The sequence below is a fragment of the Granulicatella sp. WM01 genome, assembly GCF_004570605.1.
In the GTDB taxonomy this organism is placed as follows: Bacteria; Bacillota; Bacilli; order Lactobacillales; family Aerococcaceae; genus WM01.
On record NZ_SPPB01000006.1, the window covers coordinates 1 to 54953 of the forward strand.

Genomic DNA, 54953 nt, shown 5'->3' on the forward strand with positions numbered 1-54953 from the left:
GGCACGCTCACGCTACAAACCTTGACAACTGCATACCGATTCGAAAAGAAACAATTAGCCCTATTAAGAAAAAACAACTTAATATTTGCTGGAATTTTTACTTACCAACATAATTTGACGAAGAGCCGATTTTTTTCAGCTTTTTTATTATGCTTAGGCGAAAAAATTGTGTATTTAGTTGTTAGTACGTTGATAGGTGGATAATGTCCATTTGCTACTGTTTAATGAGTTAGTTATACGGGGTATATTTTAAGCTAACAAAGAAAAAATAATGATATGTAGAGAACATTTAAATGGATTGATAGACATGATAAAAAATTTAAATGTTTTGAAACAAGATGTTCTTTTTAGTGTTTATGGTATAAATTTTGGAAAATCTGTTTTCTGTGCTGTTTTTTCAATGCGACTGTTACTTACCGATTGATGAATAAACGTGAACATATTAAAGATAGTTAATGTAAGAGGATAGTAATTGGATAAAAATAATCAATTTATATAGTGTAGTAATCAGAGGGAATTATAACACCGTATGACAAAAGTCACATGGTATCATGATTTTGAACACTACACATAATGGCTCATTTAATATAATCTATACGTACCAAGTGATTGAAAAAGGAGAGATACAATGATTAGTGTTCAGCAAGCCAGTAAAAAAATTGGCAATAAAGAAATTTTGAAACCTATGACATTTACCATTCAAGAAGGAGAATGTGTTGCCTTGATTGGACAAAATGGAGCAGGGAAGACAACACTTTTGGAATGTTTAATAGGAGACAGAGCATTAAATTCAGGGTATATCAATATAAAAGGAATAAATGAAAAGACTAATCATCTAAGAAAAGATATAGCGATGCTTTTGCAAGAACAAACAGCTTTGGAATCGATTAAAGTAGGTGAATTTATTCGTTTTTTTCAACAAATTTATCAGGATTGTTTAACAACAGAAGAAATTGATCATTTGCTTAAATTTTCAGTTGAACAAAAAAATCAATACATGACGAAATTATCTGGTGGACAGTTTCGCCTGTTGTCTTTTGTAGTCACATTGATTGGTAAACCTAAAGTGTTATTATTAGATGAACCAACAGCCTTTATGGATACTTCAACGCGTTATCATTTTTGGGAAATAATCAATTTATTAAAGCAGCAAGGTGTCACAATCATTTATTCTTCACATTATATTGAAGAAGTTGAACATACAGCTGATCGTATTTTAGTATTGCATAAAGGGGAATTACTTGAAGATACGACACCTTATGCACTAAGACATCAAAAATGCGAAAAACATTTTACGATTCCTGCAAAGTATAAGTCTAGTCTTGAGCAAATAGAGCAGGTTTCTTCTATAAAAGAAAAGCACGACAATATAGAATTGATGACCAAAAATCCTCAAATTGTTTGGGATAAACTCATGGAGGCAAACTGTCCAATAGAGGATATTGAAATGACGAATAAAACATTATTAAATATTTTATTTGAACAGTCAGGAGGAAAAGAAGAACATGAAGGCACTATTTAAATTGGAATATCTTTTAATTAAACGAGATGTATTAACATTTTTGCTCTCTATCGGAATGCCTGTTCTATTTTTTCTTTTGTTTTCATCTTTTATGGTGTTTCAAGATAAAGAGCTAGAAAGAGTAGTGATTAGAAACTATTTGGTAACGATGACCGGATTTAGTATGAGTGGTTTTGCGGTATTTACGTTACCTAACATGTTGAAATTAGACGAGAAAAACAAGTGGATAATACACATTAAACATTTGCCAATAGCGTTATTTTCTTATTATACGGTTAAAATATGCCGTGTCCTAATTGGATATTTATTATCTATTATTGTTTGCTTTAGTGTCGGTATTTTTATGAAAAATATTGTATTTACACCTTTTGAACTAATATCAACAGTATGTTTATTGTTGATGACAGGTATGGTTTATATTGCTGTAGGAATAGCTTTAAATTGTTTACGTTCATTTCAATTAGTTAGTGTTGTAGGGAATATCGTTTATTTTGTATTGGCTATTTTCGGAGGTTCATGGATTCCGGTAAGCCAATTTCCAGAATGGATGCAGCAAGTTGCAAAGTTTGTCCCTACGTATTATACGAATAATCTTGTAATAGAATTTTTGAATGATAAAGCACTTAATGTGACTGCCTTGGTTGTTACTTTTTTATATACAATAGGATGTTTAAGTTTTGCTTATGTGATTCAAAAAAGGCGTGAAGTAAAATAAATGTTAGATAATGTGTTATAATGGAATATAAAATTATGGAAAGATATTTTAGAGTAGGAAACATTTAACATAGAATATAAATTAGTGTGATATGAATTGAAAATAATACTGGACACAAGTATTTAAAATAAAATAGAGTAAATATTTTAAAGCCTTTTATCTTCGTTTAAATGTTGTTCAATTTCATAGAAAAGAGGATTATATGTTAAAACAAATAAAATTGAATTTACCCTATTATATAGGTTTAATTTATACAATTATCCCTTTTTTGACAAGTTATCACGAAAACTATTTTATTTTGGTTGCAGTGGCAACGATTCTTTTTATTATAGCCTATCTTTGTGTAGTTCATATCCATCACCATGTCTGTGAGTTAATCTGTTGGATATATATACTAGTCTATATTGTCACATACTCCATTTGTTTGGATTTAAGTATGTCAATGTTTCTGTTTTTTCAGACCAATTTGTTGACATTTCGTTTTCCAGACGAGTCTTATACATCTTTGAAGTGGATAAGTATTTATGGTGAGTTATTTTTCATTCATTTATATGCATTTATCCATTCTAGTACATTTGATTGGTTTGTTGTCCTGATTTGTCATATTTTTGCTATAGGGCTGGCTATCGTGTTAAAAATATTTATGGCATCAGAAAAACGTCGAAAAGAAAAAATGGAATCAATTCGTTTACTGTTTCTTGAAAATGAACGTAATCGTATTGGGCGAGATTTACATGATACATTGGGGCATGTTTTTGCTATGTTAAGTGTAAAGAGTGAACTCTCTTTAGTGTTGTTAAGTCAAAAAGATGATGTAAAATTAAAAAAAGAGTTAGAAGATATCATGTATATATCACGTTCTTCAATGAAAAATGTGCGAGATATTATTCAACAGTCATATCAAAGTAATCTATATGATGAATTAAGCATTTTAAAAAATATTTTAGAAGATTCCTCAATAGGTGTAGTCATTGAAGGTGAACATGTCATTGAGCGCATACCAAAAGATTATCGCGATATGTTGAGTATGGTGTTAAGAGAGCTTGGAACCAATGTCTTAAAACATGCTCAAGCAACAAAGTGTTCTATCCGTTTTTTGATTGATCAACAAGATATGATTATTGAAATGGAAGATAATGGAATAGGATTTTCCTCTTTAACAGGAGAGGAGTTACATACCGTTAAAGATAGAATGGTCATTTTAAAAGGGAGTGCAACGATTATATCACTAAAAAATCCTACACTTGTTCAATTACGCTTTCTAATGGAGGAGGATAAAGAATGAATATTTTAGTTGCTGAAGATCAAGGCATGTTGTGTGATGCACTCAAACAATTGCTGTTATTTCAAGATAATGTGGAAGTTGTTTATACAGCTAAAAATGGACAAGAAGCGATTGAAGTTTGTCAGCATCAAGCGATTGTTGTAGCTATTCTCGATGTTGAAATGCCTGAAAAAACAGGATTAGATGTGTTAGAATGGATAAGAAAAAATCAGTTGCCTATAAAAGTTATCATGGTAACAACATTTAAACGTAAAGGCTATTTTGAACGTGCTATTCGTTTTGATGTTGATGCTTACGTGTTAAAAGAACGTAGTATTTCTGATTTAATGAAAACAATTGAGAAAGTATTGGCTAATCAAAAAGAATATTCACCAGAATTAATGGAACGCATGGTTTTAAATTATAATGTATTGACACAACAAGAATGTGCATTACTCATAGAAGTTGCTTTAGGCTTATCCAATCATGAAATTGCTGCCAAAATGCATTTGTCAAATGGAACGATTAGAAATTACATTTCTGCTATTTTATTAAAACTAAATGCTAAAAATAGAACAGAAGCTGTTCGTATTGCTAAAGAAAACGAATGGATTTAACAAATCAAAAAACAGTGTGAACGCTTTTGTTTGTCACGCTGTTTTTATGTTAATCAAATTTTTATTAAAGTCTTTCATTTGTATTTGGAATATTTAGACTTTCTATACATAGAAACTAATATTTAGGAATTGATAAATAAATAAGAAAATAAATCGTTTTTGGTGTGTCATTTATTAAAATTATGTTATAATAAATAAGACTATGATGAGGTGCAAAGAGATGAAACAAGATAAATTAGTATTTGATACAGTAATCGTACCATTTTTGGTCAGTCTAGCTATTTTATCAGTGTTACTCATTATTTCAGTTGTGAGTGAATCTGTAACTATAGTGGATTATTCTAAAGAAAAAGTAGAACAAATGCGTTAATAAAGGAGATATATATGTCGTTTTCAAAAGTAGTTTTTATTAAAGGATTAAATAAATCATTTACAATCAGCCCGAAATGTAAAAAATATACATTACGTGATAATGGATTTGAAGAGACTAAAGCTGGCTCATTTCAATTAGTACGATACTTAGATGCCATAGGAAGTGCTAAAAAAAATTGTCGTCTTAAAGTGAGTGTATCTAAAGATTTAACAGAATTAAAGATATCCACAACCACTGCAAATGGATTAACTGCCATTGATTTATATAAAATGACAAATAATGAATTAATTATTGAAAAATTTGAATTTACTTTAGATGGCTTAGTTGATAGAGATGTGTTAGTAGAAGTAAGTGAATAATTCATAAATAGACGCATATAAAATCAATAATCCATTGGTTTTATATGCGTTTATATTAGTATAAACGCATAACACCACATTAAATTAACTACGATTGATATGACTAAAATTCAGATGAAAGAGGAAGATAAATGCCGACTAAACACGATATGATTATACAATATATAGATAGCTTATCTGTAGGGGAAAAAGTATCCGTTCGCTCAATTGCAAAAAACATGCGAATGAGTGAGGGGACAGCTTACAGAGCAATTAAAGATGCTGAAAGCTTAGGATTAGTGTCGACTATTGATCGAGTGGGAACCATTCGCATTGAAAAAAAACAATCTAAAAGTTTTGAAAGTTTGACTTATGAAGCAGTCGAAAAAATTGTTGAAGGAACTGTGTTAGGTGGAAAAAAAGGCTTGATGAAGCACTTAAATAAATTTGTCATTGGTGCCATGCAAGAAGATGCGATGTTAAGATATATTATGCCTGATTCGTTGATGATTGTTGGCAATCGCATCAGTGTTCAACGTTTAGCATTAGAAAGCGGAGCTGCTGTTCTTATTACAGGAGGATTTGAAACAACCCCAGAGATTATTGACTTAGCAAATGAGGTGGATTTGCCTATTATCACAACATCATACGATACGTTCACCGTAGCCACTTTGATTAACCGAGCTATGTCTGATCATCTTATTAAAAAAGAAATTGTGCTAGTAGAAACCATTTATACACCTTTAGAAAAGACAGCATATTTAACAGTTGAAGATACTGTTGCAAAGTATCGTGAACTAAGCCAAGAAACAGATCATGCGCGTTTTCCAGTTGTAAACATGCAAGGACGTCTAGTTGGAATTGTAACATCAAAGGATATTATTCGTCGAATAGACGATTATGCTATAGAGAAAGTGATGACAAAAACACCTGTTGTGGCTAAGACGCACATGAGTATTGCTAGTGTGTCACACATGATGATCTGGGATGGCTTAGATGTTTTACCAGTTGTTGAAGATAATATGCAGTTAATAGGAATTATCTCAAGACATGATGTGATGAAAGCAATTCAACTATCACAAAGACAGCCGCAAATTGGAAATACGATTGAAGATCAAATTGTTTCCAGTATAAAAAATATAGATACAGGAGATAATACGAATTATAAGAATTATATTTTTCAAGTTGAACCACAAATGTTAAACAGTGTAGGGACACTATCTTATGGAGTATTGGCTGAAGTTATCGCAGAAACTTCCCAACGTATGACGTATGAAATTTACAAGCAAGGTGCTATTTTAGAACACTTGCAGCTGCATTATTTTAAATTAATTCAAAATGATAATAAATTAAATATTATTTGTGAAGATTTAGATGCCAATCGTCGTGCCGTGAAAGTAGATGTATCTGTATACAATGACAATCGTTTAATGGCAAAAGCCTTAGTTTCTTATCAAATTGCATAAACATTTGAGTAAATTGACGTATATTATAAATAGAAGTAGGACATAAAAAGAATGACAGTTTTTAAACACATTATTGAGAAAATTCAACACTATTCAACCATTATTATTCATAGACACGTTAAACCGGATCCTGATGCTTTAGGAACCCAATTAGGATTGGCACAACTCATTAGAGAGAATTTTAAAAAAGATGTGTATTGTGTAGGGAGTCAACTTGATGAATTATCGTTTATTGGGAGAATGGACACAATTTCAGATGATATGTATCAGCAGGCGTTGGTGATTATTGTGGATACTGCTAATGCACCAAGAATAGATGATAGCCGTTATCAATTAGGTCAATTTATTATCAAAATTGATCATCACCCAGAAGTTGATAACTATGCTCAACTTCAGTATGTGGATACGAGTGCTAGTAGTACAAGTGAAATTATTGTGGCATTTGCTAAAGAAATGTCTTTAACCATTTCTGATGATACAGCCCGTTTGTTATATATTGGCATTGTTGGGGATACTGGTCGATTTTTATATGAAAATGCCACTCCTAAAACAATGGCAATCATTGCATTTTTACGCCAGTTTAAATTTTCGGCATCAAAAATCCACTATCAAATGATTACAAAACCACTACATATTGCAAAACTAAATGGATATTTATTACAACATTTAGAAATCACTCCACAAGGTGTCGCATATAGTATTATATCGCAAGACATTTTAAAAAAATTCGCTGCCATAGATGAGCACACTTCCTCATTAGTAGCTCAACCAGGAACAGTTGAAGGTGTTATTTGCTGGGGAATTTTTGTAGAACAACCTAGTGGTATATATCGTTGTCGACTGCGTTCGAAAGGCCCAGCTATTCATCATATTGCCAAACAACATGATGGTGGTGGACATCCAATGGCTAGTGGTGCAAATGCTAAAGATTTGAATGAAGTCCATTGTATTATTAATGAGCTAAATCAAGTGGCTACACAATATATTGCTAAAGGAGTCATACATGAGTGAAACAGTAACCCCAATGATGAAACAGTACTTCTCAATTAAGGAAAACTATAAAGACTGTTTGTTATTTTATAGACTAGGTGATTTTTATGAATTATTTTATGAAGATGCTAAAATCGCTTCAGAAGTTTTGGAAATTACACTAACTAGTCGGAATAAAAATTCAGCACATGCTGTACCAATGTGTGGAGTGCCACATCACTCCAGTTCAGAGTATATTAAGACGTTGGTTGATAAAGGCTACAAAATAGCGATTTGTGAACAATTAGAAGATGCAAAAATGACTAAAGGTATGGTTAAGCGAGATGTTGTGCAAGTAATTACACCTGGGACGGCATTAGAAGGTAAAAATCGTGATGATAGAGAAAATCACTATTTAGCAGTAGTTTACTATGAGAATGATTATATTTTAGCTTATGTAGATGTTATGACTGGTGAGATGAAAGTGACCACTATTTCTGATGAAGACACACTTATTACTGAATTGAGTAGTATAGATGTACATGAACTTGTGTATCATACCCCTTTACCAGATTTGTTAGTAAAACGATTAAATCAGCAATTTTCTTATGTGTTTTCGCAACAGGGAAAATTTGAGGATACATCATCTTTAGCTAATTTGGTGAATAATGTTTGTGATGATTTACAATTAAAAGCTGTTCAACTACTGTTATCTTATATTTTAAGAACGCAAAAACGAGAATTAATTCATCTACAAGCTGTACAAGTCTATGAAGTCAATCATTATTTGAAGCTAGACTATAATGCTAAGTACAATTTAGAATTGACCGAAGCAACACGAACAAAAGCAAAAAAAGGTAGTTTATTGTGGCTATTAGATAAGACAAAGACTGCTATGGGAGGACGCTTATTACGTTCGTGGTTAGAAAAACCGTTGATTTCACCTAAAGCTATTGCCAAGCGACATCAAAAAGTTGAAAATTTTATGCATCATTATTTTGAGCGTTTGGATTTAGTACAAGGATTAAAATCTGTTTATGATTTGGAACGTTTGGTTGCTCGTGTGTCGTTTGGAAGTGCCAATGCACGAGATTTAATTCACTTGAAAGAATCATTGCTTCAAGTGCCATTGCTTAAAAACTTGCTAAGTATGATGAATGTGAATGGTGAATGGGACGATAATTTAGAAAATATGCCTGAATTAAATGAAATTGTTTATTTAATTCATCAATCCATTGATGAAAATGCGCCTATTAACTTGAGCGAAGGGGGCATTATAAAAACTGGATACCACGATACATTAGATAAATATCGTCACGCTATGACGAATGGGAAACAATGGATTGCAGAACTCCAACAAAAAGAGCGTGAAAAAACAGGAATTAAAACCTTGAAAATAGGTTATAATCGAGTATTTGGGTACTATATTGAGATTACTAAAGGACAGCTTCATTTATTGGAAGAGGGGCAGTATGAACGTAAACAAACTTTGACGAATGCAGAACGTTTTATTACGCCAGAATTAAAAGAGCAAGAGCGATTGATTTTAGAAGCCGAAGAAAAATCAACACAACTTGAATACGAATTATTTGTGGCTGTTAGAGAAAATATAAAAACATATAGTCGTGAATTACAAAAATTGGCTAAACAAGTAGCAAGTTTAGATGTTTTACAATCATTTGCACAGGTCAGTGAAGACTATCATTATGTTAAACCTGAATTAAATGAACATAATACAGATATTCAGATTGAATATGGGCGGCATCCAGTTGTAGAACATATTATTGGTAATGATAAGTATGTCGCTAATGATTTGCGTATGTTAGGAAATAATCGCTTAATTTTAATTACTGGACCAAATATGTCTGGAAAAAGCACCTATATGCGTCAAGTTGCTCTTAGTGTTATTATGTGTCAAATGGGATGTTTTGTACCTGCAAATAAAGCGAAATTACCTGTGTTTGATCGTATTTTTACACGAATTGGAGCAGCTGATGATTTGATTTCAGGACAAAGTACATTTATGGTAGAAATGTTGGAAACCAATCAAGCATTAAGACACGCTACAGATAAAAGTTTACTGTTATTTGATGAAATTGGACGTGGAACGGCAACGTATGACGGTATGGCTTTAGCTGAGGCAATTTTAAGATATGTTCATAAACACGTTAAAGCAAAAGCGTTGTTTTCAACACATTATCATGAATTGACACGCTTAGATGAAGAATTAAATGGTATGAAAAACGTGCATGTTGGAGCTGTTGAACAAGAGGGGCAACTAATTTTCTTACATCAAATTCAAGAGGGGCCTGCCGATAAAAGTTATGGTTTGCATGTGGCACAATTAGCTGGATTGCCTAAAAGTTTAATTGATGAAGCCGGATATATTTTGAAAAATCTTGAAAGTGGAAAACATGTGACTAAAGAATTACATGCTAATGCTGAACAACTTAGTTTATTTGATGAAGAGATAGTGCCTACATCAAACCATGTGCCAAATAATCACATGCTAGCTAATCATTCAAAATTATCAGAAACCTTGACACATGAAAGCATGCAATCTTATACAGAGTTGCTTACTCAAATAAAAGAGATTGATATTAATCATTTAACACCTTTTGAGGTAACACAAAAATTATATGCGTTACAACAGCGCTACAAATAGCATAACATTTAGTGTATTAAAATTGATATGAGATAATGTGTTATGTTTAATATAGCATGTTGCTCTTTGGGGAGAAATGCTATTATCATAAAAAATCGTGTTGGTGAATTTTTCATTCACCAACACGACTTTTTTGTATTTGGATAAATAGCTATTCACTAATGTGTTGTTTAGTAGAAAGAGCTAAGGTATGCACTTTTTTCAAAATAATGCTAATGATTAAGAATATTAGTGCCGTAAAACTATACATCCCTGATATTGTGACATCAAATAGTGTAGCAAGCATAACACTTGTTGCACTCGTCAAAATTGACACACCAAAGCCATATAGAATTAATTGTTTATAAGATTTAGACCAAGCAAGTGAGATTAAACTTGGACTAATAAATAAACTAATAACCGTAATAGATCCTACTGTATCAAAAGCAATAACACTTGTTAGGGACACGAGTGTGGTTAAACATAATTGTAAAAATTTGATTGGTATACCAACTAATTTAGCATGGGTAGCATCAAATAAAAAGATGCGTAGACGTTGATACATAAAGTATATAAAACCGACATTAATCAAGCACATAATTACAACTTTGACAAGTGAATATGGAACATCTAATCCTAAAAATTGAACACGATTTAATGTTGCAAAAATAATTTCTCCCATGAGTACCATGTCAATATCCAAATGGACATTTCTAGCAAACATTGAAATTAAAATAACAGCAATAGAAAACAGTAATGGAAAAATCATTCCTGTAGCTGTATCGTGATTGATTTTTGGAGATTTTAGTAATGTATTAATTAATGATACTGTAATGACACCAAAAATAGTGGCTCCTATAATTAACAATGGTGAGTCTAAACTGTTACTAATAAAAAATCCTAAAACAATCCCTAGTAACACCGAATGAGCTAAAGCATCGGCAATCATAGACTGGTTTTTTATGACTAAAATACTCCCAATGCTACTACATGCCATAGCTAGAAAAGATAAAATAAGAATTAATTCAAACATTATGCTTTCCCTCCTTTTCCGCTACTTTGTTTAAGTTTAACAAGAAATGAAGTTATCGCAATTAAACTCATAACAACAATTATTGCTGGACCAGTAGACAAGTCTGATACGATAGAACTTGTATATGTTCCAACAAAAGCAGAGATGACACCGGTACATACTGAAATGATTAATGCTTTATGGTAATGTTTGCTCCATAAAATTCCTGTAATAGCTGGAGCGATTAAGAAACTACTTATCAAAATAGCTCCTACAACTTTCAAACCTATTGCAATTAGAGAAATCATCATAAATGTAGTTAAATGATTTAAAAATTTAATAGGCACTCCATTAATAAAAGCAAATGTACGATCAAATATGAATAGTTTATAGCGTTGATAAAATACTAAAAATAAGATAATACATAAACTAGACACAGTAAGAATAAGTGTCACATCATCTGCTTGAATAAAAGCAGCTTGACCAAATAAGTATTTTTGTAGCCCGGCTTGAGTAGCTTTTGAAAAGGCTTCATGCCCTTGTATAAAGTTCTTAAGCACCATTCCTAACCCAAAGAAAGATGAGGAAACAAGTGCTAGAGCATTCACGTAGGAGTGTTTACTGTGATTTTTTATAAAATGAACAGTGTAATAGGATACATAGCCAGAAAACATGGCACCTAGCATTAATAGCAATGGATTACGACTTTGAAAAATCATAAATGAAAAGATAACACCAGGATAAGAGGCATGTCCTAAAGTATCCCCGATTAAACTTTGCTTAGTCAAGACACTGAGTGTTCCAATCATGCTTGTAGCGATGGCAAGGACCGTTGTTCCAATCACTACTGTTAGAAAGGAATAATCAAATAAAATTGAGACCATCATTAGTTTGCTCCTTTACCTGAAGAAATATCCATAAAAGAAGTGCCTGATTGTTGGTATGCTTGTTGATAAACCTCTTGTGTAAAGGCAACATCTCTTGGTCCTTGTGCAATAGCTGTTTGATTGAGCCAAACAACATAATCGAAATATTTTGTGACAGTATGTAAATCATGATGAATAACAAGAGATGTTTTTCCTTGTTCTTGAAACTCTTTTAATGTATCCATAATAATTTGTTCAGTTCTAATATCCACACTAGCAAGTGGTTCGTCCATAATATATAACTCAGCATTTTGTGCAATAGCTCGTGCAATAAATACACGTTGTTTTTGTCCACCAGACAATTCTGTAATGTGACGATTTTTTAAATCTGCTAGTCCCATTTTTTCTAATGCAGCTAAGGCAAACTGTTTATCTTCTTTACTTGGTCGCCTTAAGAGTCCCTTTGTATATGTAAAACGTCCCATTAAAACAATATCGAAAATAGTGGTTGGAAATTGTGTATTGACTTGTGATGCTTGTGGAACGTATGCAATTTTTTGTTGCACATCAGGGTGATTGGGTGTGTACTCATTAAAGAGTGTGATTTGTCCTTCAGCAATTCTTTCAATACCTAATATTGCTTTAATTAAAGTAGATTTTCCAGCTCCGTTTGGGCCTAAAACAGCAGTTCTACTGCCTAATGGGATACTAACATTAGTATGTTGTAGAGCATGAACAGCTCCATAAGTGACCATAAGGTCTTTAACTTCAATAATATTCATATATTATCTCCCTTTCAAGTAATGATATTTAGTTGGTGCATAGTGTGTCACAAAAATTATCCAAAAATAGTAATGATTGTAGACAATATAATATTGTTTAGTTTTAGAATTAGGATGGAACTTTGAATAATGTGTGACATTTTCAAACAAGTTACACTATCAAAAATTACATTTTTGATAGTGTAACAGTTTGTTGCACATATTTCATCTCATGAACACCGTTGTTCATGACAATAGTATATCCCAAAATACAGTTTATATTATTATTTTAAATACTTAACAATTAATGATACATTATGTTTATACATATCAATGTAAGTATCTCCGTCTTCGCCAGCAGGGGCTAATGAGTCAGAAAATAATTCTTTTCCTTCCCCAGTAACAACCGTTACTTGTCCACCTTTAGCTTCTACGGCCTCTTTTAGTTTTTGCATACGCTCTGGATTAGTTGTTGATTCAGAGAAAATAGCTTTGATTTTTTTATCCACAATTAAGTTAGCTGTTTCAATCATTGCGGCATTTGCAACTTCTGATGCTGTACTAATTCCTTGAGGAGCATGAACTGTTAAATTGTATGATTTAGCAAAATAGTTGAATGCATCGTGAGGTGTGACTAAATACCGACTACCTTCAGGAATTTGAGAAAGTTGTTCTTTATTCCATGCATCTAATTCATCTAGTTGAGCTAAATATTTTTTTGTGTTTTGCTGAATAGTTTCTTTATGTTCAGGTAGCAATTTTTGCAATTCCTCTGACATTGTACTTGTTGCAAGTTTATATAGCTTAATATTGAACCAAAAATGTGGGTCAACAACTTCTTCCTCATCTTGCATAAATGTACCTAAATCATCTTTAGAAAAATCTTTTGTGACAGCAACGCCAGTTTTTTCTAATACTTCAACCATTTTTCCTTCGAAATGTAAGCCATGGTAAAATACAAAGTCTGCTTTTTTCAGTTTATCTAAATCACTTGCTTTAGCTGTATATAAATGCGGATCTTCTCCGGCTGGAATGATTAATTCAGTGTCAATTAAATCTCCTGCTAATTGTTTTGCCATGTCTTTTAAAAATGACGTTGTTACTGTAACAGTTTTTTTGGACGATGTTTGTCCTGTGGGTGTAGCATTGTTTTGGCAACCTGCCAATAGAAAGAATAAAATCGTGAAAAGCGATAAAATCTTCTTCATATAAATCTCCTTTAAACTAAAAATTAATGTAAGTTAACTTACTAGCTAATGATAATTAATTTAATAAAAATAGTCAAGTATAAAACAAAAAAATAGTTTAAAATTTTAATTGACGAAAGACCCGAAGTGAACTAAAATAAAGGTACAATACTATATAATAGGAGGGATAATATGTCTCCGAGTAAAGAGGATTATTTAAAATGCATTTACGAGCTAGGAAAGCAGCAAGCTAAAGTGAGCAATAAGCTGATTGCACATGATATGGATGTATCTGCCCCAGCAACAACTGGAATGATAAAAAAGTTATTGGCAGAACGTTTGATTGAAAAAAATGTGCAAAAAGGATATGTTGTGACTGCATTAGGTTTGCAAAAAGTATCTCAGGTTATTCGAAAGCACCGTTTGATTGAAGTGTTTCTGATTCAACAATTAGGCTACTCATTAACAGAGGTTCATAATGAGGCAGAAATATTAGAGCATAGTGTGTCTAATCATTTCATTAACCAATTAGATAAATTATTAGGGTATCCTAAAACATGTCCTCACGGTGGAAAAATTCCTAGAGAAGATGAAGTACTGAAAGAAGATCATCTTCCACTAAATAAAGTTGAACCAGGTTATTATTATATTAGACGCTTACATTATAGCCAAGAATTAGTAGAATTTTTAGATGCATACAATATTACTACCGGAAGCAAAATTGAAGTGATTGAGCATAATGATTTTGCAAAAATGACAACGCTTATATTTGAAGATAAACGCTACGATTTTAGTGATGTAGTATGTTCAAAAATTTTTGTAGAAACTATATAGACGACAGGAGAGAATATTATGAATTGGGAAAATGTGTATCACGAATGGAAAAACTTTGAGAATTTAGATAAAACTGTTAAAGAAAGTTTAGATAACTATACTCATAAACAAATTGAAGATGCTTTTTATGAACCATTAAGTTTTGGAACTGCTGGAATGAGAGGACAATTAGGGGCAGGCATTAATCGTATGAATATTTATACAGTAAGACAAGCAACTAAAGGATTAGCCTTGTTTATGGAAAGTGTAGGTGAGGAGGCTAAACAAAAAGGTGTGGCAATTGCTTATGATTCAAGACATCAATCTGCTGAATTTGCACTTGAAGCTGCTAAAGTTTTAGGTGTACATGGCATCCCAAGTTACCTATGCCAAGAATTACGTCCAACCCCAGAATTATCGTTTGCTGTTCGTCATTTTCAAACATTTGCGGGTATTATGATTACAGCTAGTCACAATCCTGCTGAGTATAATGGATATAAAGTTTACGGAAGTGATGGTGGGCAGATGCCACCTCAAGATGCGGATGCTTTAACGACATTTATTCGTTCAATAGATAGTCCATTGACAATTGATGTATTAACTCAAACAGAATTAGAGGAGAAAGGTTTACTGCATTTACAAGGTGAGCAGCTAGATAAGGCATATTTGGATCTTGTCAAAACAGTTACTGTAAACCCTGCCTTAGTAAAAGAAATGGCAAAAGAAATGACATTAGTATTCACGCCGTTGCATGGAGCAGGCAAAGAGTTGGGAGAGAAAGCGTTAAAACAAGCTGGATTTGAGTCTGTTTATTTAGTTAAAGAGCAAGCTATACCTGATGGGAACTTCTCAACAGTTGCTCTTCCAAATCCAGAAGATCCAAAGGCGTTTGAATATGCGATTGCTCTTGGTAAAGAAACATCGGCAGATGTGTTGATTGCTACAGACCCAGATGCTGATCGTCTAGGTGCTGCAGTAAAAATGTCAAATGGAGAATATCGAGTGATTACAGGGAATCAAATTGCTTCTTTGATGTTAGATTATTTGCTAAATGCACACATACAAGCAGGAACATTGCCTAAAAATGGTGCCGTTGCTAAATCTATTGTATCTAGTGAGTTGCCAAGTAAAATTGCTGCACATTATCAAGTTGAAATGGTTAATGTGTTGACTGGATTTAAGTTTATTGCGGATAAAATTAAACAATATGAATCAGATTTATCTAAGACATTTTTATTTGGTTTTGAGGAAAGTTATGGTTATTTAGTTAAACCATTTGTTAGAGATAAAGATGCTATTCAAGCCTTAGTATTATTAGCTGAAGTGGCTGCTTATTATAAGAAAAAAGGACAGACTCTTTATGATGGGTTACAAGCAATTTATGAAAAATATGGTTATTTCTTAGAGGAAACAATTTCAGTTACACTATCTGGAATTGAAGGAGTAGCAAAAATTCAGTCTTTAATGGCTAAGTTTAGAAAAGAGCAATTAAAAACATTTGGACAGATTGATGTGTCTATGACACAAGATTTCAAAAACTCTAAATCTATTCATCAAAATGGGCAAGAAACATCCTTAGATATGCCAAGTGCAGATGTATTGAAATACATATTACAAGATGGCAGTTGGGTGGCTATTCGTCCAAGTGGAACAGAGCCAAAAATTAAATTCTATATTGGAGTGTGTGCAACTACTCAAGAAGAAGCACAGGAAAAATTACGTGCAATTCAAGTTAGTATTGATGAATTACTTGAGGCGTAGGTCTTTGACACATTAAGTTGATGAAAAAGATTTGTTTCACTTAGTGATATGAAAATAATCGTGTTGGCGAACTCTTTTTGTTTGCCAACACGATTTTATTGTACGTTTAATATTTTGCCATTATCAAATAGAATGGTATTAACAGTTTGATAGATAATGCTATTCTGTTATAATGAGATAAGGTGTTTTAGTCTTGGTTGCTATTTAGAGATGATGAGCAGTATGCAATCTTTGGAAAAGGTAACGTTTATAATAGCTTTGTTGATGCATAATGATAATCCAATGGCTGAAGGAAAATAAGTGATTTAAAAAGTTGTCAATCTATTAAATTTAAAACCAAGAAAAAGATTAGAATAGTTGACTTTTGATGGAGTGCACTGGAATAAAAAATCAACATTATAAATAGAATGGTGGATATGATGAAGTGTTTTTGAATTGTTCACTCCATAGTGTCAGCATGCCCTTAATGTCAATTGTTTTTGAAAAACAACATGAAAAAATACAAACATTAGAATAGAGTAGTTTGTGTTTATTAAAATAAGAAAATTTACAAAATGAACTTGATAACGCAGACAATCCATTGGTGATTTCCCCCAAATTAATGTTATGTCCATTCAAGAATGTTTTATTTGGGCAGCATTAAATAATGGGAAAATAGGTTTTTATTAGCAAGAATGTATTTTATGGGAAACCAATTTTACGTTGTGCATGTTTTTAAGTAGTGCTATCATATGAATAGAGGTATGTTTGCGTATTTAAGATTAAGATATTTTTATTTTGTAAGAGCTATCTAAAAATAGGCTGGATAAAAAATATGGTTAAAGAATAGTGAAGATTAGGGATATTTTTAGTGTAAATTCATGTAAATTTAATGCTGAGTGAGTTTATGTAAGAAAAAAATAGAAATTATAAAGAATCTGTGGTAATATGAATTGAGTTTAAATTTTGAATGTCAAAACATGAACATGAAATTTAAAGGAGGAATACTAATGTCAGTAAGAATGACAACTCAAGACGGATATATTGATTTAACGAATGATGTTATTGCAACTGTCGTAGGAACAGCTGTTACAGATAATTACGGTGTTGTTGGAATGGCAAGTAAAAATCAAATTAAAGATAATTTGAATGTGATTTTAAAAAAAGAAAATTATTCACGTGGTGTAATTGTGACACAAAAAGGTGATCATATCGTTGTAGATGTGTATATTTTTGTTAATTATGGGACTAAAGTGTCTGAAATTTGTAGAAATGTGCAGTCACGAGTAAGTTATGACTTGAAACATTTCTTAAATATTCAAGTAGACGCTGTAAATGTGTATGTGCAAGGCGTACGTGTGGTAGAAGAGTAGTGGGAGGAATTTAAACCGTGGAAATGAAACAGTTACAAGCACAAGCATTTAAAGAGATGGTTCAAGTAGGTGCAGAGAGATTAGATGAACATGCGGAATTAGTGAACTCTTTAAATGTCTTTCCTGTTCCAGATGGCGATACAGGGACAAATATGAATATGTCTTTTACGTCTGGAGCACAACGTGTGAGTCAATCAGAAGCAACTAAAGTAGGTGAGTTAGCAAATGATTTAGCTAAAGGATTACTTATGGGAGCACGTGGGAATTCTGGTGTTATTTTATCGCAATTATTTAGAGGATTTTCAAAAGCAGTTGAAGCATTTGATGTGTTAGATGCCAAGCAATTTGCACAAGGTTTTACGCATGGTGTAGAAGTAGCATATAAAGCGGTTATGAAGCCAGTAGAAGGTACTATTTTAACTGTGGCACGTGAGGCTGCACAAGCAGGAGAAAAGAAAGCAGTAGAAACAGATAATATTATTGATGTAATGCGTGCAATCGTTAATGGAGCACGTGTAGCATTAGATAAAACACCAGATTTATTGCCTGTATTAAAAGAAGTTGGTGTAGTAGATAGTGGTGGACAAGGGTTGTTATTTGTGTATGAAGGCTTTTTAGAATCATTGACTGGCGAAAAAATGCCAACAAGTTTTGGAAAAGGTGTTAGTGCTGATTTAGCAGCAGTTGCTCATCATGAGAATTTTGCTAATGCAGCACATTCAGTTGAAACAGGAGATATTACATTTGGTTATTGTACAGAAATTATGGTTAAAATAGGAGATGGCCAAACTGTAACAGATGAGTTTGATTACGAAACTTTCCGCCAATACTTAGATGGATTGGGAGATTCATTATTAGTAGTTGCTGATGATGAAATTGTAAAAGTTCACGTGCATACAGAGCGTCCTGGAGAAGTGATGAACTATGGACAAAAATTTGGATCTTTAATGAAAATTAAAGTAGATAATATGCGTTTGCAACATGAAGATGTTTTACAAAACAAAGTAGCAGCTGAAAAAAAAGAGCCTAAAAAAGAATTTGGTATTATTGCTATTGCAGCAGGTGAAGGTGTACAAACACTATTTAAAAATCTAGGTGTTAGTGTGATTATTAACGGTGGACAAACGATGAATCCAAGTACGGAAGATATTTTAAATGCTATAGACGAAGCAAATGCTAAGCAAGTGATTATTTTGCCGAATAATAAAAATATTCAAATGGCTGCTGAACAAGCAGCACAAGTAAGTCCAGTGCCTGCTGTTGTTGTACCAAGTAAAACTATTCCACAAGGTATGGCAAGTTTATTGGCATTTAATGAATTGGCAAGTTTACAAGATAATCATGCTAGTATGACGAGTGCTTTAAATTATGTCACAAGTGGACAAATTACAATAGCCGTTAGAGATACTCAAATTGACGGTATAAACATTAAAAACAATGATTATATGGGCATTGTTGAAGGGAAAATCACATTATCTACCGAAGATAAAATGGATGCATTGGCACAAACTTTAGCATGTATGATTCATGAAGATACTGAAATTGTGACTATTTTAGTTGGTGAAGATGCAAGTGTAGAAGATACAGAAGCACTTGTTGAACGTCTACAAAGTGATTATGCAGATATTGAATTTGATATTCAAAATGGGCAACAACCTGTATACCATTACTTACTTTCTGTTGAATAGACTAATCAATTAAAGTGTGAAAATCAAGCATATAGTGAATTGTCTAAGCAGAAAAAAGAATGTAAAAAGTTGAAAATAGTAAAAACTGTATAATATCTTCACTTAAATATGTTGATATTATGCAGTTTTTCAGCTTGTTATGTAAATCTGTGTCTTGCAATGGTATAATTGAGTGATAAAGGAGTGATATGATGAAGTCATTACAAGATTCTGTCGCCAATTTGAAAATGGTAGGGGCTAAACGTTTGGAGAGTTTACATGAATTAGGAATTGACACTATTTTTGATTTATTCATGCATTTTCCTTTTAGATATGATGATATTCAGATAAGACAAATATCAGAAATTATTGATCAAGATAAAGTAACTATAAAAGGTATTGTTGTCACCGAACCTGTAGTATCGTTTTATGGAGCTAGAAAAAATCGTTTACGTTTTAAATTAGCTATTGAGCATGAGATTATTACGGTAGTCTTTTTCAATCAGCATTATTTAAAGTCCCGTTTGGAACAAGGAATGGACATTGCTGTATATGGAAAATGGGACGAAAAGAAACAGATGCTAATGGGTATGAAGGTGTTAGCAACTAAGCAGGAACAAGAGCAGCAATTTGCTTCGGTGTATCATACCAATAAGAGCATTAAACAAAGTGTATGGGTCAAATTGATTGAACAGGCATTTTGTGAATATTCCGAGTGTATCCAAGAAACTTTGCCTGTACATCTTGTTCAAAAATATCAGTTTTTATCATTTGAACAAGCATTAAGACAAATGCATTTTCCAAGTTCGCAACACCTTTCAAAAGAAGCCTATCGTCGCATGGTTTATCAAGAACTATTTGATTATCAGTATAAATTAGTTGTTTTAAAAAAGAAACGATACCGAAACAGAGTCGAATCTATTCGGTATAATAATACTGTATTGAAAGATTATATTACGACAATTCCTTTTGAGTTAACTCAAGCACAAAAGCGTGTCATGAATGAAATTTGTAGAGATTTACTGGCACCATTTTGCATGAACCGTTTACTCCAAGGAGATGTTGGGAGTGGAAAAACTGTTGTAGCAAGTTTAGCTATTTTAGCTGCTATGAGTGCTAATTATCAAAGTGCTATAATGGTACCTACTGAAATTTTAGCACAACAACATTTGGAAACTTTACAAAAATTATTTGACAAAACATCAATTAAACTTGCATTATTAACAAGTAGTACAACAACTAAGGAGCGAAAATGTATTTTAGAACAGCTTGCTTCTGGAGAGATAGATTGTTTAGTTGGAACACATGCTCTCATTCAAGAAGATGTTCATTTTTTCAATTTAGGATTAGTTATCATTGATGAGCAGCACCGTTTTGGTGTAAAGCAACGACAATTGTTAAAAGATAAGGCGAGTATAGAAAATGTACTTTACATGAGTGCAACACCTATTCCAAGAACTTTAGCAATGAGTGTGTTTGGAGAAATGGACGTGTCGGTCATTAATGAATTGCCTAAGAATCGACAAGTGGTTAAAACATACTGGGTAAAAGAGAATGAAATGGAAAAAGTGTTGGCGTTTATGAAAAAACACATTCATGAGGGAAAACAAGCGTATGTGATTGCACCATTGATTGAAGAAAGTTTAGATAATGATTTAAAAAATGCACAGGAAATGTACGAACAACTCAAAGTGTGGTTTGGTTCTAGTGTGACAGTAGCGTTATTGCATGGACGTATGAAATCACAAGAAAAAGAAGCCATTATGAATGAATTTAGTGCTAATCGTATTCAGGTTTTAGTGTCTACAACAGTTATTGAAGTAGGGGTTAATGTGCCAAATGCAACGATAATGGTCATTCAAGATGCAGAAAGATTTGGTTTAGCTCAGTTGCATCAGTTAAGAGGACGCGTTGGGAGAGGGGAACATCAGTCGTATTGTATTTTAGTTGCCAATCCTAAGACGGAACAAGGGAAATTAAGAATGAAAATTATGAGTGAAAGTCATGACGGATTTTATCTGAGTCAAAAAGATTTGGAGATGCGTGGTTCAGGAGATGCTTTTGGGATTAAACAATCGGGTGTTCCTGACTTTAAATGTGCTGATTTGATACGAGATGGTGACATTGTCATGCAAGCAACTCAAGATGCTATAGAGTATGTGACTATCTTAGAGAAAGAAAACGAAATAGTTGTTTAACAGACTTACTTTTGGTATGATACATAATGAAAAGAAGGTGAATACATGTACAAAATTGCAGTTGATGCAATGGGGGGAGATAATGCACCAAAAGCTATTATTGAGGGTGTTATTCAAGCCTCTGAAACATTTGAAGATATTGAATATGTGTTATATGGTGATGAAAATCAGATTAAGCCGTATTTAACTGGTGATAATAAGCGGATTTCTATTGTACATACAACAGAAAAAATTGCTAGTGATGATGAACCAGTTAAGGCTATTCGCTCTAAAAAACAAGCCTCAATGGTTTTAGCAGCACAAGCTGTTAAAAATAAAGAAGCTGATGCGTTGTTTTCAGCCGGAAACACAGGGGCCTTGTTAGCGGCGGGATTGTTTATTGTTGGACGAATAAAAGGTATTGAAAGACCAGGATTGATGCCTACTTTGCCAGTGATGACAGATACGACAAAATGTTTTGTATTTATGGATGTGGGTGCTAATGCAGATTGTAAAGCAAAACATTTGGTTCAATTTGCTTTATTAGGAAATTATTATGCACAAACTGTACTTGGTATTGATAGTCCAAGAGTAGCGTTATTAAATAATGGGACTGAGGCAAGTAAAGGAAACGAACTAGCCAAACAAAGTCATGAATTGCTAGTACAACAAAAAGAATTAAATTTTATTGGAAATGTGGAAGCTCGTGAGTTAATGAATGGGAAAGCTGATGTCGTTGTAACAGACGGCTTTACTGGAAATGCAGTACTGAAATCAGTTGAAGGGACTGCAATGGCATTAATTCAGTTGATTAAAGCAACTATAAAAACTGGAAATCTTCAAACTAAAATAGGTGGATTATTAGTAAAAGATGCTCTAAGAAATATTAAAGATGTATTAGATTATTCTAAACATGGTGGAGCAGTATTATTTGGATTAAAAGCTCCAGTTGTTAAAACACACGGTTCCGCAGATAAAACAGCGGTATTTTATACAATTAAGCAAATTAGAAAAATATTGGATTCACATGTTATTGACAACGTGAATCACTACTTTGAAACTAAAGAAAGCGAGATAAGCTAATGGAAGATATTTATCAAAAAATTGTTAAAGTAGTTTCTGAACAATTTGAATGTGAGGAAAGTTCTTTAACACCACAAACACGTTTTAAAGAAGATTTGAAAGCTGATTCTATTTCTGTAGTAGAATTATTAATGGCATTTGAAGATGAATTTGGTGAAACAATTTCAGATGAAGATTCAGAAAAAATTGCAACAATTCAAGATGTTGTTGACTATATTGCCAAAAGATAATAGATAAAAGCGACAGTCTATCTTTGAAATCAATATGTAGTGAACTAATTGATTGATTTTAAAATAGAAATGGAGTAACGGGAACGTAGTGTACTCCATTTTTATTTTTTTCGGACTTTATATTGTTATTTTTGACTGTATAGTATACAATAAATGTAACTGTTTATTTATATCTTACTGTATGATATTGTTAGAGGTATTATTTTTATATGATATGATGACAATAGAAAAAATGAGAAAAATATGAAAAATTAGTTGCTTTTAATGAGAGAAAACTTTATAATACTTTTAATGCGATTTGTATTGAGCATTAGTATAGTAACATTAAGGAATAGGAGGAAAATCTTTGACATACAAAAAAACTTTACTAGAAGTGCGTGATTTATGTACAGGTTTTCGTTTTAATGACGAATTTTATAATGCTGTAGATGGTGTGTCGTTTACATTATCAAGCAATGAAGTTTTAGCAATTGTGGGAGAATCTGGTTGTGGAAAAAGCACATTAGCAACAACTATTGTTGGTTTGCACTCACCTTTAAATACGAGTATTAGCGGAGAAGTGATGTACCGTCAGGAAAATTTAATTAATTTTACTGAAAAACAATATGAGAAAATTCGTGGGAATGACATTGGAGTAATTTTCCAAGATCCGTTGTCTGCTTTAAATCCGTTAATGACTGTTTCACAACAAATTGAGGAAACATTGGTGTATCACACGTCAATGACGAAAGCGGAGCGTTCAGAGCGTGCATTAGAATTATTAGCACAGGTAGGTATTCCAAATCCTAAACGTACTGCTAAACAATATCCACATGAATTGTCTGGAGGAATGCGGCAACGTGTCGTGATTGCTATTGCTTTGGCGTGTAAGCCACCAATTATTATTGCCGATGAGCCTACAACAGCATTAGATGTTACTATTCAAGCTCAAATTTTAGATTTATTAAATGACTTACAAGAAGAAACAGAATCAGGTATCATTTTGATTACTCATGATTTGGGTGTTGTGGCTGAAACAGCTGATAAAGTGGCAGTGATGTATGCCGGTCAATTTGTTGAGGTGGCTCCTGTGCAAGAATTATTTGAAAATCCACAACATCCGTATACACGTTCATTGTTAAAATCTATCCCACAAGATGATAGTGAAGATGATTTACACGTTATTCAAGGAAGTGTACCATCTCTAATTAATTTAACGAGAACAGGATGTCGTTTTGCAGAGCGTATCCCTTGGATTCCAGCAGATGCACATGAAGAAAATCCACAAATGCATGAAGTATCACCAGGGCATTTTGTGCGTTGTTCTTGTTATAAACATTTTCATTTTGAAGGGGAGGCTGAACAATAGTGAGCTTTATTGAAGTTAAAGATTTAAAAGTGCATTATCCAATCCGTACAGGATTTTGGAATCGTGTGACAGACCATGTGTTTGCTGTTGATGGTGTCAGTCTTAGCATTGAAGAAGGAAAAACGTATGGTTTAGTTGGAGAGTCTGGTTCTGGGAAATCTACAATTGGAAAGTCTATTATTGGATTAGAAAAAATCACTTCAGGTCAAATTATATATAATGGTCAAGATGTGACAAAATTATTGAATAAACGAACATCTGAATATAGTAGAAATGTTCAAATGATTTTCCAAGATTCGTTATCTAGTTTTAATCCTAGAAAACGTATCTATGATATACTAGCGGAACCATTGCGTAATTTTGAAAAATTAACACCTGATGAAGAAAAACGTCGTATTCATGAGTTAATTGATATTATTGGTTTTTCTGAAGATGCCTTAACAAAATATCCACATCAATTTTCAGGAGGACAAAGACAGCGTATTGGTGTTGCCCGTGCGATTGCTACACGTCCTAAGTTAGTTATTGCTGACGAGCCAGTATCTGCTCTTGATTTATCTGTTCAAGCACAAGTATTAAACTACATGAAACGTATTCAAGAAGAATATGGTGTTGCATATTTATTTATTTCACACGATTTAGGTGTGGTAAAACACATGTGTGATGATTTGATGATTATGTATCGTGGACGCTTTGTTGAATATGGCAATAAACAAGATGTTTATAAAGATCCAAGACATATTTATACGCGCCGTTTATTATCAGCAATTCCTGCCATTGATCCAGCAAATGCTGAAAAAAATAAGTTACAACGTTTGAAAGTAGAGCAAGAATATCAAAAAAATAATTCTGAGTATTTTGATGAAAATGGTAAAGTATATGACTTACAACCTATTAGCTCTACGCATAGTGTTGCTTTATCATCAGTACAGAAAGGAGGAAATGCCTAATGTGGAAAGTTATTCTAAAGCGTGTTTTGGTCATGATTCCTCAAATTATTATTTTGAGTGCAATCGTGTTCTTCTTGGCAAAATTAATGCCTGGAGATGCATTAACTGGTAAGGCGAATTCTTCTTTGACAGTAGCTGATATTGAAGCACTACGTGAGGCAAATGGATGGAATAAACCTTGGCATGAACAATACATTGATTGGGCAGCAAAAGCGTTGCGTGGTGATTTTGGTATAAGTTATGCCAACCAACGTCCAGTAGTAGATGCGATTGGTGAGCGTTTAGAAAAAACAGTTTGGTTATCTATTTTGACAACAATTATTATGTATATTATTGCTGTTCCATTAGGTATGATTGCCGGACGTTATCAAAATTCATGGGCGGATAAAACAATTAATTTCTTGAATTTCTTAAATTATTCTATCCCAACATTTGTTGCTGGTTTACTTGCTATTTGGTTGTTTGGATATACATTAGGTTGGTTCCCAACACGTGGAACTGAAACAGCAGGTGCAGGATTAACAGGGTTGGCTTATGTACTAGATAGATTTAAACATATTTTACTGCCAGCAATTATTCTAGGAACTTTAACAACAGTATCTACTATTCAATATTTGCGTACAGGTATTATTGATTCTAAGGGGCAAGATTATGTTAAAACAGCACGTGCTAAAGGTGTTCCTATGAATAAAGTGTATTCACAACATATTTTTAGAAATTCGATTTTACCTATTGTTACGTTTATTGGATATGATATCACAAGTGTTTTAGGTGGTTCCGTATTTCTTGAAAATATTTTCTCATTCCCTGGAATGGGTAAACTATTTATTGATGCTATTAATGGTCGTGACTACTCATTAATGGTTGCTTTAATTTTAATGTATGGATTAGCTGGATTATTTGGTTCGTTAATTTCAGATATTGCAATTGCGATTGTCGATCCACGTATTCGTATTCAATAGAAAGGAGAAAATATGGCTAAAACTAAAAATAAAGAACAAGATAATAAAAAAGCCGTAATAGGTTTTGGTGTCATTGTTCGAGAGTTTAAACGTGATAAAGTAGCAATGGCGTCATTCATTATTTTTGTATTATTAATTGCTGCGATATTTATAGTATCTCTGTTTTTAGATACAGAGAAAGCTATGCAAGTTTCTATTTTGAATCGTTATGCTAGTCCGGGAACAAAACATTTTATTTTAGGTGCTGATGAGGCAGGACGTGAAATTTTATGGCAATTAATTATTGGGGCTAGAAATTCTATTACGATTGGTTTTTCAGTCACTATTATTTCTAGTATGATTGGTTTAATTGTCGGAACAATTTCAGGTTATTATGGTGGTCGAGTAGATAATGGAATCATGCGTGTTGTAGATTTTGTCAGCATACTTCCTAGACTATTATTCATTATTGCCTTTTTACAAATCGTACCAAAATACTCAATTTTTGCATTTATCTTAATTATGAGTGCATTTTCATGGACATCGTATACACGTTTGTATCGCAGTAAAGCATTGTCTGAATCTGCATTAGAGTATATTAAAGCAGCTAAAACATTAGGGGCAAGCGATTTTAGAATTATGACACGTGAATTAGTTCCAAATATGAGTTCTGTGATTATTGTTAACTTAGTTCTTGCATTTGCAGGGAATATTGGGTTAGAAACAGGACTAAGTTATTTAGGTTTTGGTTTACCAAGTTCAACGCCAAGTTTAGGAACATTAATTAGTTATGCAAGTAACTCTGATGTTATTAAAAATAAAATTTGGGTATGGTTACCAGCTTCTCTATTGATTTTAGTATTAATGTTATGTATTAATTATATCGGTCAAGCATTACAACGTGCTTCCGACTCTAAACAACGTTTAGGATAGTTTTATTTTAAGTACAGATTTTTTAATCTGTGCTTTTTTAGATTGTTTGGAAACATAACTATAAATTAGAGAAATCTATCCTGCATGAAAGGTGAAAATTTATATATGTAGCATAACTATAAAGGCATGTTGGCAGATGAAGATGATATTGTACAATAAATAAAAAGAATTCATGCACCATGTACGAAACCTTATACAAAGAGACTGGGAAAAGTATCTAAATAACAAAAACTGAAAGCAATCAATATTTATAAATGTTGATTGTTTTCAGTTTTAAAAATATTAATTCAGAAAATACTTAGTTTTTTCCCAGTCCGTTCACATGAACTGTTTGTATGTATAAAATATGATATGTATTTTTGTATGATAATTTTGCATGTATTACGTATCAAATGTAATATATGTTTTGCTTGTATTATGGCTAATAACACATATAAACAGAGTATTACTTTACTTTAAATCCAAATGGGACTTTAGATTCCGTTCCATTTTTAATACGGACGATATTTGTGCGATGACGATAAACAATAAATAAGGCAAGCAATATTGCAACAGTTGAAAATATCCAATCTTGAGTAAAACAAGAGGTTATAGCTAAAAGAATTGCCGTTGTCATACTAGATAAACTGACCATGCGTGTGAAATAGAGTAGAATACCAAATAAACAGATGCCTACTAATATAAATAAAGGATAAATAGCCAAGATAACCCCTGCACTCGTTGCAACAGCTTTTCCTCCCTTAAAATGTGCAAACATTGAAAATGTATGCCCTAAAATAGCAAATAAGCCAATTAATATAGGGTGCAAAGAAACGTGACATAAAATAGCTAGTAGAGTAGGAAGTGTTCCTTTAAAAATATCTATTAACAAAACAATTGTGCCTGCTTTTTTTCCTAAAACACGAAAGGTATTGGTAGATCCTGAATTGCCACTTCCGTGTTTTCTGATGTCTGTATGGTAATAATATTTGCCTATCCAAATTCCTGTTGGAATAGATCCGAGCGTGTAACTCAATAGTATAAGAAAAAAAATTGTCATAAGTTCTCCTATCGTTATATGATATGTTAAGTGTAGCATTTTTTTGATAAAATAGAAAGTTCTAAATGATATTCATGTGTTATATTATAAGATAAAGTAATGCAATATCTTATATAGAAAGGAGAGTATAGAAGTTTTTCACGTACAGAAATATTATTGAAACAGATAAATGGTATATTAAAAAATAACTATTTATGCTAGAGTAGAATACAGATATGTAGATCTTATTATACACATTCACAATCAAATACCTATACAAAACAAGTACTTTTAGATAGGTACTATATTTTAGAAAAAGGATTTTGTCATCATTTAACATTTATTTTTGGGGGTTAGAGAGAAGAAATAGCATAATTTATTCTTAAATACAAGTTGTGGTAAAGATTATTATGCTAATTAATTGAGCGTATATTATTATGTCTATGTATGTGATAGTCTATCTGAATGCCCATTAAAGAAGCAAAAAAAGATTTAATGGAGTGGTTTGTAAATTTGTTCTCGAGAGAAGGATCGCTAGATGTAATTTTAGCCATTATACATTGGTCAATTATCATGGATTGAATGTATTTTGAAGTTGGATGGATATATTGTGAAAGTTTTCCATAGTTTTTTAGTTTGTACAAATGAATAGTTAGTTGGATAGTTTAATATATGAAGTGTGTGCCTTCATAACTAGCTTGTAGAGATTACTATTTATTTCACTCAAAACAATAGATAGAGTATTTTAATAGGTAAATAAAAACACGGATGAGGTGTTCAACCGTGTTGTTTCATTAAAAAAAGAAATCCGCAATGCCGTTAATGTACTTTTTAGTCTTGAACCTGTTAGAAAACAGGTGGGTTTCTTAGCCTATGCTATTTAACTACCAAGTGAAAGGGCATGTTAGCACATAGTACAATTAGAATCCCTAATCAAAAAATAAACGTAAGGTCAACACATATAAAGTACCACGAACACCTCAGAAATCTTTACACTAATTATATCAATAAAACAAAAAAAAGTAAATGCTATTGAACAAAGATAAGGAAGTTATAAGATTTTTTTAATAATTTAATTGACATTAGAAAAATTATAGCATAGTATAGAAAAGAATTTGTATGAAGAATGAGAAGTAAGAGGACGTAATATATGGCATATAAAAATTTAGTCATTGTAGAATCCCCAGCTAAAGCGAAAACCATTGAAAAATATTTAGGAAAGAATTTTAAAGTTGTAGCAAGTAAGGGACATTTGAGAGATCTTCCAAAGAGTAAAATGGGAGTAGATATTGAGCAGCAGTATACTCCGCAATACATTTCTATTCGTGGAAAAGGGGATTTAATTAAAGAATTACGAAAATATGCATCTAAAGCTAATCATGTTTATTTAGCAAGTGACCCAGATAGAGAAGGAGAAGCAATTGCTTGGCATTTGGCGTTTCTATTAGGGTTAAATCCAACGGATAATATACGTGTGGTATTTAACGAAATCACTAAAGATGCTGTTAAAGAAGCATTTAAAACGCCACGTCCAATTAATATGGATTTAGTGGATTCACAACAAGCACGCCGTGTTTTAGATAGATTAGTAGGCTATTCAATCTCTCCAATTTTGTGGAAAAAAGTAAAAAAAGGATTGAGTGCTGGACGAGTACAATCTGTGGCATTAAAATTAATTATCGAACGTGAACAAGAAATAAATCAATTTATACCGGTTGAATATTGGCAAATTGCAGGAGAATTTATTAAAGATAAGCACATTTTTTCTGCACAGTTTTATGGTATAAATGGAAAAAAAGTTGAGTTAAAAACGGAAGAAGATGCTAGGGCAATCCAAGAAAAATTAACAGGCAGAGAGTACAAAGTTAGCCAAGTTGTGAAAAAAGAGCGACGTAGACAACCAGCTGCCCCGTTTACAACAAGTAGTCTACAACAAGAGTCTGTTCGTAAGTTGAACTTTAGAACGGGACGTACTATGGCAATTGCACAACAACTTTATGAAGGTGTTGCATTGGGGAAACAAGGAACAGTTGGTTTAATTACATATATGCGTACTGATTCGACACGTATTTCAGAAGTTGCTCGTCTTGAAGTGTCTGACTACATTACACAAAAACATGGCACTCAATTTGTGGGTGTTTTGAAAAAAGGTAAGCAAAGTCAATCTGCTCAAGATGCACATGAAGCCATTCGACCAACGAGTGTCTGGCGTACGCCTGAAGCGGTAGCAGCGTATTTAACAAAAGAACAATTAAAATTGTATACGTTAATTTGGTCGCGTTTTGTTGCTAGTCAAATGGCACCTGCTATTTATGATACAGTACAAGCAACATTAGAACAAAATCAAGTTCAATTCAAAGCAAGTGGATCTACTGTTACGTTTCCTGGTTTTTTAACCGTCTATGAAGAATCATTGGATGATAAAAAAGCAGAAAAAGCTAATCCACTACCTTATTTAGAAGTAAATGATAACATTTTGAGTAAGCAGGTCAATTCTACTCAGCACTTTACTCAGCCACCTGCACGATATTCTGAAGCAACATTAATTAAAGTCTTAGAGGAAAATGGAGTAGGTAGACCTTCTACGTATGCACCAACATTAGATACATTACAAAAACGTTATTACGTTAAACTAGTGACAAAACGATTTGAACCAACAGAACTAGGTGAAATTGTCAATCATTTAATTACAACATTCTTTCCAAATATTGTTGACGTTACATTTACGGCGAATATGGAAACAGATCTTGATGATATTGAAGAAGGAAAACGAGTGTGGCAAGATGTTATTGATCAATTTTATCGTCCATTCAGTACTTATTTACAAAAAGCTGAAACAAGTATCGAAAAGATTGAAATTAAAGATGAACCAGCAGGATTTGATTGTTCAGAATGTGGAAGTCCTATGGTTATAAAAGTAGGAAAATATGGAAAATTTTATGCATGTAGCCATTTCCCAGAGTGTCATCATACTGAAGCTATTGTGAAAAAAATTGGTGTAGTTTGCCCACAATGTCATCAAGGTGAAATCATTGAACGAAAATCTAAGAAAAATAAAATTTTCTATGGGTGTTCTTTGTATCCAACCTGCGATTTTGTGTCTTGGGATAAACCAATTGGGCGACAATGTCCAAAAGATAATCACTACCTTATCGAGAAGAAAGTTAGAGGTGGGAAACAAGTAGTATGCAGTCAATGTGACTACAAAGAAGATGTACAAAAATGACATAGAAAATCTTCTTAAAATGTATTGATGATACACATGCGATCCACTATTATTGAGAAATAAACTTAAATGGCTTTAAATAAGGTAGTTATAGACCTTAATTTAAAGCCATTTTAATTGTTTTAGGGAGGGATTTGTGTAGAGGAGTGAAATGTTTTTTATTAATATGAGAACTATATAAAATAGTAAAGCTATAAGATTGATCATATCAAAAAGGGAACACTATGTTTATATTATTTGTGATAAATAGAATAGCTATTTTTAGTATCGAGTCTCTCTATAGCAGATATGTGTATGATAAAACTGAAATAAAGCAATGCATTACGAGATATGGTTAGTGGTATTTTAACATGTCATGTTAATTTATGAGTCAATAATATTAGCATGTATATAACGTGAGATAGTTTTCACATTATAATGAGGTTAATCGCGTTTTGCAAACTTGAAATAACAGTCCACTAGAGAGATAAAAATTTTTATTGACAGGGTAATGAATAGCATGATACAATATCTTCAATAATTGAACAATTGTTCAAATGTTAAAAAGAGAGGGAGTTTATATGACACTAATACAGAAACTACGGGAAAAGTGCAATTTACATAGACAACACGTTAAACAAGGAGAGAGCAGTTACCAGGGAAAGCACGGACAATGTGAAGATGGCAATGACTATGAAAAACATGTGCAACGTGTAGAATACAGACACCAAGGAAAGCACGGAGAAAATGAAGAGAGAGAACACTATAAGAAGCATGTGCATCATGGGAAGGGATGCAATCATAATCACCATCATCATAATGCAAAAGTAACCATTTTGCTTTATATGGTATCTGTTTTAAGTTATAGTGTTGCAAAATTTGTGCCATTGCCTGAGATGCTGCAAAACGCTTTGTATTTATTTTCAACAGTATTTGGTGGGTATCATGTTATTCAAGAGGGTATTGGATTAAGCGTATCTCAAAGTATGTTATCCAAAAAATTTACACCAAATACACACTTATTAATGACTTTAGCAGCTATTGGATCTATTGGTATTGGAGAATTTGAAGAAGCAGCACTACTTATTTTGATTTTTGCAGGGGCACATTTTTTAGAAGAGTATGCTGAAAATAAATCTCGTCAGGAAATGAGTGCATTACTTGCAATGAAGCCAACACAAGCACGTCTTATTCTCCAAGACGATAGTGTTGCATTGGTAGATGTTAAGCAAGTTAAAATGGGCGATACATTGCAAGTTTTAAATGGAGATCAAATTGCAATTGATGGAGTTATTATTGAAGGAAATGGATACATTAATGAAGCGTCTATTAATGGTGAGAGTGTACCGAAAGAAAAGAGTATTGGAGATGAGGTATTTGCCTCCACAATTAATGAGCAGGGATCATTTAAAATGAATGTGACAAAAACTGCTGAGGATACTGTGTTTGCTAAAATTATTCAGTTAGTAAAACAAGCACAAAATAATACAACTAAAACAGCAGCTAAAATTAAGCAGTTTGAGCCAATTTATGTGAAGTGGGCATTAATTTTTGTTGTGGTGTTTTTCATTGGAGCCAGTGTGATATTAGGGATTAAAGAAAGTAGTTATAAATCACTCATTATGTTGGTGGCACTTTCCCCGTGTGCTCTGGCAGCTAGTGCAATTCCGGCCACCTTATCTGCTCTGTCTAATTTAGCAAAAAGAGGTGTATTATTAAAAGGTGGGAGTTATTTATCTGATGTTGCTGAATTAAAAGCAATCGCCTTTGATAAGACAGGAACGCTGACTAAAGGAATGCCGGTTGTTACAAATACGTATTTTACTCAAGAGGGGAAACAATTTATTCCACTTATTGTTGGTATGGAAAAACAAGCCAATCATCCGTTAGCTAAAGCTATTTTAAGACATTTTTCTCATGAGCAAGGACAAAGTGTAAGTGTAGATAATCGTATTGGAGAAGGTTTGGTTACAGTAGTTGAACAGCAAGAATACCGTATTGGAAAACGATTGTTACATGATGTTATCTCTGATGAGGTCGAGAAGAAAGCAAAAGAGTGGGAATTAAGTGGACAGACAGTTGTGTATTTTTCTAAAAATAGTCAAATTATTGGTTTAATTGCGATGATGGATCTTCCAAGTAAAGCAAGTAAACGGGTTATTGCATATTTTAATCGAAGAAATATTCAAACAATCATGATTACTGGGGATACGAAAACAACAGGGCAATCAATCGCCAAGCAACTAGGTGTTAAAGAGGTTCTGGCAAATGTAATGCCTGAAGATAAAGCTAAGTTAATAAGTATAAAACAAGCAAAAATTGGGAAAATAGCCATGGTTGGTGACGGAGTGAATGATGCTCCTGCTCTAGTTAGTGCTGATGTAGGTATAGCAATGGGAGATGGAACAGATATTGCTATTGATGTATCTGATGCAGTATTGATGCATAATGATTTGAGCAAATTAGTTTATTTGCATAAAATTGCTAGACGCTTAAATCGTATTGTGTGGCAAAATATTGTCTTTTCTATGTTGGTTGTAGCCAGTCTAGTGATAATGAACGTGTTTAATATATCTAGTATTGCCTTTAGTGTTATTGGCCATGAGGGCAGCACACTATTAGTTATTTTAAATGGATTACGTTTACTTATCCCTATAAAAAATAGCGTATTTTAATGGATGTATTATAAAATAAGGGTAAATGTGAAAAGGAGTAAAGTGATGACATATACAAATGAAGAGTTAACAGTATTATCTGGACTATTTAAAGCACTTGGTGATCAGACACGATTAAATATTTTACTTCAATTATTTGATGGGGAATTAAGTGTGAATGAAATTGCTGAACATATCGGATTAAGCGTGTCGGCAATATCACATCAACTTAAATTATTACGATTACACAAGTTAATCAAATCAAGAAAAGAGGGAAAATACATTTTTTATTCTTTAGACGATTTGCATGTGAAAGACGTCATTGCAATTTCAATGCAACATATTTCTGAATGAAATTAATCGTTATAAATTTTCTTAGTAATTTTGGTTAATTTTAAGTGTTATCTATTAAAATAAAGCACATTATATTTTGAGTCATCAATATAATGTGCTATAATTTTTTTATATGAGAATTGGAGGATGTTTATGACAAAACAATTAAAACGTAGTGACGTACCAGAAGAATTAACTTGGGATTTAACAAAAATTTTTGAAAGTGACGAGCAACATCAAGCCGCTTTAGAGAGTGTTTCTGCAAAAATGTCAGAATTAGTTACTTTAAGAGGAACTTTAGGAGAAAGTGCCGACAAATTATATCAAAGCATTAAACAAATGGAAGAGGTTATGCGTGAGATAGGTACAGCGTATATCTATGCCCATTTGAAATCAGATCAAGATACGGCAAATGGCACGTATCAAACAATGATGGCGAAAACAATAAATCTTTATGTTCAGTTAGAGGCAACTCTTGCATTTGTAACTCCTGAAATTTTAAGTATTCCACAAGATACATTAGATAACTATATTAACTCACATGAACAGTTAAAAGACTACAAACATTATTTTGAGCGTTTAACAAGTAAACGTGCGTATGTATTATCTGACAAAGAGGAAGAATTGCTAGCAGGGGCAGCAGATGTTATGAGCGCTTCAGAAAAAACAGCTAGTCAGTTAATGAATGCGGACTTAAAACATGGTGAAGTGACAAACTTAGACGGAGAAAGACAACGTTTAACGAATGGTTTGTATTCTCAATTAGTAGAAAGCACAAACCGCCAGGCAAGACAAGAGGCTTATGAAGTGATGTATACATCATTTGGAACGGTTAAAAACACATTGGCTTCTACACTAAGTTCAACGATAAAATCTCATAATTATACGGCAAAAGTGCGAGGATATAACTCAGCACGTCATCAAGCCTTATCAGAAAATTTTGTGCCAGAGGAAGTGTATGATACATTAGTGAATGTGGTAAATGAGAAATTGCCTTTATTCCACAGATATTTAGCACTGCGTAAAAAAGTATTGAAATTAGATGAGTTACGCATGTTCGATATGTATACACCAATCGTAGGTGAAGCACCAATTTCATTTACAAAAGAATCTGCTCAAGAGATTACATTAAAAGCATTAGCACCATTAGGGGACGAATATGTCGCTTTATTAAAACGTGCGTTTGATGAAAGATGGATTGACTGGGAAGAAAATGAGGGTAAACGTACAGGTGCTTATTCATCAGGAAATTATGATACAGCACCGTATGTATTAATGAACTGGAGAGATTCAGTTAATCAATTATATACATTAGTGCATGAATTAGGGCATAGTTTACATAGTTACTTCACGCATCAAGCACAACCTTACCAATACGGAAGTTATCCAATTTTCTTGGCTGAAATTGCCTCAACAACAAATGAAAACTTATTGACTGAATATTTGTTGCAAACAGAAAAAGATCCAACTGTTCGTGCCTATATTATTAACCATTACTTAGATGGTGTGAAAGGAACAGTATTCCGTCAAACACAATTTGCTGAATTTGAACATTTTATGTATGAACAAGATGCTAAAGGACAACCGTTGACACAAGATTTCTTATCAGAATCTTATGGAAAATTGAATGAGAAATATTATGGTATTCCAGCAGATGAGTATATTTCTTTAGAATGGGCACGTATTCCGCATTTCTATTATAATTATTATGTGTTCCAATATTCAACAGGATTTTCAGCAGCTTCTGCATTAGCTAAACGTATTTTAACAGAGGGACAAAGTGCAGTTAATCGTTATTTCGGTTTCCTAAAAGCAGGTATTAGCGATTATCCAATCAATGTAATGAAAGAAGCAGGTGTTGATATGACACAAGCAACTTATCTTGAAGAAGCATTGTCTGTTTTTGAAGAACGTTTAAATGAGTTAGAAACATTATTAGCTTAATAAAAAGGTGCTCTTTGGAGTACCTTTTTCACTAGAAAGGATAGTTATGATTACAGTTGTTGGAAGTTTAAATATAGATTTAAATGTCACATTGAGCCATTTCCCAAAGCAAGGAGAAACGCTTTTAAGTCAGCAATTCTTTTATTCGTATGGTGGAAAAGGAGGCAATCAAGCTGTAGCTATATCACGTTTAAATGGAGATGTGCGTTTTATTGGAGCAGTGGGTAATGATGTCTATGGCAAAGATTATATTCATAAGCTAAAACGTGAAGGAATAGATATTGCAGGCATTTGTTGTCTCGAAGATGTTGCAACAGGAACGGCTGTTGTGATGTTAGCACAAAAAGACAATGCCATTATTGTAACTCAAGGGGCCAATGGATTATTATCTGTGGAGCATGTTGAAAAGCATGCACAACATATTATACAAAGTCAATATATTGTGATGCAATTTGAAGTGAGAGATGATGTTATTGAGTATGTTTTGCAACTGGCTAGTCAATATAGTATTCCAGTTATTTTAAATCCAGCACCGTTTAGAGTGTTTCCTGAGTCTTGGGTGGAGCATATTACTTATTTGACACCTAATGAAACGGAATATGAGGCATTATGTAAAAGTGGGATAACTATACCAAAAGAAAAACTAATTTTAACAATGGGAAAACAAGGAGTATCTTATTTTGATGCAGAGGCACAACAAGTATGTCAAATTGAAGCGCCACAAGTACATGTTGTGGATACAACAGGAGCAGGAGATACATTTAACGGTGCTTTAGCACATTATTTAACGCAAGGTTATACTCTTAAACAAGCATGCTCTTATGCTGTAATTGCAGCAAGTTTATCAACAGAACACGCTAATGCCCAAGCTGGTATGCCCACACATCAACACGTTTTGGAAAAATATCAACAAGAGATAGAGTAAAATATGCCAGTATTACAACTAAATGCATTAGTGTATATAGTGACACTATGAAAATTTTTTAAACTACATTTGTACAAAAAATGGTGAAGAGTAAGGGTGTAGTATTATAGGAGTAATCTGAGAGATTTCGTTCTATTATCTTGTAAAAATGGTAGGCTAGTGTGGCAACTATAGTATTGAAAGGGTATAAAGCATTAATCAATATGTTTAGGTAACAAATTTGATAGAATTTATTAAAAAATAGAATGTAAAGGAAAAAGTAAATGATCAAGAAAACAGTAATTATCGACACAGATCCAGGAATTGATGATGCAATGGCGATTGCCTTAGCACTATTTAGTCAAGAGATTGATGTTCCATTGATTACAACCGTAGCAGGTAATGTTGGATTGGAAAATGTAACAACAAATACGTTACGTCTGTTATCTTTTTTCAAAAAACACGTTAAAGTAGCAAAAGGTGCAAGTCAGCCACTATTAAGAGTATCTGAAGATGCCTCGCAATTCCATGGTGAAACTGGGCTAGCAGGATTTTCTTATGATAAACAAGCTACAGAATGTTTAATTGATACTCATGCTGTGAATGCAATGTATCAAGAATTAATGAAAAGACAAAAAACAACGGTTTTAGCTATAGGTCCACTGACAAATATTGCATTATTGTTGCGTATGTATCCGGATAGTGTTCATTACATTGATGAAATTGTCATTATGGGGGGTGCTATTAACAGAGGTAATTACGGTGTTTATACGGAATTTAATAGTGGTTTTGATCCAGAAGCAACTAAAATAGTGTATAGTGCTCCCGTAAAAAAAGTAATGATTGGATTAGAAATTGGCAATCAAGCTATTATGGAAAAAGAGGTTTTAGAACGTCTAGGTAACATAAATGGTGTAGGGAAAATGCTCTCGGCATTATTCAAGCATTATCAAGGAGAATATTTTGATAAAGGGGTTGAAGTATATGACAGTACGGCTATTGGGTATATTTTGCACCCTGAATGGTATACATGCCTTGAGGCTAGTGTAGATGTTGAATTATGTGGAACTTATACATCAGGTGCTACACTGGTGGATTTTACACAAAAGAGCCAGTACATTAAAGTATGTACAACTATTGATGCTCCTAAATTTATTGAGTGGATTATAGATAGTGTGGCATATATGTCACATGTTTGATACTCTACTAGGTATAGATTATGATATATTTTTATTTAGAAAAATAATAGCTAAATAGCGATGTCTAAGATAATGCAGATTTGTTATGGTTATATACATTTAGTTGAAAAAGAGCGTACAATAAATCGTGTGGATGAATCAAAAGATTTCATCCGCACGATTTATTCATATTGTTACAAACAGTATTAAAAATAGGGCGTTATGCAGTTATTTATTTAGAAAAATTTACTATATGCATCACATATTCAAAGTGTTCATGTTTTATTTTTCGTGCATGAATGCGTATGACAAGATGTTAAGGAGTGTATAAATTTAAACCTATTTATGTATTGGACTTAATTTTTCTGACATAGCACAATATAGAAATAGTAAAGTTATAGTGTAAAAAGATTTTTTGATAAGCATTGAAGGATTTATTCAGATTAGAATGTGATATAATAAAACTAATAATTTAGATTAGGAGTTAGGTGTGTGCAAGACGTATTAGAAGCTATTCGTAAAGGAGAAACACAACCCGTATATCTCGTTCAAGGAAATGATGATTATTTAATAAAGATGATAAAACAAACATTTTTATCCTATGTTATTCCGGAAGAAGAACGAGAATTAAACATTTCAGTATACAATTTGCATGAGGAATCTTTAGCTTTTGCTATGGAAGATGCGGAAAGTATATCTTTTTTAGGAGATAAAAAGTTAATTGTATTAGATAATGCTTACTTTTTGACAACGGAAAAGCCAAAGGGAGCTATTGAACAAAATATGAATTTGTTGGAAGAATATATTCAATCCCCTAATCAAGATACTGTCTTAGTTATTATGGCACCTTATGCCAACCTAGACAATCGTAAAAAAATCGTAAAATCGTTAAAAAAATTAGCAGTTGTTGTGGACGCTAATGCATTGAATGAGCAAGAAGTTATTCAATTTGTTCAAAATTACATTCGTAATAGTGAGTTTTCGATAGATAGACAGACAGTTAAATTACTTTTAGAAATGACGCATTATCAACTAGCAATAGTGATGAATGAACTAGAGAAACTATGTATTTTTAAGCAAAAAGAGAAGAAAATTGATAGGCAAGATGTTTTGCAATTTGTTAGTAAAACTTTGGAAACAAATGTGTTCATATTACTTGAAACTGTTCAGCAAAGGCAAGTGGATAAAGCCTTGGCTATTTATAGAGAGCTAGTATTACAAAAAGAGGAACCTATTAAATTATTGGCACTTTTAATAGGGCAGGTACGTTTATTTTTAGACGTGCATATTTTGATACAAAAAGGGTATCAGCAAAGTGATATGGCACAATTGTTGAAGCAGCACCCTTACCGTATAAAACTAGCCATAGAACAATTGAAAAAAGGGAACTATCGCCAAGATACCTTAATACAGATGTATCACATTTTAGCACAAGCAGATTACAGTCTTAAAACCGTGAATTCGGATAAGCATGTTATTGTTGAATTGGCACTATTAAAGATGATGAAAACAGGAGAAAATACATGAAAAATGATATTTTGAAACATAATTTAGAGGCTTTGTTTTTACAAGGTACTATAGGGATTGAACGTGAGGGACAACGTGTATTAAAGCAAGGGCATATTGCTAAAAGTCCTCATCCAAAAGTTTTTGGTGATCGGCAATATCACCCTTATATTCAAACAGACTTTGCAGAAAGCCAACTTGAATTAGTCAGTCCAGCAAAAGAAACAGAAGCACTAACTTACCAATATTTACAAGCAATTCACGAAGTTGCTTTTCAAAAAATACCTGAACAAGAATACATTTGGCCAATGAGTATGCCATGTATTTTTCCAGAGGAAAAGGATATTATAGAAGCACAATTGAATGCTAATGACACATCATATCGGGAATATTTATCTAAAAAGTATGGAAAATTCAAGCAAATGGTTTCTGGCATTCACTATAATTTTGGTTTGTCATCAGAATTTATTCAAACAATAGAACATCTTACACAAGGTAAATTAACACGGAATACTATTTATTTGAAAATGGCACGTCAATTCGTAAGGTATCAATGGTTGTTAGTGTATTTATATGGTGCTTCTCCAGTGGCTGATGCAAAGTATTTCACAGGATATGACGCATTAGATCACCCAGTTCGAAGTATTCGTGCCAGTCGATATGGATATGTGAATAAAGAACATATTCATGTGCCGTTTGATTCTTTGGAGCACTATGCACAAACATTGGAGCATTTGGTAGCTACAAAAGAACTTATTGCTGAAAAAGAATTTTATTCAAGTGTCCGTTTTAGAGGGGCTAAAACAGCTAGAGAACTTATTGATAAAGGTGTGCAATATATGGAATTTCGTGTGTTTGATTTGAATCCATTTGCACCTTATGGTATAAGTGAACAAGATATGCGATTTATTCATCTCTTTTTATTAATGTTAGTGTGGATTGATGAGGAAGATGCTAGTTGTTCTATTGCATTAGGTAAACAAAAAAGCGAGAAAATTGCTTTAGCACATCCACTAGAACGAAGCAACGATAACGAAGGAGAGTGGTTAATTGCTCAAATGTTGGATATGGCAAAACAGTGTCAGCTTCCACAAGAAGATATTGTACTTATTACAGAAAAAGGAGAGCAATTACACCAACCTGAAAAAACTGTGGGTGGTCAATTATGGAGTTTGTATCAAAAAGAGCAGAGCATGACAAAAATTGGGATGGCTCTTGCGAAACGGTATAAAAAAGAACATGTGGAGCATGTTTATGGATTAAGAGCATTCGATAAAATGGAATTATCTACACAAGCCTTTTTATTTGATGCCATTCAATATGGAATTTCTGTTGATGTGTTAGATGAAAGTGATCAATTTGTTAAACTTAGTTATAAAGACCATATTGAATATGTGAAGAATGGAAATATGACAAGTAAAGATAGTTATATTTCGCCTTTAATGATGGCAAATAAAGTGGTCACTAAAAAAGTGCTAAAAGACGCAGGTTTTAGAGTTCCAGAAAGTGTATCGTGTTGGAGTATACAGGACGCTAAACGGGTATATCCACGTATTGTTTGTAAACCTATTGTAGTTAAACCTAAAACAACTAATTTTGGATTAGGCATAACAATTTTTAAACAAGGAGTAGAGCAAGAAGAGGACTTTTTAAAAGCAGTGTCTATTGCCTTAGCAGAAGATAGTGAAGTGATGATAGAAGAGTTTATTGAGGGAACAGAATATCGTTTCTTTGTTTTAGGGAATCGTACAAAAGCTGTTTTGTTACGTGTGCCAGCCAATGTTGTGGGAGATGGAGTGCATACTATCGAGGAATTAGTTGAACAGAAAAATAAACATGCTCTAAGAGGAGATGGTGTGAGAACACCTTTGAAAAAAATACAACTAGGTGATATTGAACTGTTGCAGCTAAAACAGCAAGGCTATACGAAAGATAGTGTGGTTGTTAAGGATGATATTGTATTTTTACGTGAAAATTCCAATATTAGTACAGGTGGAGATTCTATTGATATGACAGATTATGTTCATGAGAGCTATAAGAAAATTGCACGTGATATTGCACAAGCTATGCATGCAAAAATTTGCGGCGTAGATTTGATTATCCCAGATATTCATGTTTCTGCTTATGAAAATAATCAAACGTATGGTGTTATTGAAGCCAACTTTAATCCAATGATGATGATGCATATTTATCCGTCTATGGGAAAATCAAGACGTTTAACAAGAGATGTTCTCCACATGCTATTTCCAGAAATTGATATGCATGAGTAAGTCAGAAAAATTTAGCGTCGTTATCTAGGCAGAATATAAAAAAGTCATAAGTAAATGATGATAGTAAAAGCAGAGTGAAGCCATAAAAATAAGGGTAAGGTTTACCAATTAACAGTATGGAACACACAAAAATGATGAATTAAGTGTTTGCTACAATAGCATGGTTGGAAAATATCATGAACAAAAGTTGGGATTATAGTGCATGCTTAGTTACGAACCTAATTAGATAGAGTACAGAGGAGAACCATGATTTTACCGAAATATACAATATTGACTAAATTATTCAAACGCATAAGACCAAGTAGACAATCTATAACAACTCATCGTGCAACAACTTACGGAGAAGAAAGGTTGTTAGTGTTTGTTCAAAATCTTTTACAAGGTGAGTATGCACATATTGATTATACCCAAGCCGATTATATCAGTAATGCTAACATAAGGTATAGAATGCAATGGATAATTTTAGAAGCTATGATTTATCGTGGCGATTTAGATTTAGCCAGACATATATTCAAAGATCTGGAGCACGTTAAGATGAGTGGGGAATATAGTGTGATTGGAGCATTATATTATATGTATAGTGCATTAGATTTTGATAAAGCTAGGCAAATGCTATATATAGCAGAAAAAACGTTGTCAAATGACACCTTATATCAAGAAGAATATGCGTATAGAGTGCAACAAATTGAGATGATGAAAGAGATTATCACGTTAGGAGAATAGTATGATTTATTTAGATAATGCTGCAACAACTCAGCCATTTCCGGAAGTGATTGCTGAAATGCAAGATGTCTTGATAAATGTTTATGGTAATCCGTCAAGTGTTTATCAATTAGGCAGACAAGCAAAACAAAAATTAAATGAAGCACGGCGAATGATTGCACATTCTATCGGAGCAAAAGATAGTGAAATTATATTTACAAGCTGTGGAACAGAATCAAATAATACCGCTTTATATAGCTTAGCTTATGCACAGGAAAAAAGACATATTATAAGCACGTGTATTGAGCATCCTTCTGTAATGAAGGTGTTGAAAGATTTAGAAACTAAAGGCTTTTCAGTAACTTACTTGCCAGTTGATGAGCATGGTATCATCTCATTAGATGATTTGGAGCATGCTATTACATCTGAAACAAGTTTTGCAACCATTATGGCAGTAAATAATGAAGTGGGGAGTATCCAGCCAATTGAACAAATCGCTGAAATACTACATCGTCATCATGTATTTTATCATACAGATGCTGTTCAAGCATACGGAACACTTCATTTTGATATGACACAATTACCGATTGATATGATGAGCGTATCCGCACATAAAATCCATGGACCAAAAGGGATTGGCTTTTTATATATACGTGATAACACGCCGTTTAAGCCATTTATTTTAGGTGGTGGACAGGAGCAAACCCAACGATCCGGGACTGAAAATTTACATAATATCGTTGGATTTGCTAAAGCAGTCGAGATGATGAATGTAAGCAAAAGAAGAGAGCATTTTAACCATTTACAACATAAATTTTTGAGCCTATTACATGCCTCAAAACTAGATTATGAACTCAATGGATTAGAAGATACGTCCAAAAAATCATCAAAAATTATAAATATTTGGTTTAAGCACATTCCAAGTAGTAAATTGCTTATTCAACTTGATTTAAAGCATGTTATGGTTTCGGCTGGTTCAGCCTGTTCGGCAGGAAGTTTGAAAGCTAGTCCTGTTTTGCAATGCATGTATCCAAGTACGCCAAATAGAGCTATCGAATCTATTAGATTATCTTTTTCTGAATATAATACAGAAAAAGATATCGAAACATTAGTTGAAATATTGAAAGTGATTGCGATATAATAGAGCGAAAATATAATATTAGGTGGTAATATGAGCGATAAAAATAATATAACAAAACAATTCGAGATGAAAAAGCGAAGACAAGAACGTGAGAACGGCATAGCTAAAAGAATTACATGGATTATTGTGACGATTGTATTGTGTATTTTAATGGTTGTTGGTGTTAGTGTTTATCAACATATTCATTATAATTTACAACCGTATAATATAAAAGATAAACAAACTGTAGATGTCCAAGTGGAACAAGGCATGACTCTAAGCGAGTTGGCAGCTAAATTAGAAAATATGAAATTAATTCGTAGTGCAACATTGTTTAATTTATATTTAAAAACGAAAGATGTTGGATTACTTCAAGCAGGCCATTACTCATTTTCTCCTTCAATGACTTTAGATGAAATGATTGGAATAATTAAAGAAGGTGGTGCTAACAAAGCTATTGTGGCAACAATTTTAGTTAGAGAAGGTGAGCAAATTACTGATATTGCTCAAAATGTAGCTGATAAAACACCATTTACAAAAGACGAATTTTTAGATATGGTTAAAAATGAAGCCTTTGTTAAAGAACTTGTTGCAAAATATCCAGATTTATTGACAAGCATGAGCCAGACATCTCAACTAAAATATGCTTTAGAGGGGTATTTATTCCCAGCAACATATAATTATTATGAAGGGGACACATTAAAAGATATTATTCAAAGTATGGTTGAAAAATCGGCAGTTGTCATACAACCGTATATCGCACAAATTAAAGATAAAGGTCTTAGTGTACACCAAGTGTTAACGATTGCCTCTCTAGCAGAAAAAGAAGGCGTAACAATGGAAGATCGTAAAAAAATTGTAGGTGTTTTCAATAACCGTTTATCTAATAATATGCCTTTACAATCAGATATTAGTATTTTGTATGCTTTAGGACAACATAAAGAACTTGTTACATTGTCAGATTTGGAAGTCGATTCACCGTATAACTTGTATAAGCATACAGGATATGGGCCAGGACCTTTTAATTCACCTAGTGAACAAGCTATTATGGCAACTTTAAATCCAGAATCACATGATTATTTATACTTTGTTGCAGATACAAAAACAGGACAGGTGTATTATTCAAAAACGTATGAAGAACATCAAGAGTTAGTGGAAAAATATGTTAACAACAAAGAAAATTAATACTGAGTGAAAACTCAACAGATAAGGAGAATATTGTGGTAAAAAAACCTATTGTTATCGGTGTGACAGGAGGCTCTGGAAGTGGCAAAACGTCTGTTAGTCGCCGCATTGTTGAAGCTTTTCCTGGTTTATCTATTTTATTATTAGAACAAGATGCGTATTATAAAGATCAAAGTCATTTAACATTTGAAGAACGTGTGAAAACGAATTATGATCATCCTTTAGCTTTTGATGGAGATTTACTTGTTAATGATCTGAAAAAACTTATTGCAGGTCAAGAAATTCAAAAACCAGTATATGATTATGTTCAACATACACGTAGTGCAGAAGTGATTAAGCAATTGCCTAAAGATGTAGTCATTTTAGAGGGATTATTTGTATTAGATGATCCAAAGTTAAGAGAACTTATGGATATTAAAATTTATGTAGATACAGATGATGATATTCGCATTATTCGTCGGATTAAACGTGATATGGAAGAAAGAGGACGTAGTTTGGATTCTATTATTACGCAATATTTGACACAAGTAAAACCAATGTATCATCAATTTATTGAACCGACTAAGAGATTGGCAGATATTATTATTCCAGAAGGTGGAAATAATCAAGTCGCCTTAGATTTAATTGTTACCAAAATTGCCAAAATTTTAGATTGTTAAGTGCGTATAATGGAAAGTAGGGATAAGAATGATTGCTTTTGTATGGGCAGAAGATAGCCGCGGTTTGATTGGTAAACAAAATGTATTGCCCTGGCATTTGCCAAATGATTTAAAATTTTTTAAACAAGTGACAACAGGGCATACTATCGTTATGGGAAGAAAAACGTTTGATGGTATGGGGAAACGTCTGTTGCCTAAACGACAAACGATTGTGATGACTCAAGATAAGCATTATGACGGAAATGGTGCAATAATATGCGATAATATTCAAGAAATTGTAACTTTAGCTAAAAACACAGACGTGTATGTGATTGGCGGCTCGCAAATATTTGATTTATTTATGCCATACGTTGACAAATTATATCAAACTAAAATCCATCATACATTTGACGGTGATGCGTATATGGCAAAGATTGATTACACCCGATTTAAAAAAGTGTATGAGGAGCAAGGCGAGTTAGACGATAAAAATAAATATGCACATACGTTTTATATTTTTGAAAGACTTACATAAAAACAAAGAAAAGGACTGTTTTTCAGTCCCTTTCTTTGTTTTTATCGTGAATTTGCAATGTAAATAGGATAGGTAAATATTTTTTCAAAGCAAAGTATAGAATTGGTACAAAAATAGCTGTTACTGCAGAGGTAATAAATGTATTAGTCATTGAGCTAAGTGCTAATCCGAATGCTGTAGAATTTCCAACAATCAAATAATTGGTAATCAGTTTACGGGTAAAAATAACAATGATTTTAACAATTCCAGCAAGCACACCTAAAGTGGCAATGTTTTTTAATGTATCTTTGTGCTGCACATGTGTATAAAATACATGTAATGTCAAGATAACAATAATAGACTCTAATAAAGTAAAATGTACAGAAGTGATGTAATTGTTTAATAAATCAAAGATAAAAAAGCCAACACAAGCTGAAATCATACCATAAGTGGTGCCTAATGCTAAAAAACTAATCACAACTAATGCATTTCCAAGGTGTACTATTGCAGGTGGGACTGGAATTTTAAAAAATGAAGTGCCTAAAAAAATGATGGCAGCAAAAAGTGCAGTATAAATTAATTGTCTAGTTTTATTTGGTGTCATAATAATTCCCCTTTATAAGATGATGTAATTGATGAAGCTGTTTCTCAAAAATAATACCGTGCGTTATCTCACGATTTGACGCGCATGTGTCGTGTAGACAAGCTACAATAAAATCCAGAGCCATTTGGACTCCTTGAGGTAAAGGTATATGATGCAACGTAAAAGCTGCAATGAGCGCACTAAACATATCGCCGCTACCAAAAAAGTGATGTGGAATATATGAGGACGAACAGTAGTGACACTCTCCTTGATGTAAAAACATTGCTCCAATTGATTGCTTGTCAAAAGAAATTCCTGTAATAATAATGGTATCTACGTGTAACTGTGTATGAAGTGTTTCAAGAAGGTGTTGAATGTCTTCGTATGTATAGGTAGATAAGTAATTTCTATTAGCTAATAAACAGGCTTCTGTTAAATTCGGCATGATAATGTCGGCTTTTTGGCATAGACGAGCCATGTGCATAGGATACTCATTTGAAAAACCACGGTATAAATGTCCATTATCAGCCATAACAGGATCAACAATGAGCAACTGATGTTTTGGAAGATGACTTAATAGATAGTCAATTTGTGCATCATCATTAAAATAGCCGGTTAAAATAGCATCAAATGATAAGTTTAATGTTTCCCAATGCTTGAGTATAGCACTCATATCATGTTGCAAAGTGCAACGGTAAGGGTTTGGAAAAGCCGTATGTGTAGATAAAAGAACACTAGGCAATAAACTTGTTTCAATTTGACAGCTAGATAATAATGGTAAACTGGCTGAAATAGCAACTTTGCCAAATCCGGATAAGTCATTAATGAGTAAAAGTGACGGTAGTCTCATAATGTTTTCTCCATATCGTGATGTAAAATATTGGCTTCTTCATATTCTTCTCCAACAATGTGGTACCCCAATTTTTCGTAAAATGGAATGGCATGATTTTGCGCCCCTAAAGTTAAACAAGTTAACTGTAAAGCAGAAGCGTAGCGTTCTATTTCACGTAAAAGCTGATGTCCAATGTTTTTTCCTCGGTGTGATGCTAAAATGGCAACACGTTGTACTTTGCCTATAGTTTCACTTTTAAAGTATAAACGTGCAGTACCAATTGCTTGATGTTGGTCATACACAACAACGTAATGGCATTTATCTTCTAATGCGTCAATTTCTAAATCTGGATGAACGTGTTGCTCCTTAATAAAAACGGCTTCTCTAATGGAAAGAGAGTCATGATAAATAGGCGACTGTAAGTGTGTAGTCCATTTAAAATTCATAAAACACCTCGCTTTTTTTATTGTTTTTATTCCCATTGAAGATAAGTTTGCTTATAAGGTTATGCTTATCTGGTAAATGGTGAAAACATTATCTTATTTAAAGCATTTTTAGTTTGACAATGTGCTTTTCATAATTACATCTATTATAATAAAAATTTACAATAAATGAAACTAGAATATTTTGAAAGTGATGTGCTTTTTTTAATATATAAAATGTGATAGAATAGTTAAGATAAAATATGAAGTATGAGGGATAACTTATGGAAACTAAAATGTTTAAACGGATTAAAGAATTAACGGAGTTACAAAGTACAAGTGGCTTTGAACACAATGTTAGACAATATATGATTGAAAAAATGACACCTTTGGTAGACAGAATTGAGCAAGATGGTTTAGGTGGTGTCTTTGGAATTAGAGAACATCAAGATAAACAGGCACCAAAAGTGATGGTTGCTGCACACATGGATGAAGTAGGCTTTATGGTTTCTCAAATCACTGATAGAGGACTTTTTAAAGTCATTTCGTTAGGGGGATGGAACCCTTATGTTATTTCTGCACAACGCTTTACTTTGCAAACTTCAAAAGGCGATTATCCATGTGTATCCTCATCAATTCCACCACATTTATTACGTGGAACAAATGGACAATCTCAGGTATCTGTGGATAGCATTTTATTTGATGCTGGATTTGAATCAAAAGAGGAAGCAGAAACTTTTGGTGTTAGACCAGGAGATACGATTGTACCATTAGTAGATACTATTTTAACGGCTAATGGAAAACGTATTATATCTAAAGCATGGGATAATAGATATGGTTGTACAGTTGTTTTAGATGCCTTGGAAACGTTACAGAATACGAAATTGCCTAATACGTTGATTGCTGGAGCTAATGTGCAAGAAGAAGTAGGATTGCGTGGTGCAAAAGGATCAACAACAAAATTTAAACCGGACGTATTTTTTGCTGTAGATTGTTCAGCAGCAGATGATACAGTAACGACAAATGGGACTTTTGGGCATTTAGGAAAAGGAACATTATTGCGCTTGCAAGATCCAAGTTTTATTTTATTACGAGGTATGCGTGAATTTTTATTAGATATTGCTCATACACACCATATTCCGTACCAATATTTTGTGTCTAAAGGTGGAACAGATGCAGGTGCTGCACATCAGAGTCATTACGGTGTGCCAAGTGCAGTTATTGGCGTTGTGGCGCGTTATATTCATACACATCAGACTTTGTTTTCTATTGAAGATTATGAAGCTGCTAGAGAGTTACTCATTCAAGTGATAAAAGCCTTGGATAGTAGTACATTGAATACCATTAAATCAATGAATTAGGAGAAAATTATGTTTTTAGCTTTTTACAATAAAGAACATGTTGGCGATACGTTACTATTGTTAGCAAAAGAAACAAATCATAGTGTGGAAACACAAAGCCATGGACAGATTACACGTATTTATGATAAACAAACACAAGAAACATTAGCTTATAATATTTTTCATATTTCTGAGCATCTTCATTTAGATAAAACAGGATTTGTGACATTAAGTTGTGAACAAGTAGATGTAGTTAATCGGTTATTGCAAGAGTCAGGATTCATGCCTATTACAGTAGATAATTCACCAAAATTTGTTATAGGACATGTTGATTCATGCATAGAGCATCCAGATTCTGATCATTTGCATATTACACAAGTGTCAATTGGAGAAGACAAACCTCTCCAAATTGTTTGTGGTGCAGCAAATGTGAATCAAGGTCAGCTAGTTGTTGTTGCTAAGATTGGTGCAGTTATGCCAAGCGGACTTATTATTTGGCCAGGAGAATTGCGTGGAGTAGAAAGTTGTGGAATGTTATGTTCAGCAAAAGAATTGGCTTTAGAAAATTATCCAAGTCAAAAAGGTATTTTAGTGTTGGAACAAGGTCAAGTTGGGCAATCTTTTTTTCAGTAGGAGATAAATGATGAAAGAATTTCCTAACTATTTGATGAGCGAGGCAAATCAACAGTATAAAAGACAAAAACAGGAATCATTACCTAGTGTATCTGTTATTGCCTCATTAAAGACCACAACACATGATTACCATGAACAAAAAAGACGAGTTTATCAAGAAAAAGAGTTGGCATCTTTAGAACAAAACCCTAGAAAACCTTTTATACCCAAAATATTGCCACCTTCATTACAAGTAAATCGTCTTGAACAGGTTGATTATCATACTATAAAAGAAAGATTACGTTGGAGCGACAATGACGTGTTGCTATTTGATGAAAATCAATGTGTTTTACATGAAAATTTAAAAATTATGTCGACCTCAGTTGAAGAAAAGACAACACATGTTAAACCAACTAAGCGAGGATTAAATCAATCTATGAACGGAATTTTAGAAAAAGAAATTTCTCCAAATCGCTATTTTAATAAGTCTAAATAAGAGAGTGAAATTTATATGAATACAAATAAAATATATCATTTTACAGGCATTAAAGGTTCTGGAATGAGTGCCTTGGCACTTATTTTGCACGGAAAGGGAGAACGTGTGCAGGGAAGTGATAAACCTGATTACTTTTTTACACAAAAAGGATTGGAAGATGCACATATTCCGTTGTATGATTTCAATGAAGCAACATTAACTGAAAATCATATTGTTATTGCAGGAAATGCCTATTCTGATGAGCATGTTGAATTAGTTGCAGCTAAAAAAGCAGGAGCTGAAATTATTCGATACCATAATTTTTTAGGAGAACTTATCAAAAATTATACGAGTATTGCTGTAACGGGATCTCATGGAAAAACAACGACTACAGGATTGTTGTCACATGTGTTGAAAAAATTAAAACCGACCAGTTATTTAATTGGAGATGGGACAGGTTTTGGACACGAAAATGCAAATTATTTTGTACTAGAAGCCTGTGAGTATCGTAGACATTTTCATGCTTATAGTCCAGATTATGCCATCATGACTAATGTTGATTTTGATCATCCAGATTATTATCACCATATTGAAGATGTGTATAATGCTTTTGAAACTTTTGCAACACAAGTTCAAAAAACAGTTGTGGCGTGCGGTGAGGATAAGTATTTAAAACGCTTATCGCAGGTTAAAGATGTGTTTTATTATGGGTTTTCAGATGATAATCACATGGTTGCCAAACATATTCAAAGAGATACACAAGGAGCAACTTTTGATGCGTATGTGAATGGAACATTGTACGGAACGTTTTATGTGCCAGTTTATGGGCAGCATAACGTATTGAATACTTTGGCAGTCATTTCGATATGTTATTTAGAAGGATTTAGTGCTGAAGAAGTGGCTGATGCCATTCGTACATTTTCAGGTGTAAAACGTCGTTTTTCTGAAAAAACAGTAGGCGATATTACAGTTATTGATGATTATGCACATCATCCTTCAGAAATTTTTGCAACTTTAGATGCTATTCATCAAAAATATCCTGAAAAAGAGGTTGTTGTTGTTTTTCAACCACACACTTTTACACGTACGGTCGCTTTACTAGAAGAATTTGCAGAAGTCCTATCTGTTGCGGACACAGTCTATTTATGTGAAATTTTTGCATCAGCAAGAGAAAAAGAGGGGAATATTACTATTCAAGATTTAGCTGATAAAATTACAAAAGAAGTGAATATTTTAGATAGCAAAAATCTATCAAAATTATTGAATTATCATGATGCAGTTATTGCTTTTATGGGTGCTGGAGATGATGTTTACACAATTTCTCAACAATATGTCAATTTACTAGGGGAATTGCAGTTAAATAAACAATAAGATGATATGGCGAAAGAGTATTTCTTTCGTCCTTTTATAAATGTATGCTTATTAAAGCATGTATAATCTGAATGATTGTTCTAGTTAACTGTAATAATAAAATGGAGTAAATACTCTCCATTATTTTTTAGGAGATATAAAATGTTCTGTGGGGTGCAGGAAAAAATAATAGCAGATATTTATGATATGCTATAGTTATGAGATAAGATATAAGGAGGATGCCATGCCGAAGTTACTATTAATTGATGGGAGTAGTTTAGCATTTAGAGCATTTTATGGATTAAACCAGTTAGATAAATTTAAAACGAAAAAAGGGTTTCACACGAATGCGCTATATGCTTTTCATACAATGCTTGATGCAATGTTAAAAAGAGAATGTGCGGAATATGTTTTAGTAGCGTTTGATGCTGGGAAAACGACGTTTAGAACGGAACTGTTTGCAGAATATAAAGGTGGACGTGCTAAAATGCCTGAAGAATTAGCGGAACAATGGCCTTATTTTCCAGTTATGCTAGATGCTTTAGGTATTAAACATTATGAATTAGCTAATTATGAGGCAGATGATATTATTGGAACATTAGCTAAGCAGGCGGAAACAGAAGATATAGATGTTGTCATTTTATCTGGAGATAAGGATATGATACAGCTTGTCAGTTCACATGTACGTGTTGACATTACACAAAAAGGGAATGAAGTGAAGTCTTATACGATAGAGAGTATCCAAGAAGATATGCATATTACACCACGTCAAATTATTGATGTAAAAGGATTGATGGGAGATTCATCAGATAATTATCCCGGAGTAACTAAGGTAGGAGAAAAAACAGCCTTAAAATTAATTCAAGAGTTTGGGAGTATTGAGGGTGTATACGAACATATTGACATGCAAAAAGGGAAGTTGAAAGAAAATTTAGTTAATGATAAAGAGATGGCTTTTTTAAGTAAAACGTTGGCAACAATTAATCAAGATGCACCAATTGCTTTAAATGTAAAAGATACCTTATATCAAGGAAAGCAAATGGAGCAGCTAAAAGAATTTTATGTACAGATGGAATTTAATCAATTTTTAAAACAGATTGATGTTTCCCAAGAAAAAGAAATTGTTTTAGAGCAATATCATTATGTAGATACGATTACTTCAGAAATGTTAGGGAAGGAGAGTGTTTTACATGTTGAATTGTTAGAAGAGAATTACCATACTGGAACGCCTTTAGCAATCGCTTGGACTAATCAACAACATATTTACGTTACCAATTGGGAAAGTGCTTATCACTCGTCAGTACTAAAAGAATGGTTAGAAAATGAGCAGGTGGCAAAAATAGTATATGACTCTAAACGCATAAAAGTGATGCTATCTCGCTACGGTATAGATATAAAAGGCATAATGTTTGATGTGCTACTAGCGTCATATATTATTAACGTGAATAATCATTATACAGACTTATCAATGCTTGTTACTGAATATGGTGTGAGCAATGTTCAAAGCGATGAAACTGTTTATGGAAAAGGGGCCAAACTCTCTATTCCAGAGCAGAAAGTCATTGCCCAACATATTGCTCAAAAAGTACGAGCACTTTCTAATATTACACCGATTTTAAAAGAAAAATTAACAAGCCAATGTCTAGATGAATTATATTATGATATGGAGTTACCTTTGGCTGATGTGTTAGGCAATATGGAGATAGTCGGTGTCCACGTTAAAGAAGATACGTTGCAAAATATGGGCGTTGAACTGGCAGAAAGAATACATGTGCTAGAAAAAGAAATTCATCATTTAGCTGGAGAAGCATTTAATATTAGCTCACCAAAACAGTTAGGGTCTATTTTATTTGAAAAGCTAGGATTACCTAAGGGGAAAAAGACAAAAACAGGTTATTCAACAGCTGTAGAAGTTTTAGAAAAGCTAATAGATGTACCAATAGTTGAAAAGATTTTAGACTATAGACAGCTAACAAAATTAAATTCAACGTATGTAGAGGGATTATCTAAATTTATTGCCACAGATCAAAAAATTCATACACGCTATGTTCAAACGTTAACACAAACTGGACGATTAAGCTCAACAGATCCTAATTTACAAAATATTCCTATTCGTATGGAAGAAGGGCGACGCATACGACAAGCGTTTGTGCCAAGTCAAGAGGATTGGCTAATGCTTTCTGCGGATTATTCACAAATTGAATTACGTGTTTTGGCTCATATTTCTCAAGATGAGCACATGAAATTGGCGTTTGTTCAACAAGAAGATATTCATACAAGCACAGCTATGCGTGTGTTTGGCGTGTCAAAACAGGAAGTAAATTCTGATATGCGGCGTCAAGCAAAAGCTGTTAACTTTGGTATTGTTTATGGCATTAGTGACTATGGTTTGTCACAAAATTTGAACATTTCACGTAAAGAAGCGCAACAATTTATAGACACATATTTTGATAAATATCCTAATATTAAACAATATATGGAAAATATTGTTAATCATGCTAAATCACAAGGATATGTTGAAACATTGTTCAATCGTAGACGCTATTTACCTGACTTAACATCAAGTAATTTCAATATTCGTTCTTTTGCAGAGCGTACAGCAATGAATACACCAATTCAGGGGAGTGCTGCAGATATTATAAAAATTGCCATGGTCAAAATGAGCAAATTATTAAAAGAAAAAGGTCTATCTTCACGCATGTTATTACAAGTACATGATGAACTAATTTTTGAGGTTCCACCACACGAAGTAGATATTATGAAAGAGCTTGTGAGTTCTGTTATGGAAAATGCAGTTTCTCTATCTGTACCATTAAAAGTAGATTGTCAAATCGGAAAAACACTCGAATTGTAAAGCCAAGTGCAACAGTACATGAAAAATACTAAAGTCACAGTCTATGTCTGTGTGCGACATAGTTGTTTTGTAATGGAATAGGTGTAACGGTCAAGGTATTAGCGTAGCGAGCCTTTACGGTTACACCTATTCTGTTATAGTTTATGTCGTTGCACACAAACGATTAAACATAGTATGAGGTGTATCATAGTCTAGTATACGTCTAGGTCTATTATTTAACGCATTTTGTATAGTTGTTATCATTTGAATAGGTACTAAATTAAATGATTTTCCCTTTGGTAAAAATTCTCGAATTAAACCATTGTGATTTTCATTAGTCCCTCGT

General features: G+C 33.0%; 47 protein-coding genes, 1 other RNA gene and 1 pseudogene. 39 read left to right on the top strand and 10 right to left on the bottom strand.

Translation table 11 applies throughout. From position 1 onward, the window contains the following. From E4T68_RS09510 to mutS, 10 genes are all read left to right on the top strand, one after another. On the top strand, window positions 1–204 hold a 204-nt coding region (locus tag E4T68_RS09510), incomplete at its 5' end, for a hypothetical protein (protein WP_194185070.1). A 424-nt stretch (window positions 205–628) separates the two neighbouring features. Continuing rightward, window positions 629–1522 (top strand): ABC transporter ATP-binding protein, encoded by an 894-nt coding sequence (locus E4T68_RS01730; RefSeq protein ID WP_135123517.1) that lies wholly within the window; start codon window positions 629–631, stop codon window positions 1520–1522. After that, window positions 1506–2237, top strand: coding sequence for an ABC transporter permease (locus tag E4T68_RS01735; protein WP_167753771.1), 732 nt, complete (start codon window positions 1506–1508; stop codon window positions 2235–2237). The genes E4T68_RS01730 and E4T68_RS01735 overlap by 17 nt, the downstream gene beginning before the upstream one ends. 505 nt (window positions 2238–2742) lie before the next feature. Further along, the gene (locus tag E4T68_RS01740) at window positions 2743–3522 is read left to right on the top strand and encodes a sensor histidine kinase (protein ID WP_167753772.1); all 780 of its coding nucleotides are present in this window, start codon (window positions 2743–2745) and stop codon (window positions 3520–3522) included. Further along, window positions 3519–4118 (top strand): DNA-binding response regulator, encoded by a 600-nt coding sequence (locus E4T68_RS01745; RefSeq protein WP_135123523.1) that lies wholly within the window; start codon window positions 3519–3521, stop codon window positions 4116–4118. The genes E4T68_RS01740 and E4T68_RS01745 overlap by 4 nt, the downstream gene beginning before the upstream one ends. A 220-nt stretch (window positions 4119–4338) precedes the next feature. After that, window positions 4339–4488, top strand: coding sequence for a hypothetical protein (locus E4T68_RS09225; protein ID WP_167753773.1), 150 nt, complete (start codon window positions 4339–4341; stop codon window positions 4486–4488). Between the two features lie 14 nt (window positions 4489–4502). Continuing rightward, a complete protein-coding gene (locus E4T68_RS01750) occupies window positions 4503–4850 on the top strand; it encodes a cysteine desulfurase (RefSeq protein WP_135123525.1) in 348 nt (115 codons plus the stop codon). Window positions 4851–4981: 131 nt separating this feature from the next. Further along, window positions 4982–6295 carry a DRTGG domain-containing protein gene (locus E4T68_RS01755; RefSeq protein WP_135123527.1) on the top strand — a complete coding sequence of 438 codons (1314 nt, stop codon included), beginning with the start codon at window positions 4982–4984 and terminating at the stop codon, window positions 6293–6295. A gap of 51 nt (window positions 6296–6346) precedes the next feature. Next, window positions 6347–7306, top strand: coding sequence for a bifunctional oligoribonuclease/PAP phosphatase NrnA (locus tag E4T68_RS01760; RefSeq protein ID WP_135123529.1), 960 nt, complete (start codon window positions 6347–6349; stop codon window positions 7304–7306). Continuing rightward, window positions 7299–9929: a DNA mismatch repair protein MutS gene (gene mutS, locus E4T68_RS01765; protein WP_135123531.1), complete on the top strand. Its 2631-nt coding sequence runs from the start codon at window positions 7299–7301 to the stop codon at window positions 9927–9929. The genes E4T68_RS01760 and mutS overlap by 8 nt, the downstream gene beginning before the upstream one ends. A 151-nt stretch (window positions 9930–10080) precedes the next feature. Here the strand turns inward: mutS and E4T68_RS01770 are convergent, their stop codons facing one another. From E4T68_RS01770 to E4T68_RS01785, 4 genes are all read right to left on the bottom strand, one after another. After that, window positions 10081–10941: a metal ABC transporter permease gene (locus tag E4T68_RS01770; RefSeq protein WP_135123533.1), complete on the bottom strand. Its 861-nt coding sequence runs from the start codon at window positions 10939–10941 to the stop codon at window positions 10081–10083. Then, entirely contained in the window at window positions 10941–11807 is an 867-nt protein-coding gene (locus E4T68_RS01775; protein WP_228099213.1) for a metal ABC transporter permease, read from the bottom strand. Before E4T68_RS01775 ends, E4T68_RS01770 begins: the two co-directional genes overlap by 1 nt. Next, window positions 11807–12568, bottom strand: coding sequence for a metal ABC transporter ATP-binding protein (locus tag E4T68_RS01780; RefSeq protein WP_135123535.1), 762 nt, complete (start codon window positions 12566–12568; stop codon window positions 11807–11809). The genes E4T68_RS01775 and E4T68_RS01780 overlap by 1 nt, the downstream gene beginning before the upstream one ends. 263 nt (window positions 12569–12831) lie before the next feature. Beyond that, complete coding sequence (locus E4T68_RS01785; protein ID WP_135123537.1) at window positions 12832–13755, bottom strand: metal ABC transporter solute-binding protein, Zn/Mn family; 924 nt, start codon at window positions 13753–13755, stop codon at window positions 12832–12834. A 171-nt stretch (window positions 13756–13926) separates the two neighbouring features. Between E4T68_RS01785 and E4T68_RS01790 the strand changes: the two genes are divergently transcribed. From E4T68_RS01790 to E4T68_RS01840, 11 genes are all read left to right on the top strand, one after another. After that, window positions 13927–14568 (top strand): metal-dependent transcriptional regulator, encoded by a 642-nt coding sequence (locus tag E4T68_RS01790; protein WP_135123539.1) that lies wholly within the window; start codon window positions 13927–13929, stop codon window positions 14566–14568. Between the two features lie 18 nt (window positions 14569–14586). Next, window positions 14587–16308 carry a phospho-sugar mutase gene (locus tag E4T68_RS01795; RefSeq protein ID WP_135123541.1) on the top strand — a complete coding sequence of 574 codons (1722 nt, stop codon included), beginning with the start codon at window positions 14587–14589 and terminating at the stop codon, window positions 16306–16308. A gap of 989 nt (window positions 16309–17297) precedes the next feature. Beyond that, window positions 17298–17660, top strand: a complete 363-nt coding sequence (locus E4T68_RS01800; RefSeq protein ID WP_135123543.1) for an Asp23/Gls24 family envelope stress response protein — start codon at window positions 17298–17300, stop codon at window positions 17658–17660. A gap of 17 nt (window positions 17661–17677) precedes the next feature. Next, window positions 17678–19348 (top strand): DAK2 domain-containing protein, encoded by a 1671-nt coding sequence (locus E4T68_RS01805; RefSeq protein ID WP_135123545.1) that lies wholly within the window; start codon window positions 17678–17680, stop codon window positions 19346–19348. Window positions 19349–19536: 188 nt separating this feature from the next. Beyond that, a complete protein-coding gene (recG, locus tag E4T68_RS01810) occupies window positions 19537–21525 on the top strand; it encodes an ATP-dependent DNA helicase RecG (protein WP_135123547.1) in 1989 nt (662 codons plus the stop codon). Between the two features lie 45 nt (window positions 21526–21570). Next, on the top strand, window positions 21571–22587 hold the full coding sequence (gene plsX / locus E4T68_RS01815) for a phosphate acyltransferase PlsX (protein WP_135123549.1): 1017 nt from the start codon (window positions 21571–21573) through the stop codon (window positions 22585–22587). Beyond that, window positions 22587–22817: an acyl carrier protein gene (gene acpP / locus E4T68_RS01820; protein WP_135123551.1), complete on the top strand. Its 231-nt coding sequence runs from the start codon at window positions 22587–22589 to the stop codon at window positions 22815–22817. Before plsX ends, acpP begins: the two co-directional genes overlap by 1 nt. Window positions 22818–23163: 346 nt before the next feature. Continuing rightward, window positions 23164–24165, top strand: coding sequence for an ABC transporter ATP-binding protein (locus E4T68_RS01825; RefSeq protein WP_135123553.1), 1002 nt, complete (start codon window positions 23164–23166; stop codon window positions 24163–24165). Continuing rightward, window positions 24162–25115 (top strand): ATP-binding cassette domain-containing protein, encoded by a 954-nt coding sequence (locus E4T68_RS01830; RefSeq protein WP_135123555.1) that lies wholly within the window; start codon window positions 24162–24164, stop codon window positions 25113–25115. The genes E4T68_RS01825 and E4T68_RS01830 overlap by 4 nt, the downstream gene beginning before the upstream one ends. Then, window positions 25115–26077: an ABC transporter permease gene (locus E4T68_RS01835; RefSeq protein ID WP_135123557.1), complete on the top strand. Its 963-nt coding sequence runs from the start codon at window positions 25115–25117 to the stop codon at window positions 26075–26077. The genes E4T68_RS01830 and E4T68_RS01835 overlap by 1 nt, the downstream gene beginning before the upstream one ends. Window positions 26078–26089: 12 nt before the next feature. Then, window positions 26090–26989, top strand: coding sequence for an ABC transporter permease (locus E4T68_RS01840; protein ID WP_135123559.1), 900 nt, complete (start codon window positions 26090–26092; stop codon window positions 26987–26989). Window positions 26990–27434: 445 nt separating this feature from the next. On the opposite strand, the gene plsY is transcribed toward E4T68_RS01840, so the two are convergent. Then, a complete protein-coding gene (gene plsY / locus E4T68_RS01845) occupies window positions 27435–28028 on the bottom strand; it encodes a glycerol-3-phosphate 1-O-acyltransferase PlsY (protein WP_135123560.1) in 594 nt (197 codons plus the stop codon). A 780-nt stretch (window positions 28029–28808) separates the two neighbouring features. Further along, window positions 28809–28997, bottom strand: a non-coding RNA gene (gene ssrS, locus E4T68_RS01850) — 6S RNA. A gap of 160 nt (window positions 28998–29157) precedes the next feature. On the opposite strand from ssrS, the gene topA reads away from it, so the two are divergent. From topA to E4T68_RS01915, 13 genes are all read left to right on the top strand, one after another. Continuing rightward, window positions 29158–31233 carry a type I DNA topoisomerase gene (gene topA, locus E4T68_RS01855; RefSeq protein ID WP_135123563.1) on the top strand — a complete coding sequence of 692 codons (2076 nt, stop codon included), beginning with the start codon at window positions 29158–29160 and terminating at the stop codon, window positions 31231–31233. Window positions 31234–31793: 560 nt separating this feature from the next. Further along, the gene (locus tag E4T68_RS01860) at window positions 31794–33887 is read left to right on the top strand and encodes a heavy metal translocating P-type ATPase (RefSeq protein WP_135123564.1); all 2094 of its coding nucleotides are present in this window, start codon (window positions 31794–31796) and stop codon (window positions 33885–33887) included. Window positions 33888–33932: 45 nt separating this feature from the next. After that, the gene (locus E4T68_RS01865; RefSeq protein ID WP_135123566.1) at window positions 33933–34220 is read left to right on the top strand and encodes a metalloregulator ArsR/SmtB family transcription factor; all 288 of its coding nucleotides are present in this window, start codon (window positions 33933–33935) and stop codon (window positions 34218–34220) included. Between the two features lie 126 nt (window positions 34221–34346). Further along, window positions 34347–36143, top strand: coding sequence for an oligoendopeptidase F (gene pepF / locus E4T68_RS01870; protein WP_135123568.1), 1797 nt, complete (start codon window positions 34347–34349; stop codon window positions 36141–36143). Between the two features lie 46 nt (window positions 36144–36189). Continuing rightward, window positions 36190–37068: a ribokinase gene (locus tag E4T68_RS01875; protein WP_135123569.1), complete on the top strand. Its 879-nt coding sequence runs from the start codon at window positions 36190–36192 to the stop codon at window positions 37066–37068. A gap of 263 nt (window positions 37069–37331) precedes the next feature. Next, window positions 37332–38246, top strand: coding sequence for a nucleoside hydrolase (locus tag E4T68_RS01880; RefSeq protein ID WP_135123571.1), 915 nt, complete (start codon window positions 37332–37334; stop codon window positions 38244–38246). A 471-nt stretch (window positions 38247–38717) separates the two neighbouring features. After that, window positions 38718–39752 (top strand): DNA polymerase III subunit delta, encoded by a 1035-nt coding sequence (gene holA, locus E4T68_RS01885; RefSeq protein ID WP_135123573.1) that lies wholly within the window; start codon window positions 38718–38720, stop codon window positions 39750–39752. Then, window positions 39749–42001 (top strand): bifunctional glutamate--cysteine ligase GshA/glutathione synthetase GshB, encoded by a 2253-nt coding sequence (gene gshAB, locus E4T68_RS01890; RefSeq protein ID WP_135123575.1) that lies wholly within the window; start codon window positions 39749–39751, stop codon window positions 41999–42001. Before holA ends, gshAB begins: the two co-directional genes overlap by 4 nt. A gap of 246 nt (window positions 42002–42247) precedes the next feature. Then, window positions 42248–42724, top strand: coding sequence for a hypothetical protein (locus E4T68_RS01895; protein WP_135123577.1), 477 nt, complete (start codon window positions 42248–42250; stop codon window positions 42722–42724). 1 nt (window position 42725) lies between these two features. Continuing rightward, the gene (locus tag E4T68_RS01900; protein ID WP_135123579.1) at window positions 42726–43844 is read left to right on the top strand and encodes a cysteine desulfurase family protein; all 1119 of its coding nucleotides are present in this window, start codon (window positions 42726–42728) and stop codon (window positions 43842–43844) included. A 30-nt stretch (window positions 43845–43874) separates the two neighbouring features. Further along, window positions 43875–45008 (top strand): endolytic transglycosylase MltG, encoded by a 1134-nt coding sequence (mltG, locus tag E4T68_RS01905; RefSeq protein ID WP_135123581.1) that lies wholly within the window; start codon window positions 43875–43877, stop codon window positions 45006–45008. Between the two features lie 32 nt (window positions 45009–45040). Beyond that, window positions 45041–45667 (top strand): uridine kinase, encoded by a 627-nt coding sequence (udk, locus tag E4T68_RS01910; RefSeq protein ID WP_135123583.1) that lies wholly within the window; start codon window positions 45041–45043, stop codon window positions 45665–45667. Window positions 45668–45695: 28 nt separating this feature from the next. Then, window positions 45696–46181 carry a dihydrofolate reductase gene (locus tag E4T68_RS01915; protein ID WP_135123585.1) on the top strand — a complete coding sequence of 162 codons (486 nt, stop codon included), beginning with the start codon at window positions 45696–45698 and terminating at the stop codon, window positions 46179–46181. Between the two features lie 22 nt (window positions 46182–46203). On the opposite strand, the gene E4T68_RS01920 is transcribed toward E4T68_RS01915, so the two are convergent. The 3 genes from E4T68_RS01920 to E4T68_RS01930 are packed head-to-tail and all read right to left on the bottom strand — an operon-like array spanning window position 46204 to window position 48021. Then, window positions 46204–46764, bottom strand: coding sequence for an ECF transporter S component (locus tag E4T68_RS01920; protein ID WP_135123587.1), 561 nt, complete (start codon window positions 46762–46764; stop codon window positions 46204–46206). Beyond that, complete coding sequence (locus E4T68_RS01925; protein WP_135123589.1) at window positions 46751–47593, bottom strand: pyridoxamine kinase; 843 nt, start codon at window positions 47591–47593, stop codon at window positions 46751–46753. The genes E4T68_RS01920 and E4T68_RS01925 overlap by 14 nt, the downstream gene beginning before the upstream one ends. Further along, entirely contained in the window at window positions 47590–48021 is a 432-nt protein-coding gene (locus E4T68_RS01930; RefSeq protein WP_135123591.1) for a GNAT family N-acetyltransferase, read from the bottom strand. The genes E4T68_RS01925 and E4T68_RS01930 overlap by 4 nt, the downstream gene beginning before the upstream one ends. A gap of 260 nt (window positions 48022–48281) precedes the next feature. Here E4T68_RS01930 and pepA point away from each other — a divergent pair, with 260 nt between their 5' ends. The 5 genes from pepA (at window position 48282) to polA (ending at window position 54628) form a co-directional block, all read left to right on the top strand. Continuing rightward, window positions 48282–49358 (top strand): glutamyl aminopeptidase, encoded by a 1077-nt coding sequence (pepA, locus tag E4T68_RS01935; protein ID WP_135123593.1) that lies wholly within the window; start codon window positions 48282–48284, stop codon window positions 49356–49358. 9 nt (window positions 49359–49367) lie between these two features. Continuing rightward, window positions 49368–49970: a YtpR family tRNA-binding protein gene (gene ytpR / locus E4T68_RS01940; protein ID WP_135123595.1), complete on the top strand. Its 603-nt coding sequence runs from the start codon at window positions 49368–49370 to the stop codon at window positions 49968–49970. A 10-nt stretch (window positions 49971–49980) separates the two neighbouring features. Further along, a complete protein-coding gene (locus E4T68_RS01945; protein WP_135123596.1) occupies window positions 49981–50445 on the top strand; it encodes a hypothetical protein in 465 nt (154 codons plus the stop codon). Window positions 50446–50460: 15 nt separating this feature from the next. Next, the gene (gene murC, locus E4T68_RS01950; RefSeq protein ID WP_135123597.1) at window positions 50461–51795 is read left to right on the top strand and encodes a UDP-N-acetylmuramate--L-alanine ligase; all 1335 of its coding nucleotides are present in this window, start codon (window positions 50461–50463) and stop codon (window positions 51793–51795) included. Between the two features lie 223 nt (window positions 51796–52018). Continuing rightward, window positions 52019–54628, top strand: a complete 2610-nt coding sequence (gene polA, locus E4T68_RS01955) for a DNA polymerase I (protein WP_135123598.1) — start codon at window positions 52019–52021, stop codon at window positions 54626–54628. A gap of 141 nt (window positions 54629–54769) precedes the next feature. Here the strand turns inward: polA and E4T68_RS09515 are convergent. After that, window positions 54770–54953: pseudogene (locus E4T68_RS09515) on the bottom strand (IS30 family transposase); the annotation flags it as partial.

Coding starts and splice junctions, on each gene's coding strand:
- E4T68_RS01900 (WP_135123579.1), top strand. CDS start 42,726: ATGATTTATTTAGATAATGCTGCAACAACTCAGCCATTTCCGGAAGTG.
- E4T68_RS01730 (WP_135123517.1), top strand. CDS start 629: ATGATTAGTGTTCAGCAAGCCAGTAAAAAAATTGGCAATAAAGAAATT.
- E4T68_RS01760 (WP_135123529.1), top strand. CDS start 6,347: ATGACAGTTTTTAAACACATTATTGAGAAAATTCAACACTATTCAACC.
- E4T68_RS01915 (WP_135123585.1), top strand. CDS start 45,696: ATGATTGCTTTTGTATGGGCAGAAGATAGCCGCGGTTTGATTGGTAAA.
- plsX (WP_135123549.1), top strand. CDS start 21,571: ATGTACAAAATTGCAGTTGATGCAATGGGGGGAGATAATGCACCAAAA.
- pepA (WP_135123593.1), top strand. CDS start 48,282: ATGGAAACTAAAATGTTTAAACGGATTAAAGAATTAACGGAGTTACAA.
- topA (WP_135123563.1), top strand. CDS start 29,158: ATGGCATATAAAAATTTAGTCATTGTAGAATCCCCAGCTAAAGCGAAA.
- ytpR (WP_135123595.1), top strand. CDS start 49,368: ATGTTTTTAGCTTTTTACAATAAAGAACATGTTGGCGATACGTTACTA.
- E4T68_RS01755 (WP_135123527.1), top strand. CDS start 4,982: ATGCCGACTAAACACGATATGATTATACAATATATAGATAGCTTATCT.
- recG (WP_135123547.1), top strand. CDS start 19,537: ATGATGAAGTCATTACAAGATTCTGTCGCCAATTTGAAAATGGTAGGG.
- gshAB (WP_135123575.1), top strand. CDS start 39,749: ATGAAAAATGATATTTTGAAACATAATTTAGAGGCTTTGTTTTTACAA.
- pepF (WP_135123568.1), top strand. CDS start 34,347: ATGTTTATGACAAAACAATTAAAACGTAGTGACGTACCAGAAGAATTA.
- E4T68_RS01835 (WP_135123557.1), top strand. CDS start 25,115: ATGTGGAAAGTTATTCTAAAGCGTGTTTTGGTCATGATTCCTCAAATT.
- E4T68_RS01750 (WP_135123525.1), top strand. CDS start 4,503: ATGTCGTTTTCAAAAGTAGTTTTTATTAAAGGATTAAATAAATCATTT.
- E4T68_RS09225 (WP_167753773.1), top strand. CDS start 4,339: ATGAAACAAGATAAATTAGTATTTGATACAGTAATCGTACCATTTTTG.
- E4T68_RS01880 (WP_135123571.1), top strand. CDS start 37,332: ATGATCAAGAAAACAGTAATTATCGACACAGATCCAGGAATTGATGAT.
- murC (WP_135123597.1), top strand. CDS start 50,461: ATGAATACAAATAAAATATATCATTTTACAGGCATTAAAGGTTCTGGA.
- E4T68_RS01925 (WP_135123589.1), bottom strand. CDS start 47,593: ATGAGACTACCGTCACTTTTACTCATTAATGACTTATCCGGATTTGGC.
- E4T68_RS01775 (WP_228099213.1), bottom strand. CDS start 11,807: ATGATGGTCTCAATTTTATTTGATTATTCCTTTCTAACAGTAGTGATT.
- E4T68_RS01770 (WP_135123533.1), bottom strand. CDS start 10,941: ATGTTTGAATTAATTCTTATTTTATCTTTTCTAGCTATGGCATGTAGT.
- E4T68_RS01790 (WP_135123539.1), top strand. CDS start 13,927: ATGTCTCCGAGTAAAGAGGATTATTTAAAATGCATTTACGAGCTAGGA.
- E4T68_RS01795 (WP_135123541.1), top strand. CDS start 14,587: ATGAATTGGGAAAATGTGTATCACGAATGGAAAAACTTTGAGAATTTA.
- polA (WP_135123598.1), top strand. CDS start 52,019: ATGCCGAAGTTACTATTAATTGATGGGAGTAGTTTAGCATTTAGAGCA.
- E4T68_RS01860 (WP_135123564.1), top strand. CDS start 31,794: ATGACACTAATACAGAAACTACGGGAAAAGTGCAATTTACATAGACAA.
- E4T68_RS01930 (WP_135123591.1), bottom strand. CDS start 48,021: ATGAATTTTAAATGGACTACACACTTACAGTCGCCTATTTATCATGAC.
- acpP (WP_135123551.1), top strand. CDS start 22,587: ATGGAAGATATTTATCAAAAAATTGTTAAAGTAGTTTCTGAACAATTT.
- mltG (WP_135123581.1), top strand. CDS start 43,875: ATGAGCGATAAAAATAATATAACAAAACAATTCGAGATGAAAAAGCGA.
- E4T68_RS01780 (WP_135123535.1), bottom strand. CDS start 12,568: ATGAATATTATTGAAGTTAAAGACCTTATGGTCACTTATGGAGCTGTT.
- E4T68_RS01920 (WP_135123587.1), bottom strand. CDS start 46,764: ATGACACCAAATAAAACTAGACAATTAATTTATACTGCACTTTTTGCT.
- E4T68_RS01745 (WP_135123523.1), top strand. CDS start 3,519: ATGAATATTTTAGTTGCTGAAGATCAAGGCATGTTGTGTGATGCACTC.
- E4T68_RS01735 (WP_167753771.1), top strand. CDS start 1,506: ATGAAGGCACTATTTAAATTGGAATATCTTTTAATTAAACGAGATGTA.
- E4T68_RS01840 (WP_135123559.1), top strand. CDS start 26,090: ATGGCTAAAACTAAAAATAAAGAACAAGATAATAAAAAAGCCGTAATA.
- E4T68_RS01895 (WP_135123577.1), top strand. CDS start 42,248: ATGATTTTACCGAAATATACAATATTGACTAAATTATTCAAACGCATA.
- mutS (WP_135123531.1), top strand. CDS start 7,299: ATGAGTGAAACAGTAACCCCAATGATGAAACAGTACTTCTCAATTAAG.
- plsY (WP_135123560.1), bottom strand. CDS start 28,028: ATGACAATTTTTTTTCTTATACTATTGAGTTACACGCTCGGATCTATT.
- E4T68_RS01945 (WP_135123596.1), top strand. CDS start 49,981: ATGAAAGAATTTCCTAACTATTTGATGAGCGAGGCAAATCAACAGTAT.
- E4T68_RS01800 (WP_135123543.1), top strand. CDS start 17,298: ATGTCAGTAAGAATGACAACTCAAGACGGATATATTGATTTAACGAAT.
- E4T68_RS01865 (WP_135123566.1), top strand. CDS start 33,933: ATGACATATACAAATGAAGAGTTAACAGTATTATCTGGACTATTTAAA.
- E4T68_RS01785 (WP_135123537.1), bottom strand. CDS start 13,755: ATGAAGAAGATTTTATCGCTTTTCACGATTTTATTCTTTCTATTGGCA.
- E4T68_RS01875 (WP_135123569.1), top strand. CDS start 36,190: ATGATTACAGTTGTTGGAAGTTTAAATATAGATTTAAATGTCACATTG.